General features: G+C 62.7%; 51 protein-coding genes (2 of these 51 running past the window's edge). 14 read left to right on the top strand and 37 right to left on the bottom strand.

The window, feature by feature from the left end:
* The 5 genes from AC05QJ_RS11420 to AC05QJ_RS11400 all read right to left on the bottom strand — a co-directional run.
* Positions 1 to 369, bottom strand: partial view of an alpha/beta fold hydrolase gene (locus AC05QJ_RS11420; protein ID WP_476746959.1) — the start only. It extends 426 nt beyond the left edge of the window; 369 of the gene's 795 nt are visible here — the first part of the coding sequence; its start codon is at positions 367 to 369; the stop codon falls past the left edge of the window.
* 120 nt (positions 370 to 489) lie between these two features.
* Positions 490 to 837, bottom strand: coding sequence for a hypothetical protein (locus AC05QJ_RS11415; RefSeq protein ID WP_476746958.1), 348 nt, complete (start codon positions 835 to 837; stop codon positions 490 to 492).
* A 146-nt stretch (positions 838 to 983) separates the two neighbouring features.
* Positions 984 to 1,439: a phosphohistidine phosphatase SixA gene (gene sixA / locus AC05QJ_RS11410; protein WP_476746957.1), complete on the bottom strand. Its 456-nt coding sequence runs from the start codon at positions 1,437 to 1,439 to the stop codon at positions 984 to 986.
* A complete protein-coding gene (locus AC05QJ_RS11405; RefSeq protein WP_476746956.1) occupies positions 1,436 to 1,783 on the bottom strand; it encodes a DUF4389 domain-containing protein in 348 nt (115 codons plus the stop codon). Before AC05QJ_RS11405 ends, sixA begins: the two co-directional genes overlap by 4 nt.
* Positions 1,784 to 1,801: 18 nt before the next feature.
* The gene (locus tag AC05QJ_RS11400; RefSeq protein ID WP_476746955.1) at positions 1,802 to 2,827 is read right to left on the bottom strand and encodes an NAD(P)H-dependent glycerol-3-phosphate dehydrogenase; all 1,026 of its coding nucleotides are present in this window, start codon (positions 2,825 to 2,827) and stop codon (positions 1,802 to 1,804) included.
* A gap of 79 nt (positions 2,828 to 2,906) precedes the next feature.
* On the opposite strand from AC05QJ_RS11400, the gene AC05QJ_RS11395 reads away from it, so the two are divergent.
* The 5 genes from AC05QJ_RS11395 (at position 2,907) to fabB (ending at position 9,840) form a co-directional block, all read left to right on the top strand.
* On the top strand, positions 2,907 to 5,072 hold the full coding sequence (locus tag AC05QJ_RS11395; RefSeq protein ID WP_476746954.1) for a TonB-dependent receptor plug domain-containing protein: 2,166 nt from the start codon (positions 2,907 to 2,909) through the stop codon (positions 5,070 to 5,072).
* Positions 5,072 to 5,965: an ABC transporter substrate-binding protein gene (locus AC05QJ_RS11390; RefSeq protein ID WP_476746953.1), complete on the top strand. Its 894-nt coding sequence runs from the start codon at positions 5,072 to 5,074 to the stop codon at positions 5,963 to 5,965. Before AC05QJ_RS11395 ends, AC05QJ_RS11390 begins: the two co-directional genes overlap by 1 nt.
* Entirely contained in the window at positions 5,962 to 7,890 is a 1,929-nt protein-coding gene (locus AC05QJ_RS11385; RefSeq protein ID WP_476746952.1) for a response regulator, read from the top strand. The genes AC05QJ_RS11390 and AC05QJ_RS11385 overlap by 4 nt, the downstream gene beginning before the upstream one ends.
* A 202-nt stretch (positions 7,891 to 8,092) precedes the next feature.
* A complete protein-coding gene (gene fabA, locus AC05QJ_RS11380) occupies positions 8,093 to 8,608 on the top strand; it encodes a 3-hydroxyacyl-[acyl-carrier-protein] dehydratase FabA (RefSeq protein WP_476746950.1) in 516 nt (171 codons plus the stop codon).
* A gap of 11 nt (positions 8,609 to 8,619) precedes the next feature.
* Positions 8,620 to 9,840 (top strand): beta-ketoacyl-ACP synthase I, encoded by a 1,221-nt coding sequence (fabB, locus tag AC05QJ_RS11375; protein WP_476746949.1) that lies wholly within the window; start codon positions 8,620 to 8,622, stop codon positions 9,838 to 9,840.
* Positions 9,841 to 9,957: 117 nt separating this feature from the next.
* On the opposite strand, the gene AC05QJ_RS11370 is transcribed toward fabB, so the two are convergent.
* From AC05QJ_RS11370 to AC05QJ_RS11360, 3 genes are all read right to left on the bottom strand, one after another.
* Positions 9,958 to 11,583 carry a methyl-accepting chemotaxis protein gene (locus AC05QJ_RS11370; protein ID WP_476746948.1) on the bottom strand — a complete coding sequence of 542 codons (1,626 nt, stop codon included), beginning with the start codon at positions 11,581 to 11,583 and terminating at the stop codon, positions 9,958 to 9,960.
* A gap of 139 nt (positions 11,584 to 11,722) precedes the next feature.
* A complete protein-coding gene (locus AC05QJ_RS11365) occupies positions 11,723 to 12,187 on the bottom strand; it encodes a DUF3859 domain-containing protein (RefSeq protein WP_476746947.1) in 465 nt (154 codons plus the stop codon).
* A gap of 69 nt (positions 12,188 to 12,256) precedes the next feature.
* Entirely contained in the window at positions 12,257 to 13,261 is a 1,005-nt protein-coding gene (locus tag AC05QJ_RS11360; protein WP_476746946.1) for an amidohydrolase family protein, read from the bottom strand.
* 107 nt (positions 13,262 to 13,368) lie between these two features.
* Between AC05QJ_RS11360 and AC05QJ_RS11355 the strand changes: the two genes are divergently transcribed.
* Positions 13,369 to 14,229, top strand: a complete 861-nt coding sequence (locus AC05QJ_RS11355) for a pirin family protein (protein ID WP_476746945.1) — start codon at positions 13,369 to 13,371, stop codon at positions 14,227 to 14,229.
* Positions 14,230 to 14,354: 125 nt separating this feature from the next.
* On the opposite strand, the gene AC05QJ_RS11350 is transcribed toward AC05QJ_RS11355, so the two are convergent.
* The 4 genes from AC05QJ_RS11350 to AC05QJ_RS11335 form a co-directional block, all read right to left on the bottom strand.
* Positions 14,355 to 15,080, bottom strand: a complete 726-nt coding sequence (locus AC05QJ_RS11350) for a dienelactone hydrolase family protein (protein WP_476746944.1) — start codon at positions 15,078 to 15,080, stop codon at positions 14,355 to 14,357.
* A 57-nt stretch (positions 15,081 to 15,137) separates the two neighbouring features.
* Positions 15,138 to 17,042 (bottom strand): molecular chaperone HtpG, encoded by a 1,905-nt coding sequence (htpG, locus tag AC05QJ_RS11345; RefSeq protein ID WP_476746943.1) that lies wholly within the window; start codon positions 17,040 to 17,042, stop codon positions 15,138 to 15,140.
* Positions 17,043 to 17,150: 108 nt separating this feature from the next.
* Positions 17,151 to 17,612: a PaaI family thioesterase gene (locus tag AC05QJ_RS11340; protein WP_476746942.1), complete on the bottom strand. Its 462-nt coding sequence runs from the start codon at positions 17,610 to 17,612 to the stop codon at positions 17,151 to 17,153.
* Entirely contained in the window at positions 17,609 to 18,085 is a 477-nt protein-coding gene (locus AC05QJ_RS11335; RefSeq protein WP_476746941.1) for a PaaI family thioesterase, read from the bottom strand. The genes AC05QJ_RS11340 and AC05QJ_RS11335 overlap by 4 nt, the downstream gene beginning before the upstream one ends.
* Before the next feature lie 157 nt (positions 18,086 to 18,242).
* Between AC05QJ_RS11335 and AC05QJ_RS11330 the strand changes: the two genes are divergently transcribed.
* Positions 18,243 to 18,536 carry a hypothetical protein gene (locus AC05QJ_RS11330; protein ID WP_476746940.1) on the top strand — a complete coding sequence of 98 codons (294 nt, stop codon included), beginning with the start codon at positions 18,243 to 18,245 and terminating at the stop codon, positions 18,534 to 18,536.
* A gap of 110 nt (positions 18,537 to 18,646) precedes the next feature.
* Here the strand turns inward: AC05QJ_RS11330 and AC05QJ_RS11325 are convergent, their stop codons facing one another.
* From AC05QJ_RS11325 to sdhC, 11 genes are all read right to left on the bottom strand, one after another.
* Positions 18,647 to 19,381 (bottom strand): DUF599 domain-containing protein, encoded by a 735-nt coding sequence (locus tag AC05QJ_RS11325; RefSeq protein WP_476746939.1) that lies wholly within the window; start codon positions 19,379 to 19,381, stop codon positions 18,647 to 18,649.
* A gap of 236 nt (positions 19,382 to 19,617) precedes the next feature.
* Positions 19,618 to 20,925 (bottom strand): branched-chain amino acid transport system II carrier protein, encoded by a 1,308-nt coding sequence (gene brnQ, locus AC05QJ_RS11320; protein WP_476746938.1) that lies wholly within the window; start codon positions 20,923 to 20,925, stop codon positions 19,618 to 19,620.
* Positions 20,926 to 21,310: 385 nt separating this feature from the next.
* Complete coding sequence (sucD, locus tag AC05QJ_RS11315; RefSeq protein ID WP_004376004.1) at positions 21,311 to 22,195, bottom strand: succinate--CoA ligase subunit alpha; 885 nt, start codon at positions 22,193 to 22,195, stop codon at positions 21,311 to 21,313.
* Entirely contained in the window at positions 22,195 to 23,361 is a 1,167-nt protein-coding gene (gene sucC / locus AC05QJ_RS11310) for an ADP-forming succinate--CoA ligase subunit beta (protein ID WP_009396303.1), read from the bottom strand. Before sucC ends, sucD begins: the two co-directional genes overlap by 1 nt.
* A 175-nt stretch (positions 23,362 to 23,536) precedes the next feature.
* On the bottom strand, positions 23,537 to 24,973 hold the full coding sequence (lpdA, locus tag AC05QJ_RS11305; protein WP_476746937.1) for a dihydrolipoyl dehydrogenase: 1,437 nt from the start codon (positions 24,971 to 24,973) through the stop codon (positions 23,537 to 23,539).
* A 93-nt stretch (positions 24,974 to 25,066) separates the two neighbouring features.
* Positions 25,067 to 26,290, bottom strand: coding sequence for a 2-oxoglutarate dehydrogenase complex dihydrolipoyllysine-residue succinyltransferase (gene odhB, locus AC05QJ_RS11300; protein ID WP_476746936.1), 1,224 nt, complete (start codon positions 26,288 to 26,290; stop codon positions 25,067 to 25,069).
* Between the two features lie 42 nt (positions 26,291 to 26,332).
* On the bottom strand, positions 26,333 to 29,164 hold the full coding sequence (locus AC05QJ_RS11295; protein ID WP_476746935.1) for a 2-oxoglutarate dehydrogenase E1 component: 2,832 nt from the start codon (positions 29,162 to 29,164) through the stop codon (positions 26,333 to 26,335).
* Between the two features lie 236 nt (positions 29,165 to 29,400).
* A complete protein-coding gene (locus AC05QJ_RS11290; RefSeq protein ID WP_476746934.1) occupies positions 29,401 to 30,105 on the bottom strand; it encodes a succinate dehydrogenase iron-sulfur subunit in 705 nt (234 codons plus the stop codon).
* Between the two features lie 11 nt (positions 30,106 to 30,116).
* Complete coding sequence (gene sdhA, locus AC05QJ_RS11285; protein ID WP_476746933.1) at positions 30,117 to 31,889, bottom strand: succinate dehydrogenase flavoprotein subunit; 1,773 nt, start codon at positions 31,887 to 31,889, stop codon at positions 30,117 to 30,119.
* A 3-nt stretch (positions 31,890 to 31,892) separates the two neighbouring features.
* A complete protein-coding gene (sdhD, locus tag AC05QJ_RS11280) occupies positions 31,893 to 32,261 on the bottom strand; it encodes a succinate dehydrogenase, hydrophobic membrane anchor protein (RefSeq protein WP_009396297.1) in 369 nt (122 codons plus the stop codon).
* Positions 32,255 to 32,641: a succinate dehydrogenase, cytochrome b556 subunit gene (gene sdhC / locus AC05QJ_RS11275; RefSeq protein WP_170394861.1), complete on the bottom strand. Its 387-nt coding sequence runs from the start codon at positions 32,639 to 32,641 to the stop codon at positions 32,255 to 32,257. Before sdhC ends, sdhD begins: the two co-directional genes overlap by 7 nt.
* A 351-nt stretch (positions 32,642 to 32,992) precedes the next feature.
* Here sdhC and gltA point away from each other — a divergent pair, with 351 nt between their 5' ends.
* Positions 32,993 to 34,282 carry a citrate synthase gene (gltA, locus tag AC05QJ_RS11270; protein ID WP_009396293.1) on the top strand — a complete coding sequence of 430 codons (1,290 nt, stop codon included), beginning with the start codon at positions 32,993 to 32,995 and terminating at the stop codon, positions 34,280 to 34,282.
* Between the two features lie 106 nt (positions 34,283 to 34,388).
* Here gltA and AC05QJ_RS11265 read toward each other — a convergent pair whose 3' ends face one another.
* The 9 genes from AC05QJ_RS11265 to AC05QJ_RS11225 form a co-directional block, all read right to left on the bottom strand.
* On the bottom strand, positions 34,389 to 34,991 hold the full coding sequence (locus AC05QJ_RS11265) for an START domain-containing protein (protein ID WP_476746932.1): 603 nt from the start codon (positions 34,989 to 34,991) through the stop codon (positions 34,389 to 34,391).
* 35 nt (positions 34,992 to 35,026) lie between these two features.
* Positions 35,027 to 35,281 (bottom strand): YkgJ family cysteine cluster protein, encoded by a 255-nt coding sequence (locus AC05QJ_RS11260; RefSeq protein ID WP_476746931.1) that lies wholly within the window; start codon positions 35,279 to 35,281, stop codon positions 35,027 to 35,029.
* Between the two features lie 121 nt (positions 35,282 to 35,402).
* Positions 35,403 to 35,927, bottom strand: coding sequence for a translation initiation factor 2 (locus tag AC05QJ_RS11255; RefSeq protein WP_476747912.1), 525 nt, complete (start codon positions 35,925 to 35,927; stop codon positions 35,403 to 35,405).
* Positions 35,928 to 35,996: 69 nt separating this feature from the next.
* Positions 35,997 to 37,442 (bottom strand): aminotransferase-like domain-containing protein, encoded by a 1,446-nt coding sequence (locus tag AC05QJ_RS11250; protein ID WP_476746930.1) that lies wholly within the window; start codon positions 37,440 to 37,442, stop codon positions 35,997 to 35,999.
* Between the two features lie 214 nt (positions 37,443 to 37,656).
* Positions 37,657 to 38,466, bottom strand: a complete 810-nt coding sequence (locus AC05QJ_RS11245) for an OmpA family protein (RefSeq protein ID WP_476746929.1) — start codon at positions 38,464 to 38,466, stop codon at positions 37,657 to 37,659.
* Positions 38,463 to 38,816 carry a DUF4398 domain-containing protein gene (locus tag AC05QJ_RS11240; protein WP_476746928.1) on the bottom strand — a complete coding sequence of 118 codons (354 nt, stop codon included), beginning with the start codon at positions 38,814 to 38,816 and terminating at the stop codon, positions 38,463 to 38,465. Before AC05QJ_RS11240 ends, AC05QJ_RS11245 begins: the two co-directional genes overlap by 4 nt.
* 9 nt (positions 38,817 to 38,825) lie before the next feature.
* Positions 38,826 to 39,650 (bottom strand): substrate-binding periplasmic protein, encoded by an 825-nt coding sequence (locus tag AC05QJ_RS11235; protein WP_476746927.1) that lies wholly within the window; start codon positions 39,648 to 39,650, stop codon positions 38,826 to 38,828.
* 125 nt (positions 39,651 to 39,775) lie between these two features.
* Positions 39,776 to 40,705 carry an electron transfer flavoprotein subunit alpha/FixB family protein gene (locus AC05QJ_RS11230; RefSeq protein WP_476746926.1) on the bottom strand — a complete coding sequence of 310 codons (930 nt, stop codon included), beginning with the start codon at positions 40,703 to 40,705 and terminating at the stop codon, positions 39,776 to 39,778.
* Positions 40,706 to 41,455, bottom strand: a complete 750-nt coding sequence (locus tag AC05QJ_RS11225) for an electron transfer flavoprotein subunit beta/FixA family protein (RefSeq protein WP_476746925.1) — start codon at positions 41,453 to 41,455, stop codon at positions 40,706 to 40,708.
* A gap of 545 nt (positions 41,456 to 42,000) precedes the next feature.
* Between AC05QJ_RS11225 and AC05QJ_RS11220 the strand changes: the two genes are divergently transcribed.
* Positions 42,001 to 43,665 carry an electron transfer flavoprotein-ubiquinone oxidoreductase gene (locus tag AC05QJ_RS11220; protein WP_476746924.1) on the top strand — a complete coding sequence of 555 codons (1,665 nt, stop codon included), beginning with the start codon at positions 42,001 to 42,003 and terminating at the stop codon, positions 43,663 to 43,665.
* A gap of 129 nt (positions 43,666 to 43,794) precedes the next feature.
* On the opposite strand, the gene AC05QJ_RS11215 is transcribed toward AC05QJ_RS11220, so the two are convergent.
* Entirely contained in the window at positions 43,795 to 45,105 is a 1,311-nt protein-coding gene (locus AC05QJ_RS11215) for an MFS transporter (RefSeq protein ID WP_476746923.1), read from the bottom strand.
* Between the two features lie 91 nt (positions 45,106 to 45,196).
* Positions 45,197 to 45,682, bottom strand: coding sequence for a histidine kinase (locus AC05QJ_RS11210; protein ID WP_476746922.1), 486 nt, complete (start codon positions 45,680 to 45,682; stop codon positions 45,197 to 45,199).
* 362 nt (positions 45,683 to 46,044) lie between these two features.
* On the opposite strand from AC05QJ_RS11210, the gene AC05QJ_RS11205 reads away from it, so the two are divergent.
* The 3 genes from AC05QJ_RS11205 to AC05QJ_RS11195 are packed head-to-tail and all read left to right on the top strand — an operon-like array spanning position 46,045 to position 50,586.
* Positions 46,045 to 47,217, top strand: coding sequence for an efflux RND transporter periplasmic adaptor subunit (locus AC05QJ_RS11205; protein ID WP_476746921.1), 1,173 nt, complete (start codon positions 46,045 to 46,047; stop codon positions 47,215 to 47,217).
* Positions 47,218 to 49,182, top strand: coding sequence for a MacB family efflux pump subunit (locus AC05QJ_RS11200; protein ID WP_476746920.1), 1,965 nt, complete (start codon positions 47,218 to 47,220; stop codon positions 49,180 to 49,182).
* A gap of 3 nt (positions 49,183 to 49,185) precedes the next feature.
* Positions 49,186 to 50,586, top strand: a complete 1,401-nt coding sequence (locus tag AC05QJ_RS11195; RefSeq protein ID WP_476746919.1) for an efflux transporter outer membrane subunit — start codon at positions 49,186 to 49,188, stop codon at positions 50,584 to 50,586.
* 51 nt (positions 50,587 to 50,637) lie between these two features.
* Here AC05QJ_RS11195 and pvdP read toward each other — a convergent pair whose 3' ends face one another.
* From pvdP to AC05QJ_RS11180, 3 genes are all read right to left on the bottom strand, one after another.
* Positions 50,638 to 52,257 carry a pyoverdine maturation tyrosinase PvdP gene (gene pvdP / locus AC05QJ_RS11190; protein ID WP_476746918.1) on the bottom strand — a complete coding sequence of 540 codons (1,620 nt, stop codon included), beginning with the start codon at positions 52,255 to 52,257 and terminating at the stop codon, positions 50,638 to 50,640.
* Between the two features lie 66 nt (positions 52,258 to 52,323).
* Positions 52,324 to 53,649, bottom strand: coding sequence for an ATP-binding protein (locus AC05QJ_RS11185; protein WP_476746917.1), 1,326 nt, complete (start codon positions 53,647 to 53,649; stop codon positions 52,324 to 52,326).
* Entirely contained in the window at positions 53,649 to 54,326 is a 678-nt protein-coding gene (locus AC05QJ_RS11180) for a response regulator (RefSeq protein ID WP_476746916.1), read from the bottom strand. The genes AC05QJ_RS11185 and AC05QJ_RS11180 overlap by 1 nt, the downstream gene beginning before the upstream one ends.
* A 177-nt stretch (positions 54,327 to 54,503) precedes the next feature.
* On the opposite strand from AC05QJ_RS11180, the gene dsbD reads away from it, so the two are divergent.
* On the top strand, positions 54,504 to 56,225 hold the full coding sequence (gene dsbD, locus AC05QJ_RS11175; protein ID WP_476746915.1) for a protein-disulfide reductase DsbD: 1,722 nt from the start codon (positions 54,504 to 54,506) through the stop codon (positions 56,223 to 56,225).
* Positions 56,225 to 56,806, top strand: partial view of a TlpA family protein disulfide reductase gene (locus tag AC05QJ_RS11170; RefSeq protein ID WP_476746914.1) — the 5' portion only. The gene runs 264 nt beyond the window's last position; only the first 582 of its 846 coding nucleotides appear in the window; it begins with the start codon at positions 56,225 to 56,227; the stop codon falls past the right edge of the window. Before dsbD ends, AC05QJ_RS11170 begins: the two co-directional genes overlap by 1 nt.

Below are 56,806 nucleotides of genomic sequence, written 5' to 3'. Positions count from 1 at the left end.
AGGCGTGATGCGGTCGATGAACCCCCAGCGCTTGGCCAGGCGGATCAGCCACTGGTCCGCCAGGGTCAGCACGGGCGAATCGAGCATCACCACACCGCGGTACAACTGTGGACAACGCAGCGCGGCGTGCAGGTGCAGCACCCCGCCAAGAGAGTGACCGACACCCCAGACCGGCTGGTGTTGCTGCTCCAGGTGATGGATGAGCTCGTCCACCAGTCGCAGCCAGTTGTCGTTCACCGGAAAGCGCGGGTCATGGGCGTGTTGCGGCAGATGGCAAACCCGGTAGTCCGGCGCCAGGGCGGCGAACAGCTTGCCGTAGGTCGCCGAAGGAAAGCCATTGGCGTGAGCGAAGAAGACCTGTTGCGACATGACGGACAGCCCATAGCGGAAAAAACCGACATTGATTTTCCGCAAGGGCTCAAGGACGGGCAATGACCGTAACAGCCATCGGTGAGGGCACTCCGGTCAGACGGACCGCCCCGCCGCGCCTCAGAAGTCCTGGAACGAGCGGTGCAGGCACGCCTGAATGTAGGCGACCTGGTACTCGTAGGCCTCCCGCACCTGCCAGCGTTCCTCCTCGTTCAACTGGGCACGCTGCAAGGCCAGGCAAGACACCTGGAGCATTTTCGCCATCTGCTCGCAGGCAATCTGGAACTGCTGCAGTTGCTGCGACCCACGACGATTGCCGTGCAGCCGCAGCAACGCATCGAGCCGCGCATCGGCAGCATCATGCAGAACCTGGAATTCGGCGAAATCGAGGTAGTAATTGAGATTCACCTCGTCCAGCACCTGGCGGATGTCGGCCGGACTCGCTTGCACCTCATTCCTTGCTGTCATCGTGCTTCTCCCCGGACAACGCGGCATGTTTAGGCTCACGCTAGCAAGCTGCACGGCGGGCAACAACTGACAAAAATATCAGGTCGCCACCCGCCGCCGCCGCGAAACAGGGCGCGGCAGGCTGTATCGGAAAGAGGATGAACGTCTCAGGCGTGGTGCAGATTACGCAGGCTCATCAACCCGGCCAGCGCTGCATCACCCTCCAGCTCGGCCAGGCTGGCGGTATCCATGGGCTCCCGATGCTGCAGGCTGCCATGCCCGAGCCAGCCCACCAGCCGGCCCACCAGCGGCTGGTGACTGACCAGCAGGACATGCTGCACGCCGCGGGCCTCCAGCTCGCCGGCCACCTGCCGAGGGTCGGTCTCCGGCGTCAGCCAGGACACCGTCTCGACCGGCTTGCCGAACGCCAGGGCACCGTGCACCAGTTGGGCCGTCTGCTGGGCGCGAACATAGGGACTGGCGAGGATCGCCTCCAGTGGTTGCCCCAGCAGCTGCGCCGCGCTACGCAATACCTGCTCGCGACCGTGGGCGGTCAGGTTGCGCTGATCGTCACGCAAGGCGTGCGGTTCGGCCTCACCGTGGCGCAGTACCCAGAGCTTCACAGCTTGGGCTCCTCGTCGCGTACCGGATGGGCCGCCGGGGGAACGCTGTGTGGCGCCTCACCGTCGGCCGGACGCGGGGTCGGCCAATCGGCGAACGGCCATGGTTTCTGCTCGGTGTGGAAGGTGCCGAAGCGGCCGATCTGGGCCAGGAACTGGCTCAGGCTGTCGCCGAAATTCATCATGCTGGCGTTCGGCGCGCCGTAGACCAGGCGGTAGATCAGTTGCAGCAGCACCAGTACGCCCAGCAGGGTCTGCGCCACCTGCCAGACCAGCAGGAACAGCAGCATCCAGAGGACCCGCAGGATGATCGATTCACGCTGCGCCTGGTTCGGGGACTCACTCATCTTGTTCTCCTGTCTCGCTCAGTTGAAACCGCTGGTGGAAATGAAATCGACGTCAGTCTTGGGCTCGGCGCGCATCAGCAGCTCGATCACCTGGGCCAGGGTGCGGCCTTCGAACAGGATCGCGTGCAGGCCGGCCACCAGCGGCATATAGATCTGCGCCTGCTGGGCCTTGGCCTTGAGCACCTTGAGGGTATTGACACCCTCGGCCACCTCGCCCAGGCGGTTGACCGCCTCGTCCAGGCTCAGCCCCTGGCCGAGCGCGTAGCCCACCTGATAGTTGCGGCTCTTGGGCGAGGAACAGGTGACGATCAGGTCGCCCACGCCGGCAAGGCCAAGGAACGTCATGGGGTTGGCACCCTGGCTGACGGCAAAGCGGGTCATTTCCGCCAGTGCCCGGGTAATCAGCATGCTCTTGGTGTTCTCGCCCATGCCCATGGCCACCGCCATGCCGGCGATGATCGCGTAGACGTTCTTCAGCGCACCGCCCAGCTCGACGCCGAAGCGGTCGGCACTGGCGTAGACGCGGAAGGTGCGACCGTGCAGCACCGCCTGGACGCGCTGGCACAGCGCCTCGTCCTCGCTGGCGACCACGGTGGCGGTCAGCGCGTGCTCGGCGATCTCGCGCGCCAGGTTCGGCCCCGAGAGCACGCCGATGCGCGCCTTGGGGGCGATGTCTTCGAGGATCTGGCTCATGAGCTTGAAGGTCTGCGCCTCGATGCCCTTGGTCAGGCTGACCAGCATCTTGCCGCCGAGCAGTTCGGCGTGAGGCGCCAGTACGCTGCGCAGGGCGCTGGACGGCAGGGCGACGAAAATCAGTTCGCTGCCCTGCAGCGTGGACAGCAGATCGCTGACCGGCTCGACGCCGGGCAAAAGCTTGATGCCTTTGAGATAACGCGGGTTTTCCCGGGTGGTACGCATGGCCTCGGCCTGCTCGGGATCGCGCATCCATTGCCGCACTCCGACGCCGTTTTCGGCCAGCAGGTTCGCCACGGCGGTGCCGAAACTTCCGCCTCCCAGAACCGCAACCGGCTGCTGTTCAGTCATATCCAATCCGTTAAAACCATTAAAAGTGGCGAAGCCCGCATTATACGGAGCCCCGCGACCAGCGCCAGATCACTGGAAAATGCCGCCTGGTCAGTTACCATTGCCCGCTTGTCCCCCCGAACAAGGCCGCCCTGTGTACTCAGGCCCTCGCCCCCCACATCCTTTGCTGTTGCTGGCCGCCCTGCTCGGCAGCCCGGCCATGGCCGACGACCTGTTCGTCGACAGCCAGGCCCTGCCACAGGTATTGACCGCCACTCGCCTCAAACAATCCCCGGCGGCAGTACCGGGCAGCATGACCGTGCTCGACAGCGAGCTGATCAAGGCCAGCGGCGCCCGCGACATCCCCGAACTGCTGCGGCTGGTGCCGGGGATGATGATCGGCTACGGTGCCGGCAATCAGCCGACCGTCAACTACCACGGCAGTAACGTCAACGACGCCCGACGCATGCAGGTGCTCATCGATGGCCGCTCGGTGTACCGCGCGGGCCTGGCGACGGTGGACTGGAGCGATATCCCGCTGGCCATGGAAGATATCGAGCGCATCGAAGTGTTCCGTGGCCCCAACACCGTCAGTTACGGCGCCAACGCGCTGATGGCGGTGGTCAATATCCTCACCCGCAGCCCGGCCGACAGCCATGGCACGCGGATCAAGGTCACCCGCGGCCAGCGCGGCATCGACGATTTCTACGCCAGCCAGGGCATGGGCTGGGACGGCGGGGATCTGCGCCTGTCGCTGTCCGGCATGCAGGACGACGGCTTCGACAGCAACCGGGCCGGCGACGACTACCGCGACAGCCGCCGCCTCAACCGCTTCAACATCAGCGCCAGCCATACCCTCGACCCGAGCCAGAGCATCGACTGGCAACTGTCGGCCAAGGAAGGCAGCAACCAGCGGCCCTACACCTACACGCCCGTATTCCCCTATGTCACCGAACGCGGCGACAACGCCGATGTCAACGCCAAGGACTACGCCGGCTCGGTGCGCTGGAACATCGACTTCAATCCGCGTCACAGCCTGTACGTACAGGGTTCCGCCCAGCACTGGGACCGCCAGCAGGTATGGCGCGCCTGCGATGCCGAAATCGCCTTCAGCCCCGAGCTGACCCGCCTGTGGCAACTGAACCCCAACTACGCCGAGCAGGTGGCGCGCCAGGCCAACAACCCGCCGCCCAACAGCGACCCGGTCCTCCAGGACCTCGCCACTCAAGTGAGGAACCAGTGGAACGCCGGCGCCAGCAAAGTGGTATGCGGCGATGTCGACCAGAGCACCCGGGAAACCCGCTACGACCTGGAAATCCAGGACACCCTGAGCCTGACCGACAATCTGCGCCTGCTCAGCGGCGTCAATTACCGCTACGACCGTGCCGACTCCCAGACCTATTTCAACGGCAGCCTCGATGATCAGACCTGGCGCCTGTTCGGCCAGCTGGAATGGCGTATCGACGAGCACTGGATCGTCCAGGGCGGCGCCATGTACGAGTCGTCCGAGCTGTCCGGCGACTCGCTGACCCCGCGCATGGCGGTCAATTACCTGATCACTCCGCGCCACGGCCTGCGGGCGGTGTACTCCGAAGCCGTACGCTCGGCTGACATGTTCGAGAACAACGTCAACTGGAGCTACCGGGTGGGTAACCTGAACCCGCCGGCTTTCGGCCAGGGCAGCGCCGAGTACTTCGTCAAGACCCGCGGCCCCGGCAATCTCGACCAGGAGCGCATGCGCTCCCGCGAGCTGGGCTACAACGGCTATTTCAGCGAACTGGACCTGAGCGTCGACTTCAAGCTGTTCCACGACGAAATCAGCGCCATGATCAGCGAGCCGCTGCGCAATAACCAGTACATCGCCAGCAACAGCAACAGCGCGCGGTTCACTGGCAGCGAAACGCAACTGGACTGGCGACTGAGCCCCGCCGACCGGCTGCGCCTGACCTACGCCTACGTCGACGCCAAGGCCAGCAATCCCGACGACCAGAACCTCACCGCACGCAACAGCGGCTCGGCCGGATGGATGCATGACTGGGGCCGCGGCTGGTCGAGCGCCGTCTTCTATTACGGCGACGATGCCTTGAACCAGTACCGCTTCGAGCGCGTCGACCTGCGCGTGGCCAAGCGCTTCGCGCTGCCCCGGGCCAGCCTCGAGCTGTCCGGCACCTTGCAACAACGCCTCGACGACGAGCCCACCAGCAAGATCGACAACCGCTACGACAGCCGCCACCTGCTGTACTTCAGCGCGGAGCTGGAGTTCTGATGCGCTTGTTGCGGCGCTGCCTGCTTCTGGTCCTGCTGTGGCCACTGGCATCGCTCGCGGGTGGCGAGATCATTCTCACTGGCGCCCAGGACAGCGACGGTGTACGGGACTTCGTCCAGGCCCTCGGCAGTCGCCGTCCCGCCGACCGGGTGCGTTTCGTGCCGCTGGCGGAGTTGCCGGCACCTGGGCAGTTGCACGCGACCACGCGCCTGATCCTCCTCGATCTCCAGGCACTGGACTGGCGCCTGCGTGAAAGTGCCGGGCCGCCCGCGCTGGTGTTGCGCATCAGCCGGGTCCAGGCCCGGCAACGCCTGGGCGAACTTCGCCCGCCCTATCTCAGCCTGCTGTGGAGCGATCCGCCCCTGGATCGCCAACTGCGCCTGATTCGCTACCTGCTGCCGCAGGCCCGCCGGGTTGGCGTGCTGTACAGCGAAAACAGCCGCTTCCTCCTTGACGAACTGCGCCAGGCGGCGCGGCCCCTGCAACTGGACATCGACGCACAGCCCTGGCCAGACCCGCGGGACAACCGGCCGTTGCAGACCCTGCTCAAGAGCACCGACGTGCTTCTGGGCCTGGACGATCCGCAGCTGTACAACCCCAAGACCGCGAAAAACCTGCTGCTGAGCAGCTACGCCCGGGAGATGGCACTGATCGGGCCCAATGCCGGCTTCGTCAAGGCCGGCGCCCTGGCCAGCACCCTCAGTGACCAGAATGACTGGCTGGCGGTGCTTGACCATCTGCTCGACCAACCGACGGAGAAATGGCCGCGAGCACACTATCCGGAGCATTTCAGCGTATCCGGCAACCAGCAGGTCGCCCGCGCCCTGGGCATCGAACCGATCGACCCGCGCAGCGCCAGCCAGGCGGTGGCCGCAGGAGAACCCAAGCGATGAAAGCCATGAGCTGGGATATCAGCACCCGCACCCAGATCATCAGCCTCGGCCCGGCCCTGGTGCTGACGCTGCTGCTGATCGGCTTCTTCACCTTCGTGCGCATCCAGGACCTTCGACAGGAGCTCAACCACACCGGCCAATTGATCGCCAACCAGTTGGCACCAGCCTCGGAGTACGGCGTCATCTCCGGCAACGACGAAGTGCTCGAAGGCCTGATGCGCGCGACCCTGACCATCCCCCATGTGCGCTTCCTCGAAGTGCAGGACAACGCCAACCACATCCTGGTGTATGTCGAGCAACCCGACGAACACGTCAATCGCGTCCAGCAGGTGGAGGTCTTCCAGGCGCCCATCCGGCTGCAGAAGATCAGCCTGGACAGTGATTTCCTGCACAACAGCGAGCTGGTACCGAGCATCGCCGCCGACGATTACCTCGGCCGGGTGATCGTCGGCATGTCCAACGATGCGTTCAGCCAGCGCCAGCAGGAAATCGTCATCAAGGCGGGGATTCTCGCCCTGTTCGCCCTGCTGTTCACCTGGCTGCTGGCCCGGCGCCTGGCCCGCAGCCTGTCGCGCCCCATCAGCGACATGGGCCACGCGGTCAAGGCGATCCAGAAAGGCGACTTCGACACCCCGCTACCCGAGGTCGACGACAGCGAACTGGGCCATCTGGCGCGCCACATCAACAACCTCGCCAGCGGGCTGGCCCAGGCCTCGCGCGAACAGCAGGACGCGATGGCGCAGATGGCCCAGGCCCGGGAAGAAGCCGAACAGGCGAACAAGGCCAAATCGGAATTCCTGGCGATGATGAGCCATGAGTTACGCACCCCGATGAACGGCGTGCTGGGCATGCTGCAGTTGTTGCAGACCACCGAGCTGTCCGACGAGCAGGCCGAATACACCACCCTGGCCAGCGAGTCCACCGGTCACCTGCTCAAGGTCATCAACGACATCCTCGACTTCTCGCGTATCGAGCGCACGGGCCTTGAACTGGAGCAGATCGACTTCAATCTTGCGGACCTGGTGGGCAACTGCGTCCAGTCCTTCGTTCACACGGCTCAACAGCAGCACCTGGCGCTGACCCTGGAAATGGCCGAGGGCATGGAGCAGTTGCAGGTGTGCGGCGATCCGACACGGATCCGCCAGGTGCTGGTCAACCTGATCGGCAACGCCCTGAAGTTCACTGAAGCGGGTAGCGTACAGGTCAGCGCCCGCTGGCAGATCCTCGACCGGCAACTGGTCTGGTTCACCTGCGCGGTGCGCGATACCGGCATCGGCATCGACAACGAGCGCCTGGAAACCATGTTCGTCGCCTTCCAGCAGGCCGACAGTTCGATTTCCCGGCGCTATGGCGGCACTGGCCTGGGGCTGTCCATCGCCCGCAACCTGGCCGAACGCATGGGCGGTAGCCTGCGGGCCGAGAGCCAGATAGGCGATGGTTCCACCTTCACCCTTGAAATGCCGTTGACCCTGCGCGCAAGCCGGCCGCTGGTCGCCGACGCGCACCGTACGGCGGTTCGCAGCGATACCCAGGGCCAATCAGTGCTGCTGGTAGAGGACAATCCGGTGAACCAGGCGGTGATGCAGGCCATGCTGCGCAGCCTGGGCTTTGTCGTAGTGGTGGCTGCAGACGGCGCGCAGGCCATCAGTCTGGTGGCCCAACAGCGCTTCGCTGTGGTGCTGATGGATTGCCGGCTGCCGATCGTCGACGGCTACGAGGCCACCCGGCGGATACGCCAGATGCCCATGGGCCAGGACCTGCCGGTGATCGCCCTGACCGCCAACGCTTTGCAGGGCGACCGGGAGCGTTGCCTGGCAGCCGGAATGAACGACTACCTGGCAAAACCGTTCAAACGGCATGACCTGCAGCAGATTCTGCAGCGTTGGCTGCCCGGACAGGCAGCCGTGACTGGCGATAATTGCTAAATTGCGGCAGTCTTAGAGGCTGGCGTGGACCTGAGAAAGGTCTGTCAGAAAAATTTCAGTGCACAAGTGTACATCTTCGTCCCTGTGCTGTGACTTTCACTACAACGCAATAGTCTATGAGTAGGCTGCCGCCCCAGGCCAGAACCCTGGGCCGGTCGGGAAGATTCGCCCCCTGCCGCACGGGGACTATTGAGGAGCTCGCATGACCAAACAAAACGCCTTTACTCGGGAAGACCTGCTGCGCTGCAGTCGCGGTGAGCTGTTCGGCCCAGGTAACGCGCAACTGCCCGCCCCCAACATGCTGATGGTTGATCGCATCACCCACATCAGCGCCGAGGGTGGCAAGTACGGCAAAGGTGAATTGGTCGCCGAGCTGGATATCAACCCGGACCTGTGGTTCTTCGCCTGCCATTTCGAAGGCGATCCGGTGATGCCGGGCTGCCTGGGCCTCGACGCCATGTGGCAACTGGTCGGTTTCTTCCTCGGCTGGCAAGGCCTGCCGGGCCGCGGTCGTGCCCTGGGCTCGGGCGAAGTCAAGTTCTTCGGCCAGGTGCTGCCGGAGGCGAAAAAGGTTACCTACAACATTCATATCAAGCGCGTCCTGAAGGGCAAGCTGAACATGGCCATCGCCGATGGTTCGGTCAGCGTCGACGGTCGCGAGATCTACACCGCCGAAGGTCTTCGCGTCGGTGTCTTCACCTCCACTGAAAATTTCTAAGGGTTATTCGCATGCGCCGCGTCGTAATCACAGGTCTGGGCATCGTTTCTTGCCTGGGCAATGACAAAGAGACCGTCTCCGAAAACCTGCGTAAAAGCCGTCCGGGCATCCGTTTCAACCCGGAATACAAGGAAATGGGGCTGCGCAGCCAGGTTTCCGGCTCCATCGACCTCAACCTCGAAGAACTGATCGACCGCAAGGTCTACCGTTTCGTCGGCCACGCCGCCGCCTACGCCTACCTGGCGATGCAGGATGCGATCAAGGACTCCGGCCTGACCGAAGAGCAGATTTCCAACCCGCGTACCGGCCTGGTTGCCGGCTCCGGCGGCGCCTCGACCCTGAACCAGATGGAAGCGCTGGACACCCTGCGCGAGAAAGGCGTCAAGCGCGTCGGCCCGTACCGTGTCACCCGCACCATGGGCAGCACCGTTTCCGCGTGCCTGGCCACCCCGTTCAAGATCAAGGGCATCAACTACTCGATCTCCTCGGCCTGCGCCACGTCCGCACACTGCATCGGCACCGCGCTGGAGCAGATCCAGTGGGGCAAGCAAGACATCGTCTTCGCCGGTGGCGGTGAAGAAGAGCATTGGAGCCAGTCGTTCCTGTTCGATGCCATGGGCGCCCTGTCCAGCAAGCGCAACGACACCCCGGAGCAGGCCTCCCGCGCCTACGACGCCGACCGTGATGGCTTCGTCATTGCTGGCGGTGGCGGCATGGTCGTGGTCGAGGAACTGGAGCACGCCCTGGCCCGCGGCGCCAAGATCTACGCGGAAATCGTCGGCTACGGCGCCACCTCCGACGGCTACGACATGGTCGCCCCGAGCGGCGAAGGCGCGATCCGCTGCATGCAGCAGGCGCTGTCCACCGTCGACACCCCGATCGACTACCTGAACACCCACGGTACCTCGACACCGGTCGGCGACGTTGCCGAAATGAAGGGCGTGCGTGAAGTCTTCGGTGACAAGGCTCCGGCCATCAGCTCCACCAAGAGCCTGTCCGGTCACTCCCTGGGCGCCGCTGGTGTCCACGAAGCGATCTACTGCCTGTTGATGATGGAAGGCAACTTCATTGCCGGCTCCGCCAACATCGACGAACTGGACCCGGAAGTCGCCGACCTGCCGGTCCTGCGCGAAACGCGCGAAAACGCCAAGATCGACACCGTGATGAGCAACAGCTTCGGTTTCGGCGGCACCAACGCCACCCTGGTGCTCAAGCGCTGGCAAGGCAAGTAAGGGCAGACGCTCTTGCATGAAAAACGCCCCGACTGGTTCGGGGCGTTTTCATTTCCGGGCGTCGTCAATGAGCCAGCGGGATCCGGCACGGCCGGCGATTGGGCCCTGAGCGCCCACTCAAACCGAAAACCGCCGCACCAGGGCATTCAACTCCACCGCCAGTTGCGACAGGGCCTGGCTCGCTTCCACCGTCTGGCTCGCCCCCGCCGAACTCTGCAGCGCCAGATCGCGGATGTTGGTGAGATTGCGGTCCACTTCCCGCGCCACCGCCGCCTGCTGCTCGGAAGCACTGGCGATCACCAGGTTGCGCTCGTTGATACGGCTGATCGCCAATGCGATTTCCTCCAGCGCCGCGCCTGCGGCATGGGCACCATCGAGGGTATGCTGCGCCCGCTCGCGGGTCTGCTGCATGCCATCCACCGCGCGATCGGTGCCCTGCTGGATACCGTCGATCATCTGTTCGATTTCCCGGGTCGATTGCTGGGTCCGATGAGCCAGCGCCCGTACTTCATCGGCCACCACGGCAAAACCACGTCCGGCATCGCCCGCCCGCGCCGCCTCGATCGCCGCATTGAGCGCCAGCAGGTTGGTCTGCCCGGCAATGGCGCCGATTACGTCGAGCACTTTGGAAATGCCATGGACGCGCTCCGCCAACTGCCCCACTTCGTCGACGTTGGTGCCGACCCCCGCTGCCAGTTCCTCGATGGAGGTGACCGTCAGCCGTACCTGCTCACGGCCCTGGCGAGCGATACGGTCGGACTCCCGGGAAGCTTCCGAGGTGGCCACGGCATTGCTGGCCACCTCCTCCACCGCCGCCGTCATCTGGTTGACGGCGGTGGCCGCCTGTTCGATTTCCTGGGTCTGCTGTTGCAGGCCACGGGTTGCGTCCTCGGTCACCGCGCTGAGCTCCTCCGAGGCCGACGCCAGCTGGTTCGACGAGTCGGAGATGCGTGCGATGGTATCGCGCAGGCTCTGCTGCATCTGCTTGAGCGCCACCAGCAGGCGCGCGGGCTCGTCCTTGCCCTGGATGCTGATCTGCGGCGTCAGGTCGCCGGTGGCGACGACTTCGGCGACGCGCAACGACTGCGCCAATGGATGGACGATACTGCGGGTCAGCACCAGCGCCAGGACCACCGTCAGCACCAGTGCGCCAAGCAGCAGCGCGATCACCCAGAAGCGTGCGCCGACGTAGACCGCCTGCGCCTTGTCGGTGGCCAGGTTGGCGTGGCGATTGTTGAGATCGATGAGTTCGTTGAGGGTGGCGGTCAACTGGTCGGCGAGCTGGTTCATTTCGCCATTGACCAGTTCCGTCGCCGCGTCGACCCGTCCCTGGGTCGCCAGGGCCATTACCTGCCCCTGCAAGGCAAGATACTGCTTCTGTTGATCGATGTAGCGGTGGAACAGCGTCTGCTCCTCCGGCAACACGATCAGCGCACCATAGGCCTTCTGCGCCTGTTCCAGATTCTGCTTCAGGGCGTCGATGCGCGAGACGTTCTGCTGCTGCGCCGCCGGGTCGCGGTTGACCAGCAGGCGCAGGGTCAGGGCGCGCACCCTGAGCATGTCCTGGCTCATCTGCCCGACGTTGATCACGCTGGGCAGCCAGTTGCTTTCCACCTGGTCGGACTGCTCTCGCATGGCGGACATCTGCGCCAGCGCGAATGCCCCCAGGGTCACCACCAACAGCGCCAGCACACCGAACCCCAGTCCGGCCCGGGGCGCTATATTCAAGCTTCGCAGACTCATCCGTACGGTTCCTTCCGCAAGCGCTGCACTGGGCATGCAGCCGATATGCTTAGAAGGTATCGGACCTTGGATTTTTTGCGTAAGAAGAAATAGTGATATCAAAACGCCTTGTCATTTCGAGAGCAGCGAACACAAGGCCTCAACGGACGGTGAAACGTTTCTCCGCCAGCAGACGATCGCCCTGGAACACCATGAAGTGCCACTCTCCCGGAACGGCTTCGTGATGTTCGGTGAACTCATAGGCCATCACGTCCATCGGTGCCCCAGGCACCAGCTTCTGCACGACTTCGAATTTGTCGTGGCGCTTGCCGTCAGGCGTGACGATGCCGGGCGTCAGGTACAGCAGGGTCAGCGGCGTATCTTCCGCGGTCTTGCCCTCCAGGCGATAACGGATACCGAATTTGCTGCCCAGCTTCGCTGGAACGGTATCGGTGGCCTGGATGTTCTGGCTGTTCAGGGTCAGCACCCGTTCGCCCGGCTGAGCGTTCTTGATGTTGGTCTCGAACACGCCATATTCGACAGGTCCCTGCACCCGGACCTCGGCGCTGGCCAGGCCGGCAATGCACATCAGCCCGACCAGGGCACTCAAACGACGTTTCAACATACCGCGCTTCCTCTGTTGTGGATCGCGGCAGACTATGACTCCGGCATGACAGGCTGATGACAATCCCGTTCAATGCGGCTTCGGCAACACCGCCAGGAAGTTCTCCCGCGCAACCTTTCGCGCCACCGGCTCAGGCAAAGCGTCGAGGAACACATCGAAACCGTGCATCTGCTCGCCCAGGCTGCCGAAGCGACCAACCACATCGGAGCCGAGCATGAAGCGCTCCGGGAAGCGCTCCACGAGCGCCAGCCACTCGGGGACTGGCTTGCCCTTGTCGTCCAGCAGATAGGGCTCCAGGACGCTCCAGGACAGATCGATGTAGAGGTTCGGGTAGGCATCGAGCAGGCGCTCGAGCGTCGGCAGGAGAAAGTCCATGCGAGTCTGGTGCCGATGGATTTCCAGGCTGCTGCCGGCATGGGCCCAGATGAAGCGGGTATGCGGGTGATTGCGCAGCGGCTCTTCGATTTCCGCCAGATACAGCGGGTTGCGCTCGCGCTTGGAGGTGATATTGGAGTGAATCAGCACCGGCAGGTCCTGTTCGGCCGCCAGGTGGTAGATACGGGTCATCGCTTCGTTGTTGGCTCGCGGCGTGTCGCCGCTGGTCAGCGCTGTCAGGTCGTCGTGGCGGGTGAAGACTTCGCCGATGCCTTGCCAGAGGCCGGGGTGCATTTCCAGCATGCGCTCGATGTGTGCCACGGCGTTCTTGTCCACCGGATTGAAGCCTGAGAGAAACGGATGAAAACGCCTGCGCTGCTCGGGCGAAAGCTTTTCCAGCGCCGCCGCCACGTAGATATCGGTGGCGCTGTACCAATAGGCATCGGCGTCATCGCCTGCGTAATAGCGGGGACGCTTGGGTTCGTCCTCGTGCCATTTCTTCGCGACCGGAATGCCGCTGATCATCGACTGATCGATCCGCGCCTTGTCCATCGCCTCCAGCAAGGCGGGCATGCCTTCGCTTTCCTGGAAGAAGTCGACGTAATGCAGATGGGCGTCGCTGTACCGGTACTCCCGTGCCCCGGCGTCAACGGCCAACAGCCCGGCCAGCAGCATGCCGCCCCAGTGTCTTGCGAGCATTCCCACACTCCCTTGCCATTCTTCAGACAAGGTAGACCGCAGCCCTCTCCCCCGGGTTCGGCGTGCGGGCTATGCTAGGCCCACTCAACCCGAGCGGGAGCCCTCGCATGTCTTCGCCCCTGGTAATCCGTCCCCGCGCCGAATCGGTGGAAGGCCAGCCCATCCTGCGGCCGCTGCCGTCGGCCAAATGCCGCAGCGTCGGACCGTTCGTGTTTTTCGACCATATGCTGGAGACGGACTACGCGCCCGGCCATGGCATGGACATTCGCCAGCACCCGCACATCGGTCTTTCGACCCTGACCTACCTGTTCGAGGGCGAACTGCTGCACAAGGACAGCCTGGGTTCCGCGCAACGGGTCAAACCCGGCGAGGTGAGCTGGATGACGGCGGGTGCGGCTATCGCCCATGTCGAGCGCACACCGCAGGATCTGCTGGAGAAAGGGTCGCGGCTGCACGGTTTGCAGATCTGGCTGGCGTCGCCCAGGGAGGCAGAACAGGGTCCGGGGCACTACAGCCATCACGCCGCTGACAGCCTGCCAGTGAGCGAGTCGCTGGGGGTGAAGATCCGCATGATTGCCGGCAGTGGTTTCTGTCTTGAATCGCCGGTCCCGGTGCTGTCGCCGACGCTGTATGCGGAAGTGTTCATGGAGGCAGCGACCACCCTCTGCTTACCGAACGAGCATCAGGAGCGGGCGGTGTATGTGCTATCCGGAGAGGTGCGACTGGATGATGAAACGCTGCAGCCACAGACGCTGGCGGTGCTGAGCGCGGGTGAGGAAGCAAGCCTGTATGCCGAGGGCGAGAGCCATCTGGTGATCATCGGCGGCGCACCGCTGGATGGGCCGCGAAGGATGAACTGGAATTTCGTGGCAAGTGATCCGGCTTTGATCGACAGGGCTCGGGAACGCTGGGCTGCCGGAGATTGGCCGGTGGTCGCGGGTGAGTCTGGGAGAATCGAGCTGCCCTGACCTCAGTCATCGTCGGCAACGCCGACTCCCACAAGTAAAATCTGGACTGCCCCAAGAAGTTGGACACTAATCCAACCCTTGGGGCAGTCCAAATCTGTGGGAGCCGGCGTTGCCGGCGATTGGACTCAAGCCTTGAACACTTCGTCCAGCAGATTGTGCATGGCCTGGAAGGCCCGCTTGGAGGTGCGCGCATCGTACTTCATCTTGCCCGGCACATTGGCCGCCGGGTCAGTGAAGGAATGCACTGCACCGCCGTAGCTGAGCAGTTGCCAGTCGACACCGGCGGCATTCATCTCTTCTTCGAAAGCCGGCAGTTGCTCCTTGGGCACCAGCGGATCGGAGGCACCGTGCAGCACCAGCACCGAGCCCTTGATGTTCTTCGCATCCGCCGGGTTCGGCGTGTCGAGGGTGCCGTGGAACGATACCGCGGCCTGCAACGGCGCGCCGTCACGGGCCAGTTCCAGGGCACAGCAGCCACCGAAGCAGAAACCGAACGCCGCCAACTGGCCCGGCGTCAGCACCGCTTTCGACTGACCCAGCAATTGGGCCAGCGCCGCCTGCATGCGCTTGCGCAGTTCGGCACGGTCATTCTTCAACGGCATCATCGCCGCACCCGCCTCATCGGCGTTCTGTGGACGAACCGACTGACCATAGAGGTCGGCGATCAACACCACGTAGCCCTGTTCGGCCACTGTACGAGCGATACGCTCGGCACCTTCGCTGATACCCATCCAGTTCGGCGCCATCACCAGCGCCGGCTGTTGCGACGCACCGTGGGTGTAGACCAGGCGGCTTTCGTAGGCTTTGCCGGCGACGTGGTAGACCAGCGATTCGATTGTCACTTTGCTCATTCAATCCTCCTCAGCAGCATGAAAAAAGCCCGCCGAAGCGGGCTTTTCAACACTAGATCAAACCGAGAGCTCGACCAGCAGCTTGTTCAGGCGACGCACGTAGGCCGCCGGGTCTTTCAGGCTGTCGCCTGCGGCCAGTGCGGCCTGATCGAAGAGGATGTGCGAGAAGTCGGCGAAACGGTCTTCGCTCTGCTCGTTGTCCAGTTTCTCGATCAGCGGGTGGCTCGGGTTGAATTCGAAGATCGGCTTGGAATCCGGGACTTTCTGTCCGCTGGCTTCGAGGATCTGGCGCATCTGCAGGCCCAGGTCCTGTTCGCCAATGGCGAGGATCGCCGGCGAGTCGGTCAGGCGGTGCGAGACACGCACTTCGCTGACGCTGTCGCCCAGCGCGGCTTTCAGGCGCTCGACCAGACCCTCTTTGTCCTTGGCGACTTCTTCCTGGGCTTTCTTGTCCTCTTCGGAGTCCAGCTTGCCGAGGTCCAGGTCGCCACGGGCAACATCAACGAAGCCCTTGCCGTCGAACTCGCTCAGGTAGCTCATCAGCCACTCGTCGATGCGGTCGGTCAGCAGCAGAACCTCGATGCCTTTCTTGCGGAAGACTTCCAGGTGCGGGCTGTTCTTGACCTGCGCGTAGGATTCGCCGGTGAGGAAGTAGATCTTGTCCTGACCTTCCTTGGCACGGGCCAGGTACTCGGCCAGGGACACGCTCTGCTCGCCGCTGTCATCGCTGGTGGAGGCAAAGCGCAGCAGGCCGGCGATCTTCTCCTTGTTAGCGAAGTCTTCCGCCGGGCCTTCCTTGAGGACCTGGCCGAAGTTCTTCCAGAACGACGTGTACTGCTCGGGTTCGTTCTTCGCCAGTTTCTCCAGCATGTCCAGCACGCGCTTGGTCAGCGCCGACTTCATCGAGTCGATGATCGGGTCTTTCTGCAGGATCTCGCGGGAAACGTTCAGCGACAGGTCGTTGGAGTCGACCACGCCCTTGATGAAACGCAGGTACAGCGGCAGGAAGGATTCCGCCTGGTCCATGATGAACACACGCTGCACGTACAGCTTCAGGCCGCGCGGTGCTTCGCGCTGGTACAGGTCGAACGGCGCACGGGCCGGGACGTACAGCAGCGAATTGTATTCCAGCTTGCCTTCGACCTTGTTGTGGCTCCACGCCAGCGGGTTCTCGAAGTCATGGCCGATGTGCTTGTAGAACTCCTGGTACTCCTCGTCCTTGATCTCGGTACGCGGACGGGTCCACAGGGCGCTGGCACGGTTGACGGTTTCCCATTCTTCGGCCGGCTTTTCCTCGCCTTCGGCGGCTTCGACCTGCTTCGGCAGTTCGATCGGCAGGGCAATGTGGTCGGAGTATTTCTTGACGATATTGCGCAGGCGCCAGCCGTCGGCGAACTCTTCCTCACCTTTCTTCAGGTGCAGAACGATACGGGTACCACGCTCGGCCTTGTCGACGGTGGCGACTTCGAACTCGCCCTCGCCCTTCGACGACCAGTGCACGCCCTCGGCGGCTGGCAGACCGGCACGGCGGCTGAAGACATCGACCTTGTCGGCAACGATGAACGCGGAGTAGAAGCCCACGCCAAACTGGCCGATCAGGTGCGAGTCCTTCTTCTGGTCACCGGTGAGGCTTTTCATGAAGTCGGCGGTGCCGGACTTGGCGATGGTGCCGAGGTGCGCGATCACATCCTCGCGGCTCATGCCGATGCCGTTGTCCTCGAGGATGACGGTATTGGCGTCCTTGTCGAAGCTGACACGGATCTTCAGCTCGGCGCCGCCTTCGAGCAGCTCGGGCTTGGCCAGGGCTTCGAAACGCAGTTTGTCCACGGCGTCGGAGGCGTTGGAAATCAGCTCGCGAAGGAAGATTTCCTTGTTCGAGTACAGCGAATGGATCATGAGGTGCAGCAGTTGCTTCACCTCGGTCTGGAAGCCCAGGGTTTCTTTTTGAGTCTCCACACTCATGGTCTTCAAAACTCCGATCTGATGGCATTGGTCACTTGGGCGGGCGGGCCACATGGCCCGCGCCTCGCCTGTCGTGGCGGGATGAACAGCAGATGGGGCCGTGCCCGGCTATTTCAAGGGCTGGGTCAGTTCTTTGATCTTGAAGTGCGCCCGTGCGGTAGCGATCGGCTCGCCGGCATCGGCCTGCCAGGCCGTGATCGCCACGTTGGTCACCCGCCGCCCCTGGCGCCAGAGCTGGCAGCGGGCATAGGTATCGCGGAACAGCCCCGCACGCAGGTAATCGATGGAGAAGTCGATGATTTTCGGGATGCTCGCGCTTTCGCTGTAGATCAGCAGGTACAGCGCTGCCGACAACTCCATGAAACCGGCGATGACACCACCATGGATCGCCGGCAGCAACGGGTTGCCGATGTTGTCCGGGTTGGCCGGCAGGCGGAACAGCAGGTCATCGCCGTCGCGGCTGCATTCGATGCCGATCAGTCCGGCGTACGGAATCAGTTGCAGCAGCGGTGCATAGTCACCGCGGGCGTGCCCCTCGCGAAGCTGGGCGTGGACGTCGGCCGGGATCATTGCGCAGCTCCTTTCAACTGGCGGGCAAAGCCCGGACTGCCCTTGATGTGCTTGCCCAGGCGCATGTAGGTGCCAACCACCTCGGCGATGGGCTGCTGCGGATCGTCCTGGTAGGCGGTACCGCGAATGAAGATCACCTCGCGACTGACCCGGTAGCAGAAGGCGTGACCGAAGACGTCCCGATGAGCGACGCCCGGGCTCATGTAGTCGATACGCAGATCCAGCGTCGGACACACCTCGAACTCGGGCAGCGCACAAAGTGTCGCCATACCGAGGGCGGTATCCATGAGGGTGGTGATGGCTCCCCCGTGGATAGCTCCAGTCTGCGGGTTTCCGACGATCGAGGGCGCGTACGGCAGGATCAGGGTAATACCCTGTTCGTCTACTTCATGGACTTGCATCTTCAAGACCTGGCAATGGCGCAAGGCCGAAAGAAAGCGTCTGGAACGTTCCATCAGAGGGGTTTCATTCATTTCCGGCAATTCCTTCTTTATTCTGCGGACCTGCACAAGACAAGAAAAAAGTCTATATGGATCCGTAACTTATATATCTGTATCGTGCGCGGAACTTATACCGGTGGGGTCAACTCAAACGGTTTAAGTAAAGTTATTCCACAAGGAGAAACACCCCATGCGTAAACCTTTTGCTTATGCCGTTATGCTCGCCGCCGCTCTGGGCCTCGCCGCTTGCGATAAAGCCAGCGAAGACAAGGCTCAGGACGCTCAAAAACATGCCGAGCAAGCCCAGCAGAAGATGGACGAAGCTCAGGATAAAGTGAACGAGGCCGCGAAAGAAAACGCCGAAGCCGCCAAAGACTCCGCCGAAGCTGAACAGAAAGCCGCTGAAGAAGCAGCGCCAGCTACCCCGGCTCCTGAAACTGCACCTGCGGCGCCTGCTGCTCCGGCAGAACCAGCCAAGCAGTAATTCTTGCTGGAATAAAAAAACCCGACTTCGGTCGGGTTTTTTATTGCCTGCGCAAAGGTTTTGAACTTTTTCGTCTACGGACAACACATTCAAATGAATGTGCTTCGCAATCAAAGTGTTTCCTTTGCAGATTCGCTGATCGCTTCGGTCGGAGTATACACCATGACCTCCAGGACATCCGAATGGAACTCCCGACGGTACAGCACCAGCACGACACCCGCGCTCATCACCATGAATGCCCACGGACTGATGAACCAGCTCAGCATCGCCATCCCGAAGTAGTAGGAACGCAAGCCAAAGTTGAACTGGTTGGCAGCCATGGAAATCACCCTCGCCGCCCGAGCGGCAAAGGCCTTGCGCTCCTGCTCACTGACCTGGCGCTCGCCGATCATTGGCGCCGAACCCACCAGTACCGCGGCAAAGTTGTACTGACGCATGCACCAGCTGAACGTGAAGAAGGCGTAGACAAAGACGATGGCCAGGCAGAGCAACTTGATTTCCGACATGCTCTGGGATGCCTGCTGCACCAGCGGCAGGTCTGCCAGCAGCGACAAGGCGCGGTCCGAGGCCCCGAGCACGGTGAGGATACCGGCAAGGATGATCAAGGTGCTGGAGGCGAAGAACGAGGCATTGCGCTCCAGATTGCCGATCACGCTGGCGTCGGCGATGCGGTTGTCCCGCAGCAGCATGCGACGCATCCAGTCCTCGCGATACAGATGCATCACGCTCGCCAGGCACGCGGTGTCGCGGCCCTTCCAGGTCGCGTAGCGGGTGTAGCCGCCCCAACAGACGATGAACCACGCGGCGGCAAGAAGATGGGTCAGATTGCTTTGAATGAAGCTCATGGACAGTCCCGGTCATGGATGGCCTGCACAGTTAAGCGCAGTGACCCGATTTCGACGTCGATGAACAAAAAAAGACACCAAAAAAACAACCTCACGCTCGAAGCTGCAAGCGGCAGGAAGACCCTGCCACCCAAAACGTGAAAAGCCCCGCCTCCTGGATAGGAAACGGGGCTCTCGGAAGCGCCTGGGGCGGGTATCGATGGCTTGTGGCCCTACCCTTTCCGACGACGATTCTGTCAGGCAGTCACTTCACGCGGCTTGCCGAGCATGCGGTCGCGCACAACGGCAACGACCAGGGTCGCCACGCATGGCACCAGCCATGCCAGGCCCTGCTGGCTCAGCGGCAGGTGGGCCAGCCATTCAGGCAGGTTCAGACCGGCGCCCTTGAGCGCATCGACCGTGCCGAACAGCAGCGATACCGCCATGACCGGGGCCATGATGCGGGTTTGCGAATGCCACATGCCTTTGCAGAAGCTCAGGCCCACCAGCACGATGCACGGCGGGTAGATCGCGGTCAGCACCGGTACGGAGAACAGGATCAGCTTGGTCAGGCCCAGGTTCGACACCAGCAGCGAGAAGCCGGCCAGCAGCACGACCAGCGCACGGTAGGACAGCGGCAGCAGGCGGCTGAAGTACTCGGCGCAGGCACAGGTCAGGCCGACCGCGGTCACCAGGCACGCCAGGGCGATCAGCACGGCAAGGAAGCCGCTGCCCAGCGAACCGAAGGTATGTTGCACGTAGGCGTGCAGCACGACCGCGCCATTGCTGGCGTTGGCAGCGATATCATGGCTGCCGGCACCCAGGCGGAACAGACTGACATAAACCAGCGTCAGGCCGACGCCTGCGATCAGGCCGGCGATCACCGCATAACGGGTAATCAGGCGCGGCGACTCGACACCACGGGAACGGATGGCGTTGACGATGACGATGCCGAACACCAGGGCGCCCAGGGTATCCATGGTCAGGTAACCCTGAATGAAGCCTTGCGAGAACGGAGCCACCTCGTAGGCCGGCTCCGCCAGGCCGATGGTTCCGGCCGGCAATGCGAACGCTGCAATACCCAGCACGGCCAGAGCGATGATCTTCAGCGGCGCGAGGAAACGACCAACCGTGTCCAGCAGCTTGCCCGGGTACATGGACACTGCCAGCACCACCAGGAAATACACCAGGCTGTAGATGAACAGCGCCATCGGGCTTTCGCCGGTCAGCGGTGCCACGCCCACTTCGAACGATACCGTCGCCGTGCGCGGAGTGGCGAACAGAGGACCTACCGCAAGGTAAGCCGCAGCCGCCAGCAGGCCACCGGCGACCTTGCCGATCGGGCTGCTCAACTCGTCCATGCCACCACCGACCTTGGCCAGCGCGACAACGGTGATCACCGGCAGACCCACTGCGGTCACCAGGAAGCCCAGAGCCGCCATCCAGACATGCGGACCGGATTGCAGGCCGACGATTGGCGGGAAAATGATGTTGCCGGCTCCGACGAACAACGCGAACGTCATAAAGCCAAGTGCCAGGATGTCCTGGCCTTTGAGAACTTTCATTTAAGGAAATACCACACTGCGTAAATCGGAATTTAGAGAGGGATTTCCCCTTGGGTTAGGGAAATGTTTTTTCCACCCTGATTGAGGCGGACTTTTATAGCGTGGCGCTTCCTTTTGGGAAGCGGACACGAAATGAACGCGCATGGTACTCAAATTGGCGCTCTGGCGCACGGTTTAGGGGCGCTTTGTCCGATGAGTGAACCTGAATGTCGCAAACGGTTGCGTCAGATCAAACGGAAAGCTGCAAGCTCCAAGCCTCAAGCTGCAAGAAAAGGCGGAGCGCGGTGCTCTTGCTTCTAGTTGCAGCTTGCAGCTTGCAGCTTGAAGCTCAAACGAAAAAGGCCACCCGAAGGTGGCCTTTTCCTGCTACATCAGCGCAGAAGTCTTACTTCTTGACTTCCCAGCCGGTCAGCTCGGCCAGGGCCTTGCCGATGTCAGCCAGCGAACGCACGGTTTTGACACCGGCGTCTTGCAGGGCGGCGAACTTCTCGTCCGCGGTGCCTTTGCCGCCAGAGATGATGGCGCCAGCATGGCCCATGCGCTTGCCCGCTGGGGCAGTCACACCGGCAATGTAGGAAACCACTGGCTTGGTCACGTTGGCCTTGATGTAGGCAGCCGCTTCTTCTTCGGCCGAACCACCGATTTCGCCGATCATGACGATGGCTTCGGTTTTCGGGTCTTCCTGGAACAGCTTCAGGATGTCGATGAAGTTCGAGCCCGGGATCGGGTCACCGCCGATACCGACGCAGGTGGACTGACCGAAACCGGCGTCAGTGGTCTGCTTGACGGCTTCATAGGTCAGGGTGCCGGAACGGGAAACGATACCGACCTTGCCTGGCAGGTGGATGTGACCTGGCATGATGCCGATCTTGCACTCGCCCGGAGTGATGACGCCTGGGCAGTTAGGGCCGATCAGGGTAACACCCAGCTCGTCGCACTTGACCTTGGCATCCAGCATGTCGAGGGTAGGGATACCCTCGGTGATGCAGACGATCAGCTTGATGCCGCCGAAGGCCGCTTCCAGGATCGAGTCCTTGCAGAAAGGAGCCGGAACGTAGATGACCGAAGCGTCAGCGCCGGTAGCTTCCACGGCTTCCTTGACGGTGTTGAACACCGGCAGGCCCAGGTGGGTAGTGCCACCCTTGCCCGGAGTAACGCCGCCGACCATCTTGGTGCCGTAGGCGATGGCTTGTTCGGAGTGGAAAGTACCTTGCGAGCCGGTGAAGCCTTGGCAGATGACTTTGGTGTCTTTATTGATCAGGACGCTCATTACTTGCCCTCCGCAGCTTTGACAACTTGTTGAGCAGCGTCGGTCAGGCTGGTTGCCGCAATGATGTTCAAACCGCTTTCTGCCAGTACTTTAGCGCCCAGTTCGGCGTTGTTGCCCTCGAGGCGAACAACAACCGGTACTTTCACGCCGACTTCTTTCACAGCGCCGATGATGCCTTCGGCAATCATGTCGCAGCGAACGATGCCGCCGAAGATGTTGACCAGAACGGCCGCGACATTGCTGTCGGACAGAATGATCTTGAAGGCTTCGGTAACGCGCTCTTTGGTCGCGCCGCCGCCAACGTCCAGGAAGTTGGCCGGCTTGCCGCCGTGCAGGTTGACGATGTCCATGGTACCCATGGCCAGACCGGCACCGTTGACCATGCAGCCGATGTTGCCTTCGAGGGCAACGTAGTTCAGTTCGAACTTGGCAGCGTGGGCTTCACGGGCGTCGTCCTGGGACGGGTCGTGGAAGGTTTTCAGCTTCGGCTGACGGTACATGGCGTTGGCGTCGATGTTGATCTTGGCATCGAGGCAGTGCAGGTCGCCGTCGGCCTTGATCACCAGCGGGTTCACTTCCAGCAGGGCCAGGTCGTGATCCTTGAACAGCTTGGCCAGACCGACGAAGATCTTGGCGAACTGTTGAACTTGCTTGCCTTCCAGACCCAGCTGGAATGCCAGCTCGCGACCCTGGAACGGCTGAGCGCCGACCAGCGGGTCGATGGTAGCCTTGAGGATCTTCTCGGGAGTGTCGTGAGCGACTTTCTCGATGTCCACGCCACCTTCGGTGGAGGCCATGAACACGATGCGGCGGCTCGAACGATCGACCACAGCGCCCAGATACAGCTCTTTGGCGATGTCGGTGCAGGATTCGACCAGGATCTTGGAGACTGGTTGACCGTTGGCATCAGTCTGGTAGGTCACCAGATTCTTGCCCAACCACTGCGCAGCGAACGCCTTGGCGTCTTCCTTGCTGCGAACCAGCTTGACGCCGCCCGCTTTACCGCGACCACCAGCGTGGACCTGGGCCTTTACAACCCACTCGGTGCCACCGATCTTGTCGCAGGCTTCTGCTGCTGCTTCAGGGGTGTCGACTGCGAAACCCTTGGAAACTGGCAGGCCGTATTCAGCGAACAGCTGCTTACCCTGATACTCGTGAAGATTCATGCTTTTTACCGTCTTCGTTAGGTACTGCGCTTCGGCGCTGCGCCCCTGAGGGGTGCCGCGCCACCTGTGACCGCTTGCCCCCGGTATGCTCCGGGAGTTCGAGTCCGGCGGACTTTCCGCGGTGAGTCATGCACGCAAGACTCACGACGGGCCGACCGCCGTGGTTTTCTTATAGTTAACGCTTCTTACGGTTGGCTACGTGGATGGCACCGCCATTCACGGCCAGCGCGGCTTCATGCAGCGCTTCGGACAGGGTCGGATGGGAGAAGACCATCATGCCCAGGTCTTCGGCACTGGTGCCGAATTCCATTGCGATTGCGCCCTGCTGCACCAGTTCGGCGGCGCTTGGGCCAATCACGTGTACACCCAGTACGCGGTCGGTCTTGGCATCGGCGATGACCTTGACGAAACCACCGGTGTCGTTTGCTGCCATTGCACGGCCGCTGGCCGCGAACGGGAAGGTGCCCACGTTAACCTCAACGCCTTCGGCCTTCAAGGCTTGTTCGGTCTTGCCGACCCACGCGATTTCCGGGTGGGTGTAGATGACCGACGGGATCAGGTCGTAGTTCATCTGGGCTTTGTGGCCCTTGATGCGCTCGACAACCATGATGCCCTCTTCCGAGGCCTTGTGCGCCAGCATCATGCCACGAACCACGTCACCGATGGCGTAGACGCCCGGTACGCTGGTAGCGCAGTAGTCGTCGACGAAGACGAAACCACGCTCGTCGATGGTCACGCCGCTGTCGGCAGCCAGCAGATCAGTGGTCACCGGACGACGGCCGACCGCTACGATCAGCTTGTCGAAGGTGATTTTCTGTTCGCCGTTGGCGTCGGTGTAGGTCACTTCGACTTCATTGCCGTTGACCTTGGAGCCGGTGACGCGGGCGCCCAGCTTGATGTCCAGGCCCTGCTTGGTCAGGGTCTTCTGGGCTTCCTTGGAGACTGCGGTGTCGGCAGCCATCAGGAAGGTGTCCAGTGCTTCCAGAACGGTGACTTCGGCACCCAGGCGAGCCCAGACCGAACCCAGCTCCAGACCGATCACACCCGCACCGATAACGCCCAGGCGCTTCGGTACGGCCTGGAATTCCAGGGCGCCGGTGGAGTCGACGATGACGTTCTGGTCAACCGGAGCTGGCGGAATGTCGATCGGACGGGAGCCGGACGCCAGGATCACGTTTTCGGCTTCGATGATTTCGGTGGTGCCATCAGCCTTGGTGACTTCGACCTTCTTGCCAGCCAGCAGTTTGCCGTGGCCCTGGATCGAGGTAACGCCGTTGGCCTTGAACAGGGTGGCAACACCGCCGGTCAGGTTCTTGACGATGCCGGCCTTGCGGCCAACCATCGCGGCGACGTCCATCTTCACTTCGCCAGTGGAGATACCGTGGACGTTGAAGCTCTCTTTGGCTTCCTTGTACTTCCAGGAGCTGTCCAGCAGCGCCTTGGATGGAATGCAGCCAACGTTCAGGCAGGTGCCGCCCAGGGCCAGCTTGCCTTCGGCATCGGTGTATTTCTCGATGCAGGCGGTCGTGAAGCCCAGTTGCGCGGCCTTGATGGCGGCTACGTAGCCGCCAGGACCTGCACCAATTACTACTACGTCGAACTTCTGGCTCATAAAAGATTCCTTTATAGCTACAAGCAGCAAGCCACAAGCTACAAGACGCGGCTTCTCTTCGAAGCCGGCCACTTGTAGCTTGCAGCTGCGTGTTTAGATATCCAGCAGCAGGCGCGCCGGGTCTTCCAGCAGGTTCTTGATGGTCACCAGGAAAGTCACAGCTTCTTTACCGTCGATCAGACGGTGGTCGTAGGACAGCGCCAGATACATCATCGGACGGATAACGACCTGACCATTGATGGCCATAGGACGCTGGATGATGTTGTGCATGCCCAGGATAGCGGCTTGCGGCGGGTTGACGATCGGGGTCGACATCATCGAACCGAAAGTACCGCCGTTGGTGATGGTGAAGGTGCCGCCGGTCATCTCTTCGATGGACAGCTTGCCGTCACGGGCCTTCTTGCCGAAGGTGGCGATGCCGTTTTCGATCTCGGCCAGGCTCATCAGCTCGGCGTTGCGCAGTACCGGTACCACCAGGCCACGGTCGCTGGAAACGGCAACACCGACGTCCGAGTAGCCGTGGTAGACGATGTCGGAACCGTCGATCGAAGCGTTGACCGCCGGGAAGCGTTTCAGGGCTTCGGTAGCGGCTTTCACGAAGAACGACATGAAGCCCAGGCGCACGCCGTTGTGGGTCTTCTCGAACAGGTCCTTGTACTTCGAACGCAGAGCCATGACTTCGGTCATGTCGACTTCGTTGAAGGTGGTCAGCATGGCCATGTTCGACTGTGCTTCGACCAGACGTTCGGCAACCTTGGCACGCAGGCGGGTCATCGGAACGCGCTTCTCGGTGCGGTCGCCAGTGGCAACCACAGGAGCGGCGGCAGCAGGAGCGGCAGGCTTGGCAGCAGGTGCAGCGGCCGGAGCGGACTTCTTGGCGGCAACGGCAGCCACGACGTCTTCCTTGGTCACGCGACCACCCTTGCCGGTGCCGGCAACGCTGGCCAGGTCGATACCGTTCTCTTCAGCCAGCTTGCGCGCGGCTGGAGCGGCGATCGGGTCGTCTTCGCCAGCGTCGGCGGCAGCAGCAGCCTGGGCAGGCGCGGCAGCCGGAGCAGCGGCAGGCGCAGCAGCAACGCCGCCGGCCTCGATCGAACCCAGGACTTCGTCGGACAGAACGGTGTCACCTTCGTTCTTGACGATTGCGCCCAGCACGCCATCAGCGGTAGCCAGTACTTCCAGAACGACTTTGTCGGTCTCGATGTCGACGATCAGCTCGTCGCGCTTGACGGCTTCGCCCGGCTTCTTGTGCCAGGTGGCAACGGTGCCGTCGGCAACCGATTCCGGGAAGGTAGGGGCTTTGATCTCGATAGCCATTATCAGTGGTTCCTTAAATTCGGTTTCTGGTGCGCGAAGGCATTAAACGGTGAAGGCATCTTGCAGCAGTTTTTCCTGCTGCTCGGCGTGCATCGAAGCGTAACCACAGGCCGGAGCCGCAGAAGCATCACGACCGGCGTACTCAAGGACCAGTTCCTTGTTGTGGCGGCTCAGGATGCGACGCATGTGGTGCTGGCTGCTGTACCAGGCGCCCTGGTTCATCGGTTCTTCCTGACACCACACCACGTCTTTCAGTTCGGTGTATGGCGCGAGGATTTCGACCAGATCGTCTTCAGGGAACGGATACAGTTGCTCGATACGCACGATGGCGATGTCTTCACGACCTTCGGCACGGCGTTTTTCCAGCAGATCGTAGTAGACCTTGCCGCTGCACAGGACCAGGCGAGTGACCTTTTTCGGATCGAGGGTATCGATTTCCGGGATCACGGTCTGGAACGAGCCTTCGGCCAGTTCTTCCAGGGTCGAGATGGCCAGCTTGTGGCGCAGCAGCGACTTCGGTGTCAGCACGATCAGCGGTTTGCGCAGCGGACGAATCACCTGACGACGCAGCAGATGGTAGATCTGGGCCGGGGTGGTCGGGACGCAAACCTGGACGTTGTGCTCGGCACACAGTTGCAGGTAACGCTCAAGACGTGCCGAAGAGTGCTCAGGGCCCTGACCTTCATAGCCGTGTGGCAGCAGCATGGTCAGGCCGCACAGACGGCCCCACTTGTGCTCGCCGCTGGTGATGAACTGGTCGACGACCACTTGCGCGCCGTTGGCGAAGTCACCGAACTGGGCTTCCCAGATCACCAGCGCGTTAGGCGTGGTGGTCGAGTAGCCGTATTCGAAGGCCAGAACGGCCTCTTCCGAGAGGAAGGAGTCGTACAGGTCGAACTTCGGCTGGCCGGCAAACAGGTTCTGCAGTGGCAGGTAGGTGCTGGCGTCCTTCTGGTTGTGCAGCGCCGCATGGCGGTGCGAGAAGGTACCGCGGCCTACGTCCTGGCCGGTGATACGGACTGGGTGACCTTCGAACAGCAGGGTCGCGTAGGCCATGGTTTCGGCGTAGCCCCAGTTGATCGGCAAGCCACCGGCCTGCATCTTCTGGCGGTCTTCGTAGATCTTCGAAACCTGGCGCTGGACCAGGAAGCCTTCAGGCAGTTCGAGCAGCTTGGCCGACAGTTCCTGCAGGGTCTTGAGGTCGAAGCGGGTGTCGTGACGCGCGGTCCAGGCGTGACCCAGGTAGGGGCGCCAGTCGACGAAGAGTTCCTTGTTCGGCTCCTTGACCAGGCTCTTGACCACATGCAGGCCGTTATCCAGCGCACTGCGGTACTCGTCTACCTTGGCCTGGACGCGATCGGCGTCGAGGCGACCCGCCTGGATCAGGCTGTCGGCATAGAGTTCGCGAGTGGTGCGCTGCTTGGCGATCTGCTGGTACATCAGCGGCTGGGTGCCGTTCGGCTCGTCGGCCTCGTTGTGGCCGCGGCGACGGTAGCAGACCAGGTCGATGACCACGTCACGCTTGAACTGCATGCGGTAGTCGACCGCCAGCTGGGTCACGAACAGTACCGCTTCCGGATCGTCGCCGTTCACGTGCAGGATCGGCGCCTGGATCATCTTGGCGACGTCGGTGCAGTACTCGGTGGAACGGGAGTCCAGCGGGTTGCTGATGGTGAAACCAACCTGGTTGTTGATCACGATGTGCACGGTGCCGCCGGTCTTGAAACCGCGGGTCTGCGACATCTGGAAGGTTTCCATGACCACGCCCTGACCCGCGAATGCGGCATCACCGTGGATGGAGATCGGCAGAACCTTGTCGCCAACGGTGTCGTTGCGGCGATCCTGACGGGCGCGAACCGAACCTTCCACCACTGGCGAGACGATTTCCAGGTGGGAGGGGTTGAACGCCATGGCCAGGTGAACTTCGCCACCGGCAGTCATCACGTTGGAAGAGAAGCCCTGGTGATACTTCACGTCACCGGAACCCAGCTCGACCTTCTTCTTGCCTTCGAACTCGTCGAACAGCTCGCGCGGGTTCTTGCCGAAGGTGTTGACCAGCACGTTCAGGCGGCCGCGGTGGGCCATGCCGATCACGACTTCCTTGGTGCCGTAGGAGCCGGAGCGCTGGATCATTTCGTCCAGCATCGGGATCAGGCTCTCGCCACCTTCCAGGCCGAAACGCTTGGTGCCCGGGTACTTGGTGCCCAGGTACTTCTCCAGGCCTTCTGCGGCAGTAACGCGCTCGAGCAGGTGGCTCTGGATGTCGGCGGAGAACGACGGACGGCCACGCACGCTTTCGAGACGCTGCTGGAACCAGCTGCGCTGCTCGGTATCGACGATGTGGGTGAACTCGGCGCCGATGGTGCGACAATATGTCTGCTGCAAAGCGTCGAAGATTTCGCGTAGGCTCGCTTCCTCTTTGCCGATGAACAGGTCGCCGGCACGGAAGGTCGTATCAAGATCGGCGTTGGTCAGGCCGTAATGATTGATCGACAGGTCTACTGGCGCAGGGCGCTGCCACAACCCCAGGGGGTCGAGCTTCGCGGCTTGGTGGCCGCGCATACGGTAGGCCTGGATCAGTCGCAGCACTTCAACCTGCTTCTTCTCGTGTTCGCTGCTCACGCTTCCGGCGGAAACCGGCTGGGCGCGGCGCTGGTTCTTCGCCAGCAGTACGAAATGGTCGCGGATCGTCGAGTGCGATACATCGGTAGCAGTGCTGCCTTCTGCGGGCAACTTCTGGAAGTAGGTGCGCCACTCTTCTGGCACAGCGTTAGGGTCGTGCAGGTAGAGCTCGTAGAGCTCTTCCACATATGCAGCGTTACCACCTGACAGGTGGGCGCTGTTCCACATGCGCTGCATCACGCTTTCTTGCATGCTTGGTCACCCTCGGTTAGGGGCCTCGATCAACAGAACCACGTCAAGCCTGGAGTCATCTCACCAAAACCAGGTCTGCCAGGATCCCGCGGATTTACCGGGTACCAGCCCGGATGCCCCTGCTGGTCTCATATCTTCATAGGTAAAAGCTCGGGCTTTTGACCCTCGCTCGGGTTTCACCTCGGTGCGGGCAAGGGCCCGCACCTTGGCGTACTGCAGGTACAACACTTTTTGAATCAGGTACCGCTTTGCAGCAGCATGTTACGTACGTGACCGATTGCCTTGGTCGGGTTCAGACCTTTCGGGCAAACGTTCACGCAGTTCATGATCCCGCGGCAGCGGAATACGCTGAACGGGTCGTCCAGGGAAGCCAGACGCTCCTGGGTCTTGGTGTCACGGCTGTCGGCCAGGAAACGGTAGGCCTGCAGCAGCGCAGCTGGACCAAGGAACTTGTCAGGGTTCCACCAGAAGGACGGGCAGGAGGTCGAGCAGCAAGCGCACAGGATGCACTCGTACAGACCGTCCAGCTTGTCACGCTCTTCCGGCGACTGCAGACGCTCGATGGCCGGAGCCGGCGTATCGTTCTGCAGGAATGGCTTCACCTTCTCGTACTGCTTGTAGAAGATGCTCATGTCGACGACCAGGTCACGGATAACCGGCAAACCAGGCAGCGGACGGACCACCAACTTGTTACCTTTTACGACAGAGGACAGCGGCGTGATGCACGCCAGGCCGTTCTTGCCGTTGATGTTCATGCCGTCGGAACCGCAAACGCCTTCACGGCAGGAGCGACGGTAGGAGAAACCTTCGTCCTGCTCCTTGATCAGTGCCAGCACGTCCAGAACCATCAGGTCCTTGCCACCGGTGTCGACCTGGAACACCTGGGTCTTAGGCGCCGAGTCGGAATCCGGGTTGTAACGATAAACTTCGACTTGCAACATAGCGGCCACCCTTAGTAAGTCCGGACTTTTGGTTCGAACGCCGGTACGGTCTTCGGCGCGAAGTTGACTGCACGTTTGGCAACCCGCTTCTCACCTGGGAAGTACAGGGTGTGGCACAGCCAGTTTTCGTCGTCACGGTCTTCGTAGTCTTCACGGGCGTGGGCGCCGCGGGACTCTTTACGAACTTCGGCCGCGATGGCGGTAGCTTCAGCGACTTCCAGCAGGTTCTGCAGCTCCAGCGCTTCGATACGCGCGGTGTTGAAGGCCTGGGACTTGTCGTTGATCTTGACGTTGGCGATACGCTCGCGCAGATCGGCCAGCTGGGCGATACCTTTCTGCATGTATTCGCCGGTACGGAACACACCGAAGTAGTTCTGCATGCAGCTCTGCAGCTCGCGCTTCAGGCTGGCAACGTCTTCACCGGTGGTGCGCTCGTTGAGCTTGTTCAGACGATTCAGGGCGACTTCGACGTCGGTGTCGCTGGCGTCGCGGTATTCGATACCGTCGGTCAGCGCTTTTTCCAGGTGCAGGCCGGCGGCGCGGCCGAAGACCACCAGGTCGAGCAGCGAGTTGCCACCCAGACGGTTGGCACCGTGGACCGATACGCACGCCACTTCACCTACGGCGAACAGACCCGGGATGATCTGGTCCTGACCGTTGGCGTCCTGGGTGATGGCCTGGCCATGAATGTTGGTGGCAACGCCGCCCATCATGTAGTGGCAGGTTGGAACGACCGGAACCGGCGCGACGACAGGGTCGACGTGGGCGAAGGTCTTGGACAGTTCGCAGATGCCTGGCAGACGGCTGTGCAGAACTTCTTCACCGAGGTGATCGAGCTTCAGCATCACGTGGTCGCCATTCGGGCCACAGCCGTTGCCGGCGATGATTTCCTTGACCATGGAGCGCGCGACGACGTCACGACCTGCAAGGTCCTTGGCGTTCGGAGCATAACGCTCCATGAAACGCTCGCCGTGCTTGTTGATCAGGTAACCACCTTCACCGCGGCAACCTTCGGTGACCAGTACACCTGCGCCGGCGATACCGGTTGGGTGGAACTGCCACATTTCGATGTCTTGCACCGGAACGCCAGCACGCAGCGCCATGCCAACGCCGTCACCGGTGTTGATCAGGGCGTTGGTGGTCGACGAGTAGATGCGACCTGCACCGCCAGTGGCCAGTACAGTTGCCTTCGAACGGATGTACTGGGTTTCGCCGGTTTCGATGCAGATGGCGATCACACCGACGAACGCGCCGTCCTGGTTCTTCACCAGGTCAACGGCGTAGTACTCGTTCAGGAAGGTGGTGCCCGCTTTCAGGTTGCCCTGGTAGAGGGTGTGCAGCAGTGCGTGACCGGTACGGTCGGAAGCGGCGCAGGTACGTGCAGCCTGGCCACCCTTGCCGAAGTCCTTGGACTGGCCACCGAACGGACGCTGGTAGATACGGCCGGTTTCGGTACGGGAGAACGGCAGGCCCATGTGGTCCAGTTCGAAGACTGCAGCCGGACCTTCCTGACACATATATTCGATAGCGTCCTGGTCACCGATGTAGTCGGAACCCTTGACGGTATCGTACATGTGCCAGCGCCAGTCATCGTTCGGGTCGGCCGAAGCGATGGCGCAGGTGATGCCACCCTGGGCCGATACAGTGTGCGAACGGGTCGGGAAGACCTTGGTGATCACTGCGGTCTTGTGGCCGCCTTGAGCCAGCTGCAGCGCAGCGCGCATGCCGGCACCGCCACCACCAACAATGATGGCGTCGAAAGAAATCGTTGGAATGATAGCCATGAATCAGATACCCCAGAGAATCTGCACACCCCAGACGAAGTACGCGAACATCGCGACACCACATACCGCCTGGAACAGGAAGCGAATCGCAGTCGCCGATTTACCGAACGCCATCGGGGTCAGGTAGTCGGTTGCAATGGTCCACATGCCGACCCAGGCGTGAGCGCCCAGGGCAACCAGTGCCAGCAGACTGAAGATACGCATCGCGTTGTTGGAGAACAGAGCGTGCCACTGGGCATATTCGATGCCAGGGTGCGCCACCAGGTAGCCGATCAGGAAAATGAAGTAAGCCGCGAGAACGACCGCAGAAACGCGCTGCGCCATCCAGTCATAGAGGCCCGAACGCGACAGGTTCGTGACATTGGTTACCATATCCAAACTCCCGCCAGAACGATCACCACCACGGAGATGACGATGACAATTTTCGAGCCCAGTTTGCCGCCTTCCAGCGTCTCACCGATGCCCATGTCCATGATCAGATGGCGCACACCGGCCACCAGGTGATACAGCAAGGCGGACAGCAGAGCCCAGAACACGAACTTGGCCAGCGGACTGGTCAGACACGCCTTCACCTCACCAAAGCCTTCCTCCGAACCCAGGGATTTGCCCAATGCATAAAGCATGATGGCCAGGCCCAGGAACAGGATGACGCCGGAGATGCGGTGGAGAATGGACGTGTAAGCGGTGATCGGGAGTTTGATGGTCCTTAGGTCTAGGTTTACAGGTCGTTGGCTTTTCACGGCTTTTTTCACACTGAAGAGCCCCTAGCAAGCAGGGCAAAGTTGTTGGTAAGTGTACTGGTCAGGTACCCACCACCCAGGGAGCGGCGACCCCCAGTGAGACGGGCTTGATAGCCCCTGGCGGTCGGGTGCCGAGTATAGACAGTTAGGCTACTAATGACAACGTGAAGGGCTAGCCCAAATAGCGCATTGCCTTTACCGAACAAAAGGCGTAAATGGGCGGCATTTTCGAGGAAAAACAGTGCCTAAACCCCATTACAACCGTGCTTTAGGCAAATTGACATTCGAATTTATCTCACTATAGTGGTGCGGGCCCTGCGTGGGGGGTCTGTCAGATGATTTCAAGCATTAATAGGAGGCCACATGGCTGACAAAAAAGCGCAGTTGGTCATCGAGGGCGCAGCCCCCGTCGAGCTGCCCATTTTAACCGGCACCGTTGGTCCAGATGTTATCGACGTCAGAGGGTTGGGGGCCACGGGTCACTTCACTTTCGACCCTGGTTTCATGGCGACCGCATCCTGCGAGTCGAAGATCACCTACATCGATGGCGACAAGGGCATCCTGCTGCATCGCGGCTACCCTATCGAACAGCTCGCCGAGCAATCCGACTACCTCGAAACCTGCTACCTGCTGCTCAATGGCGAACTGCCTAACGCCGAGCAGAAGGCCCAGTTCGTCAGCACCGTGAAGAACCACACCATGGTGCACGAGCAGTTGAAGTCCTTCTTCAACGGCTTCCGCCGCGACGCCCACCCGATGGCCGTCATGTGCGGTGTGGTTGGCGCCCTGTCGGCGTTCTACCACGACTCGCTGGACATCAATAACCCGCAGCACCGGGAAATCTCCGCCGTTCGCCTGGTCGCCAAGATGCCGACCCTGGCCGCGATGGTCTACAAGTACTCCATGGGCCAGCCCATGATGTACCCGCGCAACGACCTGTCGTATGCCGAGAACTTCCTGCACATGATGTTCAACACCCCGTGCGAGATCAAACCGATCAGCCCGGTACTGGCCAAGGCAATGGACCGGATCTTCATCCTCCATGCCGACCACGAGCAGAACGCTTCCACCTCCACCGTGCGCCTGGCCGGCTCTTCGGGCGCCAACCCGTTCGCCTGTATCGCCGCCGGTATCGCCGCACTGTGGGGCCCTGCCCACGGCGGTGCGAACGAAGCCGTACTGACCATGCTGGATGAAATCGGCGATGTCTCGAACATCGACAAGTTCATCGCCAAGGCCAAGGACAAGAACGATCCGTTCAAGCTCATGGGCTTCGGTCACCGCGTCTACAAGAACCGCGACCCGCGCGCCACCGTGATGAAGCAGACCTGCGACGAAGTCCTGCGCGAGCTGGGCATCACCAACGATCCGCAGCTCGAACTGGCCATGCGCCTGGAAGAGATCGCCCTGACCGATCCTTACTTCATCGAGCGCTCGCTGTACCCGAACGTCGACTTCTACTCGGGCATCATCCTGAAGGCAATCGGCATTCCAACCAGCATGTTCACCGTGATCTTCGCCCTGGCACGTACCGTCGGCTGGATCTCCCACTGGAAAGAAATGCTGTCCAGCCCTTACAAGATCGGCCGCCCTCGCCAGCTCTACACTGGCTACGAGTCCCGCGACCTGGTCAAGCTGGAAGACCGCAAGTAAGCTTCGGCCCAACGCAAAAAAGGCTGCCCTCGGGCAGCCTTTTTTATTGCACTCGAAAATTACAGTTATCGAAATGTCTTAGCCCCTCGAAACTGTACTCCTCTCTTCAAGGGCGCTCGGCCCTCTCCTTCAACGCCTTGAGCGTGTTGAACGGCGCTTCGACCACGAATTTGTTGGCCAACCAGGAGGGAACACTGCCACCCGGGTTGGTATGCAACTGGTAGGTCACCTCAGTGGCATCACCCTTGGGCACCAGCTTCCAATAGCCCTTGGCCTCCGTCACCCGAACGAAGCCCTTCTCTTCCGGCTGATAGGTTGGCGCAGCTTCGATAGTGCGAGTCACGCCTCCATCTTCGCCCTGGATCGTCGTGACATGCAGGACGGAATCCCGTGCGGTGACGGGCCACGGGGTATTGAACTGGGCATAGGTCCAGCTCTGATCCCCCTCATGCTTGAGCAGTTTCTGGGATTTGCATTCGTGGATCCAGGCACAGGAACCGGCAACGTCCTCCTGCAGAGCGCGAATTTTCGCCACTGGCGCCTTGATCATCGCGACACCACGGTAAGCCTTGTACTGGGAGCCCGCCACTTCACTGAGGGACACCTTGATCCCGTCCTCATCCTTGGCCACCTTCCAGTCCTCGGCCATTGCCAGTGAAGGCAGCGATGCCAGACCCACGATTACTGCTACACGCTTGAATGATCTCATCCGGTTGTTTTCCTTATTGGTCGAAGATCCAGCATTCAGGCTGCAGTCATTTGCTCCCACCAGCCGATGATTCTGATCGCCTCATCACGATCGCTGCCGCACACCTCGATATCAGCCTTGAAACCGGAACACACCGCCGGACGCTCCGGCTTGCCGAACAGATTGCACAGGTTGATGGCAGAGAGATGGACACAGCGCTCGCCGGCCGGCTTGCCATCAGGCATGCCGGGAATGAACGAGCTGATCGACGGGGCTATGCAACAGGCGCCACAGCCTTCGCGACATTTCATGACAGGTGAGACCTCGGGCAGTACAAATGATGCAGATAGAAGGGATAGTAACGACTAAAACAAGCGTTTGAAATTGTCGAGTCGATGAAATATCGCTGACCGAGCGGTTCTCGTTTCGCGGCTACTGCTTGAATTCGAAATCGATGGCTGCGCCTTCGATCTCCTGCTGGCGCATGTCGTTGCGCAGTTGCAACTGCATTTCGTTGCTGAGCAACCGGCCATTGAGCTGAAACGGACTGTCACTCTGCGGACGCTCACCGAACATGGCCGGCAGCAACGGCTTGCGCACCTCGGCCTCGATCTGCTCGACCGGTTTCATTTCACCGACCACATCGGGGGGCAGGGTCAGGTCGAGCCTTGCCTTGGGCAACGGCGCCGCTATGGCATCCGCCTTCTTGCGGCTGGCCGACTTGCTGGCTCTGGCAGACTGTTTTTTTGCGGCAACCGGCTTAGACTTGGCTGGCGGCCTGGCTTTGGCGGGCGTTTTCGCAGGTGCTTTCTTCTCGTTTGCGGCGCTGGCCTTGACCTGCGGCTTTGCTTCAGCCAGCAGCACAGGAGCCGGCAGCGAGGCAGCCAGTACTGGCGCACTCAGCGGCAAGGCTGCCAACCCGAGCAATACCCATCCAGCACAACGCAATCGAGTCATAGGCAACAACAGACACTCCGGGAAAGTCGCTATGCTCCCTGTTCCCACCACCGCTGACAAGCCCGACGATCACAGATAGCCATTAGTGGCAGTCTCCTGGCACAGCTGATTGGCCAGCATCCCCAGTGTCATCAGCGCTCTTTCCGCCTCACGATTCCAGGGAATGCCGCAGTTGAGGCGAATGCAGTGGTTGAACTGTTCGGTGTTACTGAAGATCAACCCCGGCGCAATACTGATCCCCTGCTGCAGCGCCCGCACATGCAATTCCTGAGTATTGACCCGCCCCGGCAGGCTGACCCACAGAATGAAGCCGCCGGTCGGACGGGTCATTTGCGTACCTTCCGGGAAATACTGCTGCACCGCCAACTGATAGGCGCTGAGATTCTTGCGGTACTCCTGACGGATGAACCGCAAGTGCCGATCGTAACCGCCGTTTTCCAGGTAAGCCGCCACGCCCATCTGCGTGACACTGCAAGCCGAATGGGTACTGAACGTCTGCAGCCGCTGCAATTCCTGCTGGTACTTGCCCGCGATCATCCAGCCAATCCTCACCCCGGGAGACAGGGTTTTCGAGAAACTCGAGCAATAGATCACCCGATCCAGCCGGTCGAACGCCTTGAGCGACTTGCTCTTGCCTTGCTCGAACATCAGCTCGCCGTAGATATCGTCCTCGATGATCTGGATATTGAAGTCCGATGCCAGTCGCAACAGCTGCTTCTGGCGTTCTTCGGGAATGGTGCCGCCCAGCGGATTGCTCAACCGCGCCGTAAGCACCAGCGCCTTGATCGACCACTGGTTGGCCGCCAGTTGCAGCGCCTCCAGACTGATACCGGTGGAGGGATCACTGGGGATCTCGATGACCTTCAAGCCCAGCAGATCGGCCAACTGCAGCAAGCCATAGTAGGTCGGCGACTCTGCTGCGATCAGATCGCCAGGGCGCGTCAGCACCCGCAATGACATTTGCAGCGCATCGACACAGCCATGGGTGACCACGATCTCCGAAGGATCGACGATGACCCCGGCATCGCGCATGCGGATCGCGATCTGCCGACGCAGAGGCTCGAAGCCGGGGCTGAACATATAGCTGAATGCGCGGGGACTCTGGAACCGGGTGACCTTGGCCAGTTGCTGGTGCAGCGCCCGAACCGGCAGATAATCCACATGGGGTACCGCCGCCCCCAGCGGAAATACCCCGTCACGGCGCGCTTCGGCCAGCACCTGCTGGATGATGCTGGCCCGGGTGACCAGACCTGGCCGCTCCACCCGGGCGATATCGGGTGTAGAGGCGGTCAGTGCAGGCGTCTGGTGGACGTAGTAACCCGATTGCGGACGGGCGCGGATCAGCCCCTGGTCCTCGAGATTGGCGTAGGCCTGCAGAACCGTCGCGTGGCTGACATTCAGCTGCGAGCTCATCTTGCGCACCGAGGGAACCCGCTCGCCCGGCTGATAGACGCCGCGCCGGATGTCTTCGGCCAACTGGTGAGCGATACGCTGATAGAGCAACAGGTTGGTCATGATCCTACTCTCGACACGCGGGCAAACGGGTTATTGTTGTTCAGGCCACACAGAATACCGTAACAGTTGCCAAGTGTACTGGGACAGATTGCAGACTAGTCGACAATACAGTTGTGTGACTGCCGATCAAAGCACCGCGTGAGCATAACCAGCAGGCCTTTAATGAAAAAACCCGGTGTCTTTCGATCACCGGGTCCGGATGCCTGCGGGCTGCTCAGCGCTCGGCGCCCAGCCGGCCCTTTTCGTCGGAAAAGACGATCTCTACCCGTCGGTTTTGCGCCCTGCCCCGCTCGGAAGCATTCACTTCCACCGGGTACTGGTCACCGTAGCCCATCACGGTGATACGCTTTTCGTCCACACCCAGGTCTACCAGCATGTCAGCCACCGATTGCGCACGATCACGGGATAGCTTGAGGTTGTCCTCGGCATTGCCGGTGCTGTCGGTATAACCCTCGATGCGCACCACCCGCTTCGGATTCAACTGAAGGAACTGCACCAGCTTGAGCACCGTACGGCTGGCGGAGTTCTTCAGTTCGGCCTGGCCGGTATCGAACAGCACATCACCCAGGGTCATTACCAGGCCGCGGTCGCTTTCGGTGGTGGCCAGGGCGACGATCTGCTCCTCCAGCCATTTGCCTTGCTGCTGCACGCTGGCCAGCTTGGCTTCACGCAACGCCAGTTGCAGGCGCTGCCGCTCGAGTTCCAGCTTGGCCTGGCGCTCCTGGTTGAGGACCAGATTGCTGTGCTCCCGGGCGATCTCGCTGTAGCGCTGGCTCAGGTAGGCGTAGTGCCGAACATCGGCACCGGTTCCGAAGTAGGTAGCCAGGCGCTCGGCCCTGGCCAGGGACTCGCCGGCACGAATGACGTCGCGCGGCGCACTGCGCAAGACATTGGAATCATCCTTCACCGCCTGGAAACTGGCCGACGCCTGGTCCAGCGCCACTTCACTGCGCTCGCTCGCACAGCCCTGCAGGCCAAGGACAGCGGCAACAGCCAACAAGGACAGGGACTTGATCGAACTCACCGCTGTTCCCCCAATTGCTTGCGAAGGCGGTCTACCCGCGATTGCAGCAACGTCAGCTGCTCCTGGCTTTTCACGGTCAACACCTTGGCTTCCGCCAGGCGCGCATCCAGTTCGGCCTGTTCGGCGCGCATACGGGCGTCGCGGAACGACTCGCCGAGCATATTGGCACGGGCCCGCGCCAGCTTGTCTTCGGCCAGTTTCAGCTCGGCCACCTCGTCGTTCGCACCGACGGCCCTGGCCTGATCGAGCGCTTGCTCGGACAGGCGCAACTGCTCATGAGGTGCCGGGTCGGTAGCACAACCGGCCAGGGCCAGCAGTGCCAGGACAGTGAATAGCGGTTGGGTTCTCACACAGGTTTCCTACTGTTTGGGGGCGTCAAGCGGCGCCTGCAACTGCGCTTGCCAGCGCTCGATGTTGCGTTGCAGGACCTCCTGGGCTACGCCAGAGGCCGGCAATTCTGTCAGTTTTTTCGCCAACTGTCCGCGTAACCAGGCGTCATTGCAGGCCGAATTGTGCGACAGCGCGAAGTGCAGGCCCGGCCGGTCCAGGGGAACGCCTCGGGCAATCAGATCATTCGACATGCCGAGACTCCTGGCCATGGCCATTCCGGCGTAGCGTCCGGCCAGCACATAATCCACTTGCCCGAGCAGAAGCTTCTGGAAAGCCTGGGTCAGGTTCGGCAGCGGCTCAAGCTTGAGCTGCGCCTTGGCAAAGGTGGCGAATTCCGCAGTCAGGCGCGCCTTCTCGGAGATCGCTCCCGGATGCGGACGCAGCTCCGCCAGGTTGTCATAGACCAGGGTCGAATCGTGGCGAGTCCAGATCACGTACTCGTTACGCAGCACGGGCGGATGAATATAGTCCAGCGACGTCAGCTCGGCGACTGCAACAGGCGCATCCACCAGCAGGTCCATGCGACCACTGCGCACCTCTGCCAGGGCATCACTGCGCTTGCCGGCATATAACACTTCGACCTTGAGGCCCAGCTCATTGCCCAGTTGCTGGAGCAGATCGACATTGGCGCCGATCAGGTGCCGGGGATCCTGCGGGTCACGCCATGAATAAGGCGGCGCATCGGGGCTTCCGGTCACCACCAGTCGTTCGCACTTGCCGACCGCCATGGCCGTCGACGGCAGGCAGGCCAGCCCGAGCATCGCCAGTGTCGCTTTACGTCCAAACCACCCCATGCAAGCGCCCTTCTCAATTGCGGAAAATCAAAAAGCCCGGTTGCCGCAGGCTGTGGCCCGGCGATCAGGAGATCGCCAGCACACAGCCCGTGACAACCGGGCTCTTTATAAGTGAAGCGACTGGATTAAACCAGCTTCTCCAGCTCAGGGACGGCTTCGAACAGATCCGCCACCAGACCGTAGTCGGCCACCTGGAAGATCGGCGCTTCTTCGTCCTTGTTGATCGCAACGATGACTTTCGAGTCTTTCATACCGGCCAGGTGCTGGATCGCGCCGGAAATACCGACGGCGATGTACAGCTGTGGCGCGACGATCTTGCCGGTCTGGCCGACCTGCATGTCGTTCGGTACGAAGCCTGCGTCGACCGCGGCGCGGGAAGCGCCGACCGCCGCGCCCAGCTTGTCGGCCAGGGCGTACAGGTGCTTGAAGTTGTCACCGTTCTGCATGCCACGGCCGCCGGAAACGACGATCTTGGCAGCGGTCAGTTCAGGACGGTCGGACTTGGCCAGCTCTTCGCCAACGAAGGACGACTTGCCAGCGTCGTGCGCGGCGCCGACCACTTCAACGGCAGCCGAACCACCTTCGGCGGCAACGGCGTCGAAGCCGGTGGCACGGACGGTGATGACCTTGACTGCAGCGCTCGACTGCACGGTGGCAATGGCGTTGCCGGCGTAGATCGGACGCTTGAAGGTATCGGCCGATTCAACCGAGATGATCTCGGAGATCTGGTCGACGTCCAGCAGCGCGGCAACGCGTGGCAGGACGTTCTTGCCGTTGGAGGTGGCAGGTGCCAGCACGTGGCTGTAAGCCTTGCCCAGCTCGGCCACCAGCGGCGCGACGTTTTCCGGCAGGAAGTTGGCGTAGGCAGCGTTGTCGGCTACCAGGACCTTGGCCACGCCAGCGATTTTCGCAGCGGCTTCGGCAACACCACCAACGTTCTGGCCAGCGACCAGGACGTGCACATCACCACCGATCTTCGCGGCAGCGGCAACGGTGTTCAGGGTAGCGGGTGCAACGGCACCGTTTTCGTGTTCAGCGATAACCAGGATAGTCATTTAGATTACCTTCGCCTCGTTCTTCAGTTTCTCGACCAGTTCAGCAACCGACTTGACCTTGATGCCCGCGCTGCGTGCAGCCGGCGCTTCGACTTTCAGGGTCTTGTTGGTCGAGGCGGTGGAAACGCCCAGCGCGTCCGGAGTGAAGGTCTCCAGCGGCTTTTTCTTGGCCTTCATGATGTTCGGCAGCGACGCATAGCGCGGCTCGTTCAGACGCAGGTCGGTGGTAACGATCGCCGGCAGGTTCAGCGCGACGGTCTGCAGGCCGCCGTCGATTTCACGGGTGACGTTGGCCTTGTCGCCAGCGATCTCGACCTTGGAGGCGAAGGTGCCCTGGGCGAAGCCGGTCAGCGCAGCCAGCATCTGGCCAGTCTGGTTGTTGTCGCTGTCGATGGCTTGCTTGCCGAGGATGACCAGCTGAGGCTGCTCCTTGTCGACAACGGCCTTGAGCAGCTTGGCCACGGCCAGGGAGTTCAGCTCTTCGGCGGACTCCACCAGCACGGCGCGATCAGCGCCCAGTGCCAGCGCGGTACGCAGTTGTTCCTGGGCAGTGGCAGGACCGACGGTAACGACAACGATCTCGCTGGCCACGCCTTTTTCTTTCAGGCGTACGGCTTCTTCGACGGCGATCTCGCAGAAGGGGTTCATGGACATTTTGACGTTGGCGAGGTCGACGCCGGAGTTGTCCGCCTTGACGCGAACCTTGACGTTGTAGTCGACCACTCGTTTGACAGCTACAAGAACCTTCATGGATTCCTCGTTACTCTCCGGTGAAAAGAATGTCGCCTGGGCCGAACCCGGCGATTGCGCGTGGGTACAAGGGCACCTCTAAAAACGATTGCAGCCGGACGAATCTGGACTGACTCTGCAGTCGCGTTTCGACCCTTCATCGCAAAACCCGTGGGTCATTTTTTGTGGTGACGTGTAAACTCCACTACAAAACCCCGGTTTGGCGTAACTGCCCTGCTTTATGCCAGGTCTTTAGGGGTGCTCCTGCATCCGACGGTCAGCCTACGGCGAGCGTAAAACCGCTCGTATCTTGACCGTAACGCCCAATCCGGTCAATACGGCAAAACCGCCAGCCTTCAGCCGCTCCATCTTGATTTTACTGGCCCGCGGCAAATTCAAACAAACGTTTGTATTGGACCACGCAAGTGGTGTAGATATAATGCGCGGCCAAGAGAAAGCGGTGTAGTACGTCATCAGCCGGAGCTACATGCCCGGTCCTTCGACATGACCACTCTGACACCCGCCAAACAAAGAAAAACCGATGAGCCTTGAGTAGGAGAGAACCTGTGGAACGCGAATACATGGAATTCGACGTGGTCATCGTCGGCGCAGGCCCGGCGGGCCTGTCCGCCGCCTGCCGACTGAAGCAGAAGGCCGCCGAAGCCGGTAGCGAAATCAGCGTCTGCGTGGTCGAGAAAGGCTCCGAGGTCGGTGCCCACATCCTCTCCGGCGCCGTGTTCGAGCCCCGCGCCCTGAACGAACTGTTCCCCGACTGGAAAGAACTGGGCGCGCCGCTGAACACCGAAGTCAAACGCGACGACATCTACGTGCTCAAGGATGCCGGCAGCTCGACCAAGGTGCCTGACCTGTTCGTGCCCAAGACCATGCACAACCAGGGCAACTACATCATTTCCCTGGGCAACCTGTGCCGCTGGCTGGCCCAGCAGGCCGAGAACCTGGGCGTGGAAATCTACCCGGGCTTCGCTGCCCAGGAAGCGCTGTTCGACGAGAACGGCGTTGTCCGCGGTATCATCACCGGCGACATGGGCGTGGATCGCGAAGGCAATCCGAAAGACGGCATGTACACCCCCGGCATGGAACTGCGCGGCAAGTACACCCTGTTCGCCGAAGGCTGCCGTGGCCACATCGGCAAGCAACTGATCAAGCGCTTCAACCTGGACAGCGACGCCGACGCCCAGCACTACGGTATCGGCCTCAAGGAAATCTGGGAAATCGATCCGGCCAAGCATGAACAAGGCCTGGTGGTACACACCGCCGGCTGGCCGCTGGATGTGGTCAAGAACGAGAACACCGGTGGTTCCTTCCTCTATCACCTGGAAAACAACCAGGTGGTGGTCGGTCTGATCGTCGACCTGTCCTATGCCAACCCCTTCCTGTCGCCGTTCGACGAGTTCCAGCGCCTCAAGCATCACCCGGTGATGAGCCAGTACCTCGAAGGCGGCAAGCGCATCAGCTACGGTGCCCGCGCCATCTGCAAGGGCGGCCTGAACTCGCTGCCGAAGATGGTCTTCAACGGCGGCGCGCTGATCGGCTGCGACCTGGGCACCCTGAACTTCTCCAAGATCAAGGGCAGCCACACCGCGATGAAGTCCGGCATGCTCGCCGCCGACGCGGTGGCTACAGCCCTGCTGGCCGGCAGCGAGGGCGGCGACCAGCTCAACAGCTACGTCGATGCGTTCAAGTCGAGCTGGCTGTATGAAGAGCTGTTCGCCAGCCGCAACTTCGGCCCGGCCCTGCACAAGTTCGGCCCGCTGCTCGGCGGCGCGTTCAACTATGTCGACCAGAACTGGTTCGGCGGCAAGCTGCCGTTCACCCTGCACGACACCAAGCCGGACTACGCCTGCCTCAAGCTGGCCGCCGACTCGACCCGGATCGAGTACCCGAAACCCGACGGCAAGCTGAGCTTCGACAAGCTGAGCTCGGTGTTCCTCTCCAGCACCAACCACGAAGAAGAGCAGCCGTGCCACCTGAAGCTGGCTGACGCCGGTATTCCGATCGGCACCAACCTGCCGCTCTACGACGAACCGGCGCAGCGCTACTGCCCGGCCGGCGTGTACGAGGTGGTCGCCCAGGAAGACGGCAGCAAGCGCTTCCAGATCAACGCCCAGAACTGCGTGCACTGCAAGACCTGTGACATCAAGGACCCTTCGCAGAACATCACCTGGGTCACCCCGGAAGGTGCTGGCGGCCCGACTTACCCGAACATGTAAGTCTGCAAGCGGCAAGGCCGAAGCCGCTCTGCGTTGGCTTGCCGCTTGAAACTCGAAACTTGCAGCCAAAGAAAAGCCCCTCCACCGCAAGGTGCGAGGGGCTTTCTGCATCCCGCAGGAAAAAGCCGTTCAGCCCTTTGCCAGCACGATGTCCTCTTCACTGCGCAATTGCTCGCGACCGCTGAAATACGCCGCCGTCAGCACGCCAACGCCCCCCATCACGGCACAGAACGCCACGCAGACCCACGGACTCCACGGCATCAGGGCGATCAGCAACAACGGTGTGGTACTGGCCCACAGCGCATAGGCAACGTTGTAGGTAAAGGAAATGCCCGACACGCGAATCCGCGCCGGAAACAGACCGACCATGATCGACGGCACCACCCCCACCACTCCGCAGGCCAGGCCGGCCAGGGCGTAGGCGACGCCGACTGTGTCCCAGCCGCCGACCAGGCCGCCATACAGCCCGCCAATCCCCAGCGGCAACAGCAGCGAATACAGCACCAGTGCCCGCCAGGCCCCGACGCGGTCCACCAGCAGGCCGGCCAGCACGCAGCCGATATTGAGGAAGACGATGCCCAGGCTGCTCAGGGCGAAGGTGTGGCCAGCCCCCATGCCGAAGCGCTGCTGCATCACCGTCGGCGTGATGACTACCAACACCACCACCGCCGAGGTCAGCACGCAGGTCAGCAAGGCCGCAGGAATCAGCGCCCGACGGTGCTCACGCAACACAGCGCGCAAGGGAAACTCCACCGGCCGGTCGTTGCGCTGGCGCGCCAGGGCAAGAAACACCGGTGTCTCGCTCAGCCAGCGGCGCAGCCACACGCCAATAACGCCGAACACGCCTCCCAACAGGAACGGGTAACGCCAGGCGTAATCGAGAATTTCCTGGGCCGTGAACAGTTGCGCCAGCGCAGTGGCCACCAGTGCCCCAAGCAGGTAACCGAAGGTCAGGCCGGCCTGGAGAAAGCCCAGGGCATAACCGCGGCGCCCCACCGGTGCGTGTTCGGCAACGAAGGTCCAGGCGCTGGGCACCTCGCCACCGACCGCCGCCCCTTGCAGAATGCGCAACCCCAGCAGGATCAGCGGCGCGGCATAGCCGATGTCGGCGTAGGTCGGCATCAGCCCGATCAGCAGGCACGGCAGCGCCATCATCAGGATGCTCAGGCTGAACACCTTCTTGCGCCCCAGATGATCGGCGAAATGGGCCATGAGAATGCCGCCCAGCGGGCGAGCCAGGTAGCCGGTGACGAAAATCCCGAAACTCTGCAGCAGGCGCAGCCATTCAGGCATTTCCGGCGGGAAGAACAGCTGGCTGAGGGTCAGGGCGAAGAACACGAAAATGATGAAATCGTAGATCTCCAGCGCGCCGCCCAAGGCAGCCAGGCCGAGCGTCTTGTGGTCGCCGCGGGAAAACCGAGCGGCGTCGTTGGCAGTCATAAGGCGTTCCGCAGAAATGAACGGGCCGGGCGCGGCGGCCGCGCCCGGGCGAAGGGCAAGAGCATAACAAACTGAGCGGTGGCGAAGGCCGTCAGGAGGGCCGGGAAAACACCGTCTGGCCAGAACCCAGCCAGTGCCGCGAAGGGCCTCGAGGGGTGCCCCGGCCCTTGGGGCCGGGCAACTGACCGACGACCCGCGGCCCGTCGATGATCGCCATGAAAGCGTGCAGGGTCTCGTCGTCCGGCACCTTGGGCAAACTGACGGCCACCGCCTGTCGCTGGCCTGCCGGCACCGCCGGCATCTTCAGGTGCTGCGACTCGTACAGCAGCGCATGCTGGATCTGCACATTGACCCGGCAGAAGCGCTCGAGGTCGACACCGGCATGGCTGGCCAGGTCGATATTGCCGATCAGCAGGTTGAACGGCAGCAATGCATTCTGCACCAGATGGCGCAGGTCCTCGAACGACTGCACCGGAGCGATACGGTAATAACCCATGCCGTTGAGCATCTTTTCCAGTTGCATCAGCTGCATCGGATGGGCATCGGCCAGCAGGATTCGCAAGGATTTGTCAGACATGACGAATGACCAAGGTAATAGTTATCTGGGAACAATCCTTGACCATTCACCGCCGATGGATCGGGCGGTCATTCCGTGGGAACTTTTACTGATAGTTGTCGGGAAACCGTCGGAAATCAAGGAAGCGTCAATATATTGTTGAGGCAACCTGCGTCCGCGACCTGAGCCGGGATAATATCGGGCAAATGAAAATGGTTCTCACAAGTATTTGATGCTTTCAGCATAGTATTGCCCACCCTTCGGTCGGCACAGCGCGTGTCGCCTCCGTGGGTAAATTACCCAGTGCCCCTCTCGTTTATCTGGGAGCTTCCCGCGCCGGCGCCAACCGCACGCGGGCCGACCCCTTCTGGCTGGAACCCTGCATGAGACGTCCGACTTTCAAACGCCGCCTGCTGATCTGCGCCCTGGGCCTGCTCGGCCTCGGCACCCTGGTTGCCTGGAAAGCGCTGCCGGGCGGCGACCCGGTCAGCACCGTCGCCGTCACCCGCGGCAACATCGAGAGCAGCGTGACCGCGCTGGGGACCTTGCAACCCCGCCGTTACGTCGATGTCGGCGCCCAGGCGTCGGGGCAGATCCGCAAGCTCCATGTCGAGCCCGGCGACGAGGTCAAGGAAGGCCAACTGCTGGTGGAAATCGATCCGTCGACCCAGCAGGCCCGGCTCGACGCCGGCCGCTACTCCATCGACAACCTCAAGGCCCAGCTCGCCGAACAGCAGGCGCAATACAAGCTCGCCGAACAGCAATACAAGCGCCAGCAGAACCTCGCCGCCGGCAACGCCACCCGCGAAGAAGACGTGCAGACCGCCCAGGCGCAACTGCGGATCACCCAGGCGCGCATCGACATGTACCGTGCGCAGATCCTGCAGGCCCAGGCCAACCTGCGCAGTGACGAAGCGGAACTGGGCTACACCCGGATCTACGCGCCGATGTCCGGTACCGTGGTCGCGGTGGACGCCCGTGAAGGCCAGACCCTCAATGCCCAGCAGCAGACGCCGCTGATCCTGCGTATCGCCCGGCTGTCACCGATGACAGTCTGGGCCCAGGTGTCGGAAGCGGACATCGGTCATGTCAAACCCGGCATGAACGCCTATTTCACCACCCTTGCCGGCGGCAAGCGCCGCTGGGCGAGCACCGTGCGACAGATCCTGCCGATCCCGCCCAAGCCGCTCGACCCGTCGATGCAGAGCAGCGGCGGCAGTTCGGCCAGCGGCAGCGGCAGCACCGGTAAAGTGGTGCTCTATACCGTGCTGCTCGACGTCGACAACCCCGACCACAGCCTGATGGCAGAAATGACGGCCCAGGTGTTCTTCGTCGCCGGCCAGGCGCAGGACGTGCTGACCGCGCCGCTGGCGGCCCTGGAAGACGATGGCGACAAACCCGACCAGCGCCTGGCACTGGTACTCAACCGTGACGGCAAGGTCGAGCAGCGCCATGTCCGCACCGGGCTGAGCGACCGTCTGCGCGTACAGATCCTCGACGGTCTGACCGAAGGCGACCACCTGCTGATCGGCGCGCCTGTCGCCAGCGGGGGCTGAATGAGCACACCGCTGATCGAACTGCGGGACATCCGCAAATCCTACGGTGGCATCGACACCCCCAAGGTCGAGGTGGTGCGGGGCGTCAGCCTGGCGATCCATCCGGGCGAATTCGTCGCCATCGTCGGCGCCTCCGGCTCCGGCAAATCGACGCTGATGAACATCCTCGGCTGCCTGGACCGCCCCACCAGTGGCCAGTACCTGTTCGCCGGCAAGGACGTCGCCGAGCTGGACAGCGACGAGCTGGCCTGGTTGCGCCGCGAAGCGTTCGGCTTCGTGTTCCAGGGCTACCACCTGATCGGCTCCGGCTCGGCCCAGGAAAACGTCGAGATGCCGGCCATCTATGCCGGTACTCCGGCAGCCGAGCGCCATGCCCGTGCCGCGGCCCTGCTGGAACGCCTGGGGCTGGGCGAACGCACCGGCAACCGGCCGCATCAGTTGTCCGGTGGCCAGCAACAACGGGTGTCGATCGCCCGGGCGCTGATGAACGGCGGCCACATCATCCTCGCCGACGAACCTACCGGCGCCCTCGACAGCCAGAGCGGTGCCGAGGTGATGACACTGCTCGACGAGCTCGCCAGCCAGGGCCACGTGATCATCCTGATTACCCACGACCGTGAAGTCGCAGCCCGCGCCCAGCGCATCATCGAGATCCGCGACGGCCTGGTCCTCAGCGACTCGGCCAACGATGAGGCGGAGCGCCAACCGGCCCAGGCCGGCCCGCAAGCCGAGGAACTGCGCCAGCACCTGAACCGCGGCGCAACCCAGACCGGCGCCTGGAAAGGCGAGATGGTCGAAGCGCTGCAGGCGGCCTGGCGGGTGATGTGGATCAACCGCTTCCGTACGGCCCTCACCCTGCTGGGCATCGTCATCGGCGTCGCCTCAGTGGTGGTCATGCTCGCCGTGGGCGAAGGCAGCAAGCGCCAGGTGGTGGCGCAGATGGCCGCCTTCGGCTCGAACATCCTCTACCTCAGCGGCAAATCCGCGTCGCTGCACGAGCCGGCGGGGATCATTACCCTGGACGACGTCGAAGCGCTGGCCGGCCTGCCGCAGGTGAAGAAAATCATGCCGGTGATCGGCAACCAGTTGATGGTGCGCTACGCCAACAATAGCCAGGAGTTCTACGTCGGCGGCAACAACACCTGGTTCTCGGAGATCTTCAACTGGCCGGTGGTCGAGGGCAGTTTCTTCACCGAGTCCGACGAACTGGCGGGCGCGGCCGTCGCCGTGATCGGCCAGAAGGTGCGGGAAAAACTCTTTGGCGAGCGCAACCCCATCGGCCAGTACATCCTCATCGGCAACGCGCCATTCCAGGTACTCGGCATCCTCGCCGCCAAGGGTTCCAGCTCAGGCGACCAGGACAGCGACGGGCGTATCGTGGTGCCCTACTCCGCCGCGTCGGTACGTCTGTTCGGCAGCCATGATCCGGAGTATGTAACCATCGCCGCTGCGGATTCGGCGCGGGTGAAGGAAACCGAAGTGGCCATCGACCACCTGATGCGCAAGCTGCACCGCGGCAAGCACGACTATGAACTGACCAACTACGCGGCACTGATCCAGGCCGAGGCACGTACCCAGAACACCCTGTCGCTGATGCTCGGTGCCATCGCCGCGATCTCCCTGTTGGTCGGCGGCATCGGCGTGATGAACATCATGCTGATGACCGTGCGCGAACGGACCCGTGAGATCGGCATCCGCATGGCCACCGGGGCCCGGCAGCGCGACATCCTGCGCCAGTTCCTCACCGAGGCGGTGATGCTGTCGATGGTCGGCGGCGTCACGGGCATCGGCCTGGCCCTGCTGATTGGTGGCGGCCTGATGCTGGCCGACATCGCCGTGGCCTTCTCCCTGGGTGCCGCCCTCGGCGCCTTTACCTGCGCCGTCATTACCGGCGTGGTGTTCGGCTTCATGCCGGCACGCAAAGCTGCCCGGCTCGACCCGGTCAAAGCCCTGACAAGCGAATAATCGATGACATTGCCCAGCCGTCTCAGCCTCCTGTCCCTCTGCCTGCTGCTGGCTGCTTGCACCAGCAGCGCCCCCGATGCTGCGGCGCCCGCTGCACCGCCACAATGGCAGGGCCCGCATGAAAACAGCGCGGTCCTCATCGACCAGGCGTGGTGGCGAGCCTTTGCCAGCCCACAGCTTGACGGGTTGATCGAGCAGGCACGCCAGGGCAGCTTCGACCTCGCCGCCGCCATGGCCAGGGTCCGCCAGGCTGAGGCCAGCACAGTGATCGCCGGCGCGCCGTTGCTGCCGGAGGTCAAGTTCAACCTGGATGCCAGCCGCGAACGGCTGCTGCGCGGCAACGGCTATGGTGGCATCGATGCCACCAGCTCGGAGCGCACCTACACCTCGTTCAGCACCGGCCTGAGCGCCAGCTACGAGATCGACTTCTGGGGGGGCAAGGCCGCCGCCCGCGACAGCGCCCTGCGCAGCCTGGAGGCCAGCCGCTTCGACCGCCAGACCGTGGAACTGACGCTGTTCAGTGGCGTGGCCAACAGCTACCTGCAAAGCCTTGCCCTCGCCGAGCAGGTGCGCATCGCCCGGCTCAACCTGAGCAATGCCCGCGACGTGCTGCAAGTGGTGCAAACCCGCTACGGCGCAGGTTCCGCCACCGCGCTGGAACTGGCCCAGCAGCGCAGCCTGGTGGCCGCCCAGGAACGTCAGGTGCCGTTGCTCGAACAACAACTGCAAGAGTCTCGGATCGCCCTGGCAACCCTGTTGGGGCAGCCGGTGCAGAACCTGCCGGCGACTGACGAAGACTTCGCCGCCATCGCCTGGCCACGGATCGACAGCGGCGTGCCCAGCGACCTGCTCAGCCGCCGCCCGGACATCGCCGCCGCCGAGGCGCGCCTGGCTGCGGCCAGGGCCAATGTGCAGGTCGCCCGCGCGGCGATGCTGCCAAGCCTGACCCTCGGCGCCAACCTCGCATCCGGCTCGCAGATCTTCGACCAGTTGCTGCGCAGTCCCTATTACAACCTCACAGCGGGGCTGGCGGCACCGATATTCGACAACGGCAGGCTCAGGGCAGAACGGGACAAGGCCCGCGCCCAGCAGGACGAACTGCTGCAGCAGTATCACGCCAGCATCGTCTCCGGCTTCGCCGACGTGGAGAAGGCGCTCAACAGCATCAGCGGCGTCGACCGCCAGCGGCAATGGCAGGACGAGGAAGTGTCGCAGGCGCGCACGGCGTTCGAACTGGCAGAGCGCCGTTACCGGGCGGGCGCGGAAACCCTGCTGACGGTACTGGAAACCCAGCGCACCTTGTACGAGGCACAGGATCAGCAGGTGCAACTGCGGTTGGCGCGGGTGCAGGCGAGCGTGGGCTTGTACAAGGCACTGGGCGGGGGCTGGCAGGCTTCGCGCTGATTGCCCTGGGTTGCCGCAGGCGCTGGCGCAGCCAGCGCCTGCGGGCTGAGGTCAGGTAATTCCTTTCATCGACAGATGCCGCGCATACCACGGCCGCTGCGGAACGCGCCTGACCAAAGGCGCAAGCGCCTCTTCTTCGGCGAAGACGATGCGCAGCGCCAGTTTCATGGTTTCGATATCCATCTCCACCGACTTGCCCGGGAACATCCCCGGCGTGGTGCTGCAACCATGGGTGGTCGGGCCCAGCCAGGGATCGGCCACCTCGTTCCAGCGCCCCGGCGCGAACCACTTCACACCGTTGATCTCCAGCCGGGTGACCTGGCCGGGATTGTGCCGCTCGTGGGCGCGGTACCAGTCCTCGATGCGATCGTCGATCCAGCCATGGAAGCCCCAGAACACCGGATTCACATGGGAGGAAAACGGATCGCCCAGGAAGTCGTTTTCCGCCCGGTACCAGCGGGCGGCGAAGTCGGACTGGTCGCGGGCGAAGGGCACCGGCGCGCCGTTGGACGGATCCCGCGGCACCGACGCCCAGCACATGTGCAGCCAGTCGTGCAGGTTCATTTCCAGCTCGGAGCCCAGCTCGCCCAGGGTCATGCGCGAGAGGTAGAGCGGGTCCTGGTACTGCGATTCCCAGACCTGGAAGTTGCTGCAGAAGGTTTCCTGCGCCTTGATCGCCGCGACCCACTGGGTGTAGTCGTCGTCATCCGGCGCACGCCAGGTCGGCGGTACGCTGTAGCCGTCGTGGTTGTCGAAGTAGCGGGCGAAGCCATGGCGGTCGTACTCGACGTTCGGTTGCGGTAGCGGGAAGTGCGGCCACGACGGCAGCGGCTGGAAGGTCCGCGCGGCATTGAGCATGTGCCGGTGCATGAACAGGAAGTCCACGCCCGAGCCATTGCGATGCTTGCGCGGGCCCCGGGCATCGCGCTCCTTGTCACGGGGACCGGGCTGCCAGCCGAGGCCACGCAGGGCGCCATGCTTTTCTTCGGGCAGGTTGTGCCACTTGTCGCGGGCAGCGTGCCAGAGTTGATGGAACAGGCGGTGCTCGGCACTGATCAGCCAGGCACGCAACTGCGGGGTGTAGTGAATGCGCTCGCGGGCCTCGGGGAACATCCGCTTTACCGCGACGAAGTGGCTGTCCTGCAGCGGCAGCGCCATGGACCGGTCAAGGCGCTGCATCCGACCGCTCAGGGTGCCGCTGCCGGCGTTGCCGAAGTTGCCCCAGACTTCGTCCAGGCTGGCGATGCATTCGAACCCCGGCCCGCCCTGATTGCTCAACAGTCGCCAACGCACCTGCGCCGTGGAGGCGCCAACCAGGTCACCCAGCACGCGGTAGGCAACAGGACCGGGCTGGTCGAGGCCTTCGCCGGTGTCGAGCACGCCGCGCAGGCCACGCCCCTTGGCGGCGATATCGAGATAAAGCTGCACGCCCTCGCGAGGCAGACCCGGCAGGCCACCCTCGGCCCCGGTGAAGCGGATATCCCAGATGCCACGCAACTGGTTGGCCAGTTGCTGCCCGGCGATGTCCGCCAGTTCGACACTGGCCTCACCGGGCGTGACGATATCGTCCTCGGGATCGTGGGTGAGCTTCTGATGGCCGTACCAGACAGCCGGCACTGCCGCACCGGCCAACGCCAGACCCGCTATCAACCCTCGCCGCGATATCGTCATTCCCCACCCGTGCCAGCCATGGAAACCGCCTATGTCCAAGCTAGAACGTTGTACCGCCGGACAAATTTAGGCGGCCTGGGCCTTCAATGGCATCCGCAGCAACACCCGCAGGCCGTCGCCCCGGCTGTCGAAGTCAAGGGAACAGGCGCAGCGCTGGACGATGGCCTGGACGATCGCCAGCCCCAGCCCGCTGCCCTCGCTGTGGCCGTTGCGCCAGAAGCGCTGGGTGAGGTGTTGCAGGTCCTGCTCGGGGATCCCTGGACCATGATCGCGAACCAGGAAGCCCACCTGCTCGTTTTCGACCTGCACTTCCAGTTCAACCGGCATCTCGCCGCTGCTGTGGCGCAAGGCGTTGTCCAGCAGGTTGCGCAACGCCGCCACTGCCAGCGCTCCGGGCATGTCCAGCAGCGCCTGCGCGGCACGAGGCGGCGCGGCCAGGATGATGCGGCGGTTGTCGCCGGTGTCCTGGATCGCCTGCCGCGCCACTTGCTCGGCGCTGCACTGCACGCCGTCGTCGAACGACAGGCTGCCCTCGACCCGCGCCAGCAACAACAATTGTTCGAGCGTCCTGTGCAGGCGGTCGGCGCCCTGCTCGGCATGCTCCAGTGCCTGTTCGCGCACGGCACCGTCGGTCATCCGCGCCACTTGCAGGTGGGTCTTGATCGCCGTCAGCGGGCTGCGCAACTCGTGGGCCGCGTCACCGGTAAGACGACGCTCGCGCTCGATGGTCTGGCCAATGCGCAGGAACAACTGGTTCTGGGTATCCAGCAGCGGCTGCAACTCGCTGGGCACCGCTTTGATCTGCAACGGCTCGACCGAATCGGGGCTGCGCCTTCGCAAGGCATCGCGCATCCAGTTCAACGGCGCCAGGCCCTTGCCGATGCCCAGCCAGAGCGGGCCGAGGCTGCCCAGCAACGCCACCAGCACCGGCGCCGAGGCGGCCAGCAGGATCGAGCGGTTCAGCGCCTCACGCTCCAGATTGCGGTCGGCGGTGGTGATGCGGATATCGCCGTGGACAAAGGTGAAGCTGCGCCAGCTGGCACCGTCGATCATCTGGTCATGGAAGCCGCCGCTGCCATTGTCCAGATGCTGGTCGGCGTGCTGGTGGCTGCGGGCAAGGATCTCCCCACGCAACGAGGTGACCTGGCAGGCCATGCCGTCGGGCACGCTCAACTGGTCGGCACTCAGGCGCGTGCCCTCGCCCTGGCTGGTCAGCGGCTGCGGCAACTGGTCGATCAGCCCGGCGACCATCCGCGCCGAGGCCACCAGGCGCTGGTCGAGGGAGAACATCATCTGCTGGCGCAGGTCGCGCAGCATCCAGGCAGCCGCCAGGGCCCAGATCAGGACGAACGCGGTGCCGAGGATCAGGCTCAGGCGCAGGCGCAGGCTCATCAGTGCTCCCCAGGGAGTTGCGCAGGGCCGAGGCGATAGCCCAGGCCACGGACGGTCTCGACGATACCGTTGCCAAGTTTGCGCCGCAGGTGATGGATATGGACGTTCAGGGCATTGCTCTCCACTTCGTCACCGAAGCCATAGACGCTGTCTTTGAGCTGCTCGCTGGACAGCACCCGACCCGGGTTGTTGAGCAGCGCCTGGAGCAGCGCCTGCTCGCGCCGCGACAGGTCCACCGGCTGGCCGCCGAGGCTGGTTTCGCAATTGCTCGGATCGAAGCTGAGCGGCCCGTGCTCGATCACGTTGACGCAGCGCCCGGCCATGCGTCGCACCAGGGTGTGCAGACGCGCAGCCAGCTCGCGCAGGTCGAAGGGTTTGAGCAGGTAGTCGTCGGCCCCGGCCTGCAGGCCGTCGACCCGGTCGGTGACCGCATCACGGGCGGTGAGGATCAGCACCGGCAGGCTTTCGCCCTGCTGACGCAGGCGTTGCAGCAGTTTCAGGCCGTCTTCGTCAGGCAGACCGAGGTCCAGCACCATCACATCGAAATGCGCGGCCTGGAGCATCGCCCGCGCGGCACTGGCGTTGGCCACGCGGTCCACGGTCAGGCCCTGGGCACTGAGGCCGGCGATGATACCGGTGGCGATCAGGTCGTCATCTTCACAGAGCAGTACATGCATGGTCGGGTTCGGTCAGCGACTGGAAAGGCCAGTAGTAGGCCAGAGCAGGATTAACCTGGGATTATGCCCTGCCCTCGGGCCCGCGTCGCCTGCCGGCGAGCGGCTCGGTCCGGGGTTAATCCGGGGTTAATCCGGCATGGGCAGCCTTGGGCGCTCAAGATCTTCCAAGGCTTCGACATGCGTGCATTGCTTCTGGCGATCCTCTGCCTGTTCAGCTCACTGAGCCAGGCGCAGAACTTCGCCAATCCCTTCGCCCAGAGCGACTTCCTGCCGGTGGAAAAGGCCTTCGTCTTTACCAGCGAGCGCCTGCCCTCCGGCGAGACCCGCCTGCACTGGGCGATCACCGATGGCTATTACCTGTACCAGAAGCGCCTGAAGTTCGATGGCCTGGCACCGGAGCAACAGCCAACGCTGCCCGCCGCGTTGCCCCACCATGACGAATTCTTCGGCGATACCCCGGTCTATCGCGGCGAGCTGGAGCTGCTGCTGCCTGCAACCGCCGAAGGCACCCTGCGCATCGGCTGGCAGGGCTGCGCCGATGCCGGCCTGTGCTATCCGCCGCAAACCTCGTTAGTGACACTCAGCGGCGCCAGCGCCGATACCGCTCAGGCCAGCGACCAGGCCCTCGCCGGCACCCTGCAACAGCACCCGCTCGCCTGGAGCCTGCTGGTGTTCTTCGGCCTCGGCCTGCTGCTGGCCTTCACCCCCTGCTCGCTGCCGATGCTGCCGATTCTTGCCGGGCTGGTCATGGGCAACAATGCCAGCGCCCGACGGGGCTGGGTGCTGGCCGGCACTTATGTGCTGAGCATGGCCCTGGTGTATGCCGCCCTCGGCGTGGTGGCGGCGCTGCTGGGGGCCAATCTCCAGGCGTGGCTGCAACAGCCGTGGTTGCTGGGCAGCCTGGCGGCGCTGTTCGTGCTGCTGGCGCTGCCGATGTTTGGCGCCTTCGAACTGCAACTGCCGATGTTCCTGCGCGACCGCCTCGAACGGGCCGGCAGCCAGACCCGCGGTGGCAACCTCTACGGTGCGGCGCTGCTGGGCGCGCTGTCCGGCCTGCTGATGGGCCCGTGCATGACCGCTCCGTTGGCCGGCGCCCTGCTCTATATCGCCCAGAGCGGCAACGCCGTTCACGGCGCGCTGGTGCTGTTCAGCCTGGGGCTGGGCATGGGCCTGCCTCTGTTGCTGCTGGTGACAGTGGGCAACCGCTACCTGCCGCGTCCCGGCGCCTGGATGAACCTGGTCAAGGGGGTGTTCGGCTTCGTTTTCCTCGCCATGGCGCTGTACACCCTGCGGGTGGTACTCGACCCGGTGCTCTGGCTGGCCCTGGCCGGCGCCTGGCTGCTGGCCCTGGCGTGGAGCGCCTGGCCGGCACTGCGCAGGTTCCGCGCGGCACAACCGGTGATGCTGATTGCCGGACTGTGGGGCGCGCTGGCGATTGTCGGCGCGGCGGGCGGCGGCAGCGATCCGTGGCAGCCTCTGCAACCCTATACGGGAGGGCCCGCCATGAATGCCTCAGCCGGCAACACGGTCGATGCCTTCGTGACTGTCAGCACCCCGCAGGCACTGCAGGCCGAACTCGACGCAGCGCGCACCCAGGGCCAGTGGGTGTTCCTCGACTACTACGCGGACTGGTGCGTGTCGTGCAAGGTCATGGAAAAGCAGGTGTTCGCCCGCGCCGATGTGCTGGCCGCCCTGAATGGCGTGCGCCTGGTGCGCCTCGACGTTACCGCCGATGCACCTGCGGCCCGTGAATTGCTGACACGCTACCAGGTGCCCGGTCCGCCCAGCATGCTGTGGATCGGCCCCGATGGCGAAGAGCGTCGTGCTCGCCGGCTGGTGGGGGAAACGGATGCCGAAACCTTCCTCAAACACTGGGCCGCGACCAGGAGCCAGGGCTGATGCTGACCGTAAATATCGGCCCCGTGGCCATGGCCCTCGACCACCTCTTGCTGCTGGCAGCGCTGGGACTGGCGACCCTGGTCGGCTGGCGGGTCGCCAGACGCGGTGGCGACAACCCCGAGTCCTCGCTGTTCGGCCTGTTTCTGCTCGGTCTGCTCGGCGCGCGGATCGGCTTCGTCCTCACCTACTGGTCGATGTACCGCGACGACCCGCTGCAGATCATCGACATCCGCGACGGCGGCTTCTCGCCCTGGGCGGGCCTGACGGTGGTGCTGCTCGGCGCCCTGTGGACCGGCTGGCGCAAGCCGGCAAGGCGCCGCCCGCTTGGCTGGGGCCTGCTCAGCGGCGCCCTGTTCTGGCTGCTCAGCAGTTGGGCCAGCCACCTTTACGAACAAGGCACACACCTGCCGCAACTGACCCTGCTCGACGCCCGCGGCCAGGCTGTGGCGCTGGACAGCCACCGCGGCCAGCCGCTGGTGATCAACCTGTGGGCCACCTGGTGCCCGCCCTGTCGCCGGGAAATGCCGGTGCTGCAGCAGGCACAGCATGACTATCCGCAGGTCACCTTCCTGTTCGTCAAT

The organism is Pseudomonas sp. TUM25319, from assembly GCF_056388475.1.
Note: the sequence above shows the minus strand (reverse complement) of the source record. Positions and strands in the feature narration are given on the sequence as shown.

What these genes read in the sequence shown, in the direction of transcription:
- AC05QJ_RS11415 (WP_476746958.1), bottom strand. Translation starts at nt 837, where the DNA reads ATGACAGCAAGGAATGAGGTGCAAGCGAGTCCGGCCGACATCCGCCAG.
- AC05QJ_RS11405 (WP_476746956.1), bottom strand. Translation starts at nt 1,783, where the DNA reads ATGAGTGAGTCCCCGAACCAGGCGCAGCGTGAATCGATCATCCTGCGG.
- AC05QJ_RS11400 (WP_476746955.1), bottom strand. Translation starts at nt 2,827, where the DNA reads ATGACTGAACAGCAGCCGGTTGCGGTTCTGGGAGGCGGAAGTTTCGGC.
- AC05QJ_RS11395 (WP_476746954.1), top strand. Translation starts at nt 2,907, where the DNA reads ATGCCGCCTGGTCAGTTACCATTGCCCGCTTGTCCCCCCGAACAAGGC.
- AC05QJ_RS11390 (WP_476746953.1), top strand. Translation starts at nt 5,072, where the DNA reads ATGCGCTTGTTGCGGCGCTGCCTGCTTCTGGTCCTGCTGTGGCCACTG.
- AC05QJ_RS11385 (WP_476746952.1), top strand. Translation starts at nt 5,962, where the DNA reads ATGAAAGCCATGAGCTGGGATATCAGCACCCGCACCCAGATCATCAGC.
- fabA (WP_476746950.1), top strand. Translation starts at nt 8,093, where the DNA reads ATGACCAAACAAAACGCCTTTACTCGGGAAGACCTGCTGCGCTGCAGT.
- fabB (WP_476746949.1), top strand. Translation starts at nt 8,620, where the DNA reads ATGCGCCGCGTCGTAATCACAGGTCTGGGCATCGTTTCTTGCCTGGGC.
- AC05QJ_RS11370 (WP_476746948.1), bottom strand. Translation starts at nt 11,583, where the DNA reads ATGAGTCTGCGAAGCTTGAATATAGCGCCCCGGGCCGGACTGGGGTTC.
- AC05QJ_RS11365 (WP_476746947.1), bottom strand. Translation starts at nt 12,187, where the DNA reads ATGTTGAAACGTCGTTTGAGTGCCCTGGTCGGGCTGATGTGCATTGCC.
- AC05QJ_RS11360 (WP_476746946.1), bottom strand. Translation starts at nt 13,261, where the DNA reads ATGCTCGCAAGACACTGGGGCGGCATGCTGCTGGCCGGGCTGTTGGCC.
- AC05QJ_RS11355 (WP_476746945.1), top strand. Translation starts at nt 13,369, where the DNA reads ATGTCTTCGCCCCTGGTAATCCGTCCCCGCGCCGAATCGGTGGAAGGC.
- AC05QJ_RS11350 (WP_476746944.1), bottom strand. Translation starts at nt 15,080, where the DNA reads ATGAGCAAAGTGACAATCGAATCGCTGGTCTACCACGTCGCCGGCAAA.
- htpG (WP_476746943.1), bottom strand. Translation starts at nt 17,042, where the DNA reads ATGAGTGTGGAGACTCAAAAAGAAACCCTGGGCTTCCAGACCGAGGTG.
- AC05QJ_RS11340 (WP_476746942.1), bottom strand. Translation starts at nt 17,612, where the DNA reads ATGATCCCGGCCGACGTCCACGCCCAGCTTCGCGAGGGGCACGCCCGC.
- AC05QJ_RS11335 (WP_476746941.1), bottom strand. Translation starts at nt 18,085, where the DNA reads ATGAATGAAACCCCTCTGATGGAACGTTCCAGACGCTTTCTTTCGGCC.
- AC05QJ_RS11330 (WP_476746940.1), top strand. Translation starts at nt 18,243, where the DNA reads ATGCGTAAACCTTTTGCTTATGCCGTTATGCTCGCCGCCGCTCTGGGC.
- AC05QJ_RS11325 (WP_476746939.1), bottom strand. Translation starts at nt 19,381, where the DNA reads ATGAGCTTCATTCAAAGCAATCTGACCCATCTTCTTGCCGCCGCGTGG.
- brnQ (WP_476746938.1), bottom strand. Translation starts at nt 20,925, where the DNA reads ATGAAAGTTCTCAAAGGCCAGGACATCCTGGCACTTGGCTTTATGACG.
- sucD (WP_004376004.1), bottom strand. Translation starts at nt 22,195, where the DNA reads ATGAGCGTCCTGATCAATAAAGACACCAAAGTCATCTGCCAAGGCTTC.
- sucC (WP_009396303.1), bottom strand. Translation starts at nt 23,361, where the DNA reads ATGAATCTTCACGAGTATCAGGGTAAGCAGCTGTTCGCTGAATACGGC.
- lpdA (WP_476746937.1), bottom strand. Translation starts at nt 24,973, where the DNA reads ATGAGCCAGAAGTTCGACGTAGTAGTAATTGGTGCAGGTCCTGGCGGC.
- odhB (WP_476746936.1), bottom strand. Translation starts at nt 26,290, where the DNA reads ATGGCTATCGAGATCAAAGCCCCTACCTTCCCGGAATCGGTTGCCGAC.
- AC05QJ_RS11295 (WP_476746935.1), bottom strand. Translation starts at nt 29,164, where the DNA reads ATGCAAGAAAGCGTGATGCAGCGCATGTGGAACAGCGCCCACCTGTCA.
- AC05QJ_RS11290 (WP_476746934.1), bottom strand. Translation starts at nt 30,105, where the DNA reads ATGTTGCAAGTCGAAGTTTATCGTTACAACCCGGATTCCGACTCGGCG.
- sdhA (WP_476746933.1), bottom strand. Translation starts at nt 31,889, where the DNA reads ATGGCTATCATTCCAACGATTTCTTTCGACGCCATCATTGTTGGTGGT.
- sdhD (WP_009396297.1), bottom strand. Translation starts at nt 32,261, where the DNA reads ATGGTAACCAATGTCACGAACCTGTCGCGTTCGGGCCTCTATGACTGG.
- gltA (WP_009396293.1), top strand. Translation starts at nt 32,993, where the DNA reads ATGGCTGACAAAAAAGCGCAGTTGGTCATCGAGGGCGCAGCCCCCGTC.
- AC05QJ_RS11265 (WP_476746932.1), bottom strand. Translation starts at nt 34,991, where the DNA reads ATGAGATCATTCAAGCGTGTAGCAGTAATCGTGGGTCTGGCATCGCTG.
- AC05QJ_RS11260 (WP_476746931.1), bottom strand. Translation starts at nt 35,281, where the DNA reads ATGAAATGTCGCGAAGGCTGTGGCGCCTGTTGCATAGCCCCGTCGATC.
- AC05QJ_RS11255 (WP_476747912.1), bottom strand. Translation starts at nt 35,927, where the DNA reads ATGACTCGATTGCGTTGTGCTGGATGGGTATTGCTCGGGTTGGCAGCC.
- AC05QJ_RS11250 (WP_476746930.1), bottom strand. Translation starts at nt 37,442, where the DNA reads ATGACCAACCTGTTGCTCTATCAGCGTATCGCTCACCAGTTGGCCGAA.
- AC05QJ_RS11235 (WP_476746927.1), bottom strand. Translation starts at nt 39,650, where the DNA reads ATGGGGTGGTTTGGACGTAAAGCGACACTGGCGATGCTCGGGCTGGCC.
- AC05QJ_RS11230 (WP_476746926.1), bottom strand. Translation starts at nt 40,705, where the DNA reads ATGACTATCCTGGTTATCGCTGAACACGAAAACGGTGCCGTTGCACCC.
- AC05QJ_RS11225 (WP_476746925.1), bottom strand. Translation starts at nt 41,455, where the DNA reads ATGAAGGTTCTTGTAGCTGTCAAACGAGTGGTCGACTACAACGTCAAG.
- AC05QJ_RS11215 (WP_476746923.1), bottom strand. Translation starts at nt 45,105, where the DNA reads ATGACTGCCAACGACGCCGCTCGGTTTTCCCGCGGCGACCACAAGACG.
- AC05QJ_RS11210 (WP_476746922.1), bottom strand. Translation starts at nt 45,682, where the DNA reads ATGTCTGACAAATCCTTGCGAATCCTGCTGGCCGATGCCCATCCGATG.
- AC05QJ_RS11205 (WP_476746921.1), top strand. Translation starts at nt 46,045, where the DNA reads ATGAGACGTCCGACTTTCAAACGCCGCCTGCTGATCTGCGCCCTGGGC.
- AC05QJ_RS11200 (WP_476746920.1), top strand. Translation starts at nt 47,218, where the DNA reads ATGAGCACACCGCTGATCGAACTGCGGGACATCCGCAAATCCTACGGT.
- AC05QJ_RS11195 (WP_476746919.1), top strand. Translation starts at nt 49,186, where the DNA reads ATGACATTGCCCAGCCGTCTCAGCCTCCTGTCCCTCTGCCTGCTGCTG.
- pvdP (WP_476746918.1), bottom strand. Translation starts at nt 52,257, where the DNA reads ATGACGATATCGCGGCGAGGGTTGATAGCGGGTCTGGCGTTGGCCGGT.
- AC05QJ_RS11185 (WP_476746917.1), bottom strand. Translation starts at nt 53,649, where the DNA reads ATGAGCCTGCGCCTGCGCCTGAGCCTGATCCTCGGCACCGCGTTCGTC.
- AC05QJ_RS11180 (WP_476746916.1), bottom strand. Translation starts at nt 54,326, where the DNA reads ATGCATGTACTGCTCTGTGAAGATGACGACCTGATCGCCACCGGTATC.
- dsbD (WP_476746915.1), top strand. Translation starts at nt 54,504, where the DNA reads ATGCGTGCATTGCTTCTGGCGATCCTCTGCCTGTTCAGCTCACTGAGC.